The sequence below is a fragment of the Wenyingzhuangia heitensis genome (assembly GCF_011762155.1).
Taxonomy (GTDB): domain Bacteria; phylum Bacteroidota; class Bacteroidia; order Flavobacteriales; family Flavobacteriaceae; genus Wenyingzhuangia; species Wenyingzhuangia heitensis.
The window spans coordinates 1954251-2011921 of record NZ_JAASQL010000001.1; the positions used below are offsets into that span (position 1 = coordinate 1954251).

Sequence of the window (57671 nt, forward strand, 5' to 3'; positions counted from 1 at the left end):
TAGATACATATTAAATCAACATAAAACAACCTTCAGTTGGGGAACTGAAGGTTGTTTCAAACTAACTAAACTTAAACTATACTAAATTCGAAAAAATTATTTTTCTAACTAACTATAATAGTATTTACAAGTACTGTGCCAAAAACTATTGCTGAGTTTATAATTTTAAGAAAGTATTTATTTTAGATACATATTAAATCAACATAAAACAACCTTCAGTTGGGGAACTGAAGGTTGTTTCAAACTAACTAAACTTAAACTATACTAAATTCGAAAAAAAATATTTTTCTAACTAACTATAATAGTATTTACAAGTACTGTGCCAAAAGTATTAGTTAACGTGTTTTTTTGCATGATAAGAGGATCTAACAAGGGCAGAACTTTCTACATGTTTAAAACCTAGTTTTTTAGCGTATATTTCATACTCTTTAAACAACTCAGGAGTTATAAACTCTTTTACCGGCAAATGTTTTTTACTAGGTTGTAAGTATTGTCCTAAAGTAACAACGTCAACATTTGCATTGGCTAAATCTCTTAAGCTTTCAAAAACCTCTTCTTTAGTTTCTCCTAAGCCTAACATAATTCCTGATTTGGTTCTGCGTTGTCCTTGTTCTTTTAAATATCTTAAGACCTCTAAACTTCTGTCATATTGTGCTTGTATACGTACTTCCCTGGTTAAACGTCTTACCGTTTCTAAATTATGAGAAATTACTTCTGGGGCAGCTTTAATCAACCTGTCTATATTAGCTGTGTTTCCTTGAAAGTCTGGAATCAATGTTTCCATTGTTGTGTTTGGGTTAGCTCTACGTACAGCAGCAATTGTTTCTGCCCAAATAATAGAACCACCATCTTTTAAATCATCTCTATCTACAGAGGTTAACACGGCATGCTCAATTTTCATAATTTTAATAGATCGGGCAACCTTTTCAGGTTCATCCCATTCTACAGTTTCTGGTTTTCCTGTTTTTACACCGCAAAATCCACAAGAACGTGTACAAATGTTTCCTAAAATCATAAAAGTAGCAGTACCATCACCCCAACATTCTCCCATATTTGGGCAACTACCACTTGTACAAATTGTATTTAACTTGTACTTGTCTACTAAACCTCTTAGCTCGGTGTATTTTTTACCTACAGGTAATTTTACACGCAACCAATCTGGTTTTTTCTTTCCTACAGGAATTGTTCCAGGGTTTGTTGTATTTGTTTTGCTTGGTAATACAGATTTAAATGTGGATGTTTCCGTACTCATGTGCTTTCTTTTTAGACTAACAAAGATACAAAACGCAAGTGGATTGAATGAGTGGCTATTTAATTATTACGCAAAAAGTGTAGATACATACCAGATACTAAAACCTGTTAAAAATACAAGACCAATCCAAGAAAGTATTTTTGAACTTAATTTGGGTTGATGAGATTTAGGAGTGTGTTTACTCGTAATTAATTTATAGTTTAAAATAGCAAAAAAAGAGTGGTTAAAAAACCTATAACCGTTGCAATTTTAACTAAGGTTAACATTTGATTTGTAAAAAAAGAAATAATTAAAATGGTCCCTATTGTCAAAGAGGCTAGCCAGTAAGTGTATGTTTTTTTTAAAGATGTTTTACAGAGCAAGTTTATGGTAGTATCCATAGTTCTAGCAGATGCATCTAAAGCGGTTAGAGTAGCACTAAGCATAGTGGTAAAGGCGGCTATAGCAATAAATATAAAAGCAGATCCACCAATGTTTTTAGTATACATTTCTATTAATTGTTTGCTAAAAGCTAAAGCTCCGTTGTTAAAAACGGTTCCGCTATTAAACATAACAAGTACTCCCATTGCTAAAAAGCAAAGCCCTAAAAGAAGGGTGAAAAAGTAGCCAACATTAAAATCAAACAAAACAGACTTTAAATTGATCTTTATTTTTTAACATTTGGGTTGGTAATAATTTCAGCCAATAGTTTTTTTGCTCTTAATAATTTTACTTTAACGTTATTAATAGGTTCGCTAAGAGCCGTTGCAATTTCTTGATAAGACATTTCTTGAAAATATCTAAAATTTATAACCTGTTGGTATTTAGGTTTTAATTGTTTGATATTTCTTTTTAATTCCGCTAAATTTTGTTCTATAATAATTTTATCTTCAGGGGAAGGATTGTTATCAAACAATTGATAGACTTCTTTATTATTACTGCCTATAGATATGGTTGGATTCTTTTTTTTTCGAAATTCATCAATTAATAAATTTTTAGCAATGGTAAACAACCAGGTTTTAAAGCTAAAAGTGTCGTCGTAAGATTCTATTTTATCAAAAGCTTTAGAAAAAGTAATAATGGTAATGTCTTCAGCATCTATACTATCGTTACTAATTTTAGATTGTAAAAATAGATATACATCGTTCCAATATAAATTTAACAAGTAGTGGTATGCAGTTTGATCTCCTTTTTGAGCTGCTTTAATATGTGTAAAAAGAATGTCTTTAGAGGTCATGACCACTTTTTGGGTTTAGATAAAGAATTGCAACTAAAAATATAAATTTGAAATAATAATAACACAAAATCTAGAATAGGAATAAAAGCAAGTAATTTTTTTTCTTTTAGTTTGTGTGAAGCAATTCCAACAACAATATATTCACTTATCCATTTAAAAACAATTAAAGATCCAATAAAAATTTGATTTTTAGGGGTTTGAACATATAGTAGAGTAAATGGAAGTACACCCCAGAATAAGAATCTATTAAAAGCATATACCCCTAGTAGGTACTTGTGTTTTTTTTGGTAATAATCTACAGTACTTATGTGTCTTCTTTTTTGTGTGACTAATTGTTTAAATGTTGTTTTAGGATTAGAGGTCATATGACTTTGTTCTTCAAAACAAATTTCTGTATTTGTAGAATTGGCTATTTGATTGATGAGTAAATCATCATCACCAGACATAATTTTAACATACTGATTGTATCCTTTATTTTTAAGAAATACTTGTTTGCTATACATTAAATTTCTACCTACTCCCATATAAGGGCTCCCCATTTTTGCAAGAGAAAAGTATTGCAATGCTGTAATTACGGTTTCGTATCTAATTAATTTGTTTAAAAATTGGTTAGCAATGGTTTCATAAGGTCCGTAACCTAACACAATTTTAGTTTCTCCGTTAAAATGATTTGCCATTTCCTGAATCCAAAAATTACTTTTTGGCAAACAATCAGCATCTGTAAATAACAAACAATCATTAGTAGCGGCTTTAATACCTAATGTAAGTGCATATTTTTTGTTTCCGTAAAAATGATCAGATTCTTGGACAGTTACAATTTTTATGAAAGAATATTTTTCTGCAAATTCACTATATATATCTTCTGTTTCATCATAAGAACGATCGTTAATTAAAACAATTTCAAAGTCTGAATATTGCTGTTTTACTAATACAGGCAATAGTGTTTTTAAATTTTCGGCCTCATTTTTTGCACACACAATTACAGATATAGGAATTGTGTTTTTAGGAAGTTCTTTCTTTTTTGTAAAATTAAAAAAGTTAAAAACAACAAGATAAAAAATAAGATGTATTGTAATAATAACAATACATAGCACTAAAAGAAAAAAAGTCATATACAGGTAAAAAGTGAAGAAGTGTTATTTGTTTTCGCAGTCTTCGGGCATTTTACCACAAAAACCACAAGGCTCACCAGATTCGTTAAAATTGCTATTTTGACTAGCACAAGTACCAGAAAATTCTCCGTCTTTTTTACCCCATATTTTAATTGCAATTCCTGCAAAAGCTAACGCTAATAAACCTAATGAAATAAGAAATAGTTTCATATAAAAATATTTTTGGTAAAGATACATTTTTTAGAAACACAAGTAAAATATTAAGGTACTAAGTGCGTATCTATAATTGCTGTTTTTTAATAGTAGAAATAGTGCTAAAAAGGTTACAAAATAGATCCACTATTTTTTTTTGCATAAAATTAAGAACAACTAAGAATGGCCTTTTTTATTGTCTACTTTCGCTTAGATAAAATTGTTTTTAATCAACTTTTGTTAAGTTTTTAAGGAATGAAAGGTTTATAGCACAAGGTTTTTGTATTTTTGTGTAAAATTTAACAAAAATAAAATTTTATGTACGATCAATTAATAGTTGTAAAAGTAGGAACTAATGTAATGAAGAATAAAAACAATAGAATTGTTAGACCTGTTCTTCAAAACTTGGTGTCTCAAATTGCTGATTTATATGAACGTAATATTATGACCATTTTAGTTTCTTCGGGATCTGCAATTGCAGGTAAAGAAGTATTAGGGCCTTCTATTATTAAAGATCCATCTATCAGAAGACAAGTTTACTCTTCTATAGGTCAACCAAGAATGATGCGTTTGTATTATAATATTTTTCATGATTATGGAATTAATTGTGCTCAGGTATTGCCTACTAAAAGAGATTTTCAACCAGGGGTACACCGTGATAATATGGTAAACTGTTATAAAGGTTTGTTAGAAGAGGGAGTAATTCCTGTAGCAAACGAAGATGATACCGTTTCATTAACATCAACTATGTTTACAGACAACGATGAAATGGCAAGTTTAATTGCTGAATTGGTTGAGGCTGATAAATTGATTATTTTAACAGATATTGATGGGGTTTACACAGGGAATCCTAGTGATGAAGGAACTGAATTAATTGAAGAAGTAACCTCTACAGAAAACTTAGACCAATACATTCAGCCTAATAAAAAAGGTGAAGGTGAAGGTAGAGGAGGAATGAGATCTAAAATTAGTGTGGCTCAAAAATCAGCTAAAAACAACATTCCAACTTATATTGTAAATGGTAAAACAGAAAATATCATTTTAGATATTATAGATGATGAGTATGTTGGAACAAGAATTTCTAATGATTTAGAAAGATAATATTACTTAATAAACATTGACTTCAATTTCCAGAGGAATTTCAAATTCAGATTTGATTTTTCTCTGGATTTTTTTTGCAATTTCATATATTTCTTTACCTGTTGCATTTCCATAATTTACTAAGACCAAGGCTTGTTTACTATGTACTCCAGCTTTACCAAAACGTTTTCCTTTAAACCCTGCTTTTTCTATCAACCAACCTGCAGGAATTTTAATTGTTGTTTCTGAAACAGGATAGGACGGGATTTCTGGATGTTTCTTTTGTATTTCTGAAAATATACTTGTTGAAATTACGGGATTTTTAAAAAAACTACCACTATTACCAATTTCTTTAGGGTTAGGTAATTTACTGTTTCTAATAGCAATAATTGCATTGCTAATATCTTTAATAGTAGGAGTAGAGATATTTTTTAACTCTTCTTGAATAGCTCCGTAAGACGTATTTGTTAAATGGTTTTTTGTGGTTAATTTAAAAGTAACACTTGTAATAACATATTGCCCTTTAGCGGTGTTTTTAAAAATTGAATTACGATAGCCAAATTCACATTCACTATTGGTAAATGTCTCTGTTTTTAGTGTTTTGGTGTTTAAAACCTCAACACTAACAATTGTGTCTTTTACCTCAAAACCATAAGCTCCAATATTCTGAATAGGACAGGTACCAACATTTCCTGGAATTAAAGATAGGTTTTCTATACCTCCAAAATTTTGATCTATACACCAAAGCACAAACTCATGCCAATTCTCTCCAGCCATTGCTGTTACTTCTACATAGTTTTCTTTTTGATTATTAACAATAATACCTTGTAAATTTACATGTACTACAGTAGTATCAATATCTTTAGTTAGTAGCATATTACTACCACCACCCAATAAAAAATAGTCATTGTTATCTTGTAATACTTGTTTTAATTCTGATAATTTTTTAACAGAAATAAACTTTTTTGCTTTGGCATTTATACCAAAAGTATTATAATTTTTAAGAGAAAAGTTTGATGAATATTGCATTAAAAATAAGGTAAGAAATAGAATAATAAAGTAAAATAAAAAGAGTGTTATTTAACAAACTCTAACAAACCAAACATTTCTGGTTGATGAACATCTTTTTCTTTAATGTTGTCTACAGGAAAAATAGTAGATACAACTCTTCTTCCCACATTGTTGTCGTCTCTAATTTGTTTTAGTGCTAAAAAAGCCCATTGACTACCTAGTGCTACAGGATATTGAGTTGATACATTATTAAAAATACTATGTGGTATTGCCATCTCTAAAGTCCATCCTTCATCAATGTCGTTATTGTTGTTTAGTGTTCCTTTTATGGTTACCTCTAACTCAATATCAGGATTAAAAGTTCTAATAGCTGCATTTTTTCCTTGATGGAAATTGTTAACAAAAACTAAATCATTTACAGCTTTGTAAGGATTTATTTCAAAACAATAATGAATATTTTCTCCATTAGGAGCGGGTGTTAAAAATAATTCTATACAATCATCTAAGTAAGGAGCACCGTCTCTTTTTGTTTCTTTGGCATTGATGAATTTATCTTCTAGATCGTAATGGACATAAATATTTTCTTCATCCCATAACATTCTAAAAGTAGTCTTTTGCTCTTCTTCTTTGCCATTGGTTAAATAAAAATAATCAAAATTAGTAGCTGTTGCCTGTTTCCATGCTTCGTCATCTAATTTTCCGTCAACCGTAATTTTAGAAGTAGCTTTGTGTACTTTGTAAACGGGTCTGTCTTTTAAAGATAGATTTGATGTATAACTAGGTTTGGTTTTACAACTGATTGCAATTGTACTAACTATTAAGAATGATATAAATTTATTCATTAGATGTAGAAATTATTTTGTTTGTAAATATTTTTTATCTGCATAAAAAGTACCGAAAGGCAAAATAGAACAAACTAAAATAATAGCAAATTCTTTTGTGTTCCATTTCTGTTCACTTTTTAATAAAAAGGCAAATAAAACATAAGTAACAAATAACAAACCATGAGGCATTCCTAAGGTTCTTACTAAAATATCGTTGCCTGTTAAATGTTTTAAAGGAGTTCCTATTCCTAAAAGTAGTAAGTAAGAAATACCTTCTAACAAGGCTATAATTTTAAAGTTTTTTAAAGTAATCATAAAGTATATAGATTGATGCTTTAAAAGTACTATTAAAACTAAAAAACTCAATCAGAATGATTGAGTTTTTTAATGAATTATTTATGCATAGGAGTTAATGTTCTGTTTTTTCCAATATTGCATTAAGCCAAAAGAACTTATGACACAGGATGCAGTGGCTTCAATTGTCATAGAAAATACAATTTTAGGTAAATTTAAATGATTACCCCAGAAAGATGACTTTTGTAGCATAACTAGTAAAGAGTCGTCTATAAAACTAACATAGATAATCATAGAGATAATAGTAGCTACAATAGCAAATAATCCTGTAGAAAACCCTGTAAAGAGATTGTTTAGATAATTATTGTGATCTTGTTGTTGGATATTTGTTTTAATGGCAGTATTTATTCCCCATAAAACAAATAGGATGTTTAAAAAACGCAATTCTATAACGTGTGTCAATCCTATTAGTTTGATTAGAAAATAAAAACCTACGATGGCTGCATAAATTTTGGCAGCATTCTGAAAAATTATTTTTCTTGTGTTCATAATTTAAAGGTTCTTGTGTTGATTTCCTTTAAGTTACTGAAAAATAGTAGCTTTTAAAAGTTATTAGAGAAGAGATCTTTATTTAGATTTGTTCTTAAAGTTAGAAGGCATTAAATCTATATTTCTTTTTTCTGCTGCTTTAATTACAAAAGGGATAATAATACTGGCTCCTGGTAGTAGCACAAAAGGGATTCCAATTCCTGCTATTTTAAGCATATCAAAAGCATAAAATTTTATAAATTTTTCTTCTTCTTTGGTAATTTTACCTGTGGTTACATAGGCTTGTATAATCAGTCTGGTTTTTTTGGTGTCACTTGCACCTGTTTTTAAACCATTAAAAAAAATGTCTAATGCATGAGTTACCATTACACGATTTTTTTCTATGAAAAGTTTAAAAATTCGGTAGGATCTAGATGCTTTTTTTTCGTTCATGGGTTTATAGCAATGCCATTATAAAAAATAACCAAGCTAAAAGTAAACATAATCCTCCTAATGGAGTTAAGGGACCTATAAATTTAACAGGAAGTTTACGACTTTTTAAAATACAAATTCCATAAATGCTCCCAGAGAATAAAAACACACCTATAATAGTACATATAACAGCTAAATTGCTGGTTGTGTTGTTAAAAGGTAAGGAGATTTGTAACAAAATTAAAAATAAGGCATGATACATTTGGTATTTTACACCAATTTCAAAACTATCTAAAATTTCTTTAGACCATTTCTTTTTTAGTAAATGGCTACCAAATGCACCTAGTATAATTGCGCTAGCACCAAAGAGTCCTCCAAAAATAAAAGCTAAATTCTGCATTATTCTTCCTCTGAAGTCTCTTCTTCAGTTTCATCAACAAATTCATCTTGGTTATCTGCTTCATCTTCTTCTGTAATAGAAGCTTCTGTATAAACATTTTCTGTTTTAACAGGTTCCGCTATAGGCTCTTCCTCTCCATCAAAAAACGGAAAAATATCTATAATAGGAGATTCTGTAATACTTGGAATAGAGAAATCTGAAACAGAGTCTGCAAATTGCTCTAATAAATATTCGTACGCATCTTTTACATCATTAGCTTGTACCAAAACATATGTGTTTGTTCTACGCTCTAAACCTTTATCCTCGTCTAAAGTAACCAAAGAAACTTTACACTTAAACCAACGATCACCGTGTTCACTAGGGAAAATTTCGGAAAAATTAGCCACCTTAATATTGGTGATTTTAAAACCTTCAGAAAGGTATTTTCCCATTTCTTCTGTAGCACGTGCTTCTGCTTCTGTAAAAGTTAAAGCATCAAATAAATAAGGCTGATTGAATGTTTTAATTTTTTCGTTGTCGTCTATTTTGCTGTATTTAACTTTTACTTCGTACCACATATATTATAAAAATTTAGATGTCAAAAATAAGCAAACAATTGTAATTCGCTATAAAATTAGTAAGAAAGATTCATCATGCTTTTATATTCTAATGTATGGTAGGTACTATTTGTTTTTTTTAGGTATTTAACTTTAATATGATAAGGTTTCTCGTTGTGTTTATAGGTAGATTCTAGTACAAATTAAAGTATGTTGGGATCCCTGAAATTCAGTTGTTTTAGAGTGTTTTATTATATTCTTTTTTCAAAGCAAATACTGTTTTCAGCATTTATATATTCTCCAAAATTTGGAATTATTTTGTAATCGTTTTTTTTATAAAATTCAATAGCATATGGTTTTTCTTTGAGTGTTTCTAAAATACATTTTTCAAAATTCAATTCACTACTCCAGTTCTCTAATCCTTTCAGAATTATTGTTGCAATACCTTTCTTTCTGTAATTATTAGGAACATACATTCGTTTGATTTCCATTTTATTTTGAGAAAATTCTTTTATTCCTCCACAACCTATGGCATTTTTATGTTCATCATAAGCAACAATTACATGTTTTATTTTGTCAATATTATTTAATTTTCCATAAAATGACTTTTCCTCTTTATAATAGAATTTTAAATCAGCATCTAATTCTATAACTAAATTTTTAAAGTCTGGATTGTCAGAATTTGTTTTTTTGATCGTTATCAAATCGTTGTTTTAGGATTGTTTTTTTTATAATTGTAAATAACATTTTTGAAATGTTATTTACAATTTCGTTTTTAACAACTTAATTTCATCTCTAAATTGGGCAGCAGCCATAAAATCTAAATTTTTAGCGGCTTTTTCCATCGCTCTCTGTTTTTCTCTAATACGTTCTTCTATTACAGGTTTAGATAAGTAATCTAAATCTTCTTCGGCAGCTAAATTGTGCTGAATTTCCTCATAATTGGTTCCTTGGTTGTCTGTTAAATTATTACCAAAGTCTTTTTTAATTTGAGTAGGAGTAATTCCATTAGCTTCGTTATATGCAATTTGTTTTTCTCTTCTTCTAGCAGTTTCATCAATGGTTAATTGCATACTTTTTGTAATTTTATCACCATACAAAATAGCCATTCCGTTTACGTTTCTTGCTGCTCTACCTACGGTTTGAGTAATAGATCTGTGAGAACGTAAAAAACCTTCTTTGTCTGCATCAATAATTGCAACTAAAGAAACTTCGGGTAAATCCAATCCTTCACGTAACAGGTTTACTCCAATCAAAACATCAAACAAACCTTTACGCAAATCTTGCATAATTTCTACACGTTCCAAAGTATCTACATCGGAATGTATGTAACGACAACGAACCTGAATTCTAGTTAAATATTTAGCCAATTCTTCTGCCATACGTTTGGTTAAGGTAGTTACCAAAACTCGTTCATCTACTTCAATACGTTTGTGTATTTCCTCAATCAAATCATCAATTTGATTTTTACTAGGACGAACTTCTATAATAGGATCTAACAATCCGGTAGGTCGAATAACTTGTTCTACAACCACACCGTCAGATTTTTCTAATTCATAATCTGCAGGAGTTGCAGTTACATATATTACTTGATTTTGTATGGCTTCAAATTCTTCAAATTTTAACGGACGATTGTCCATAGCAGCAGGCAATCTAAATCCAAATTCTACTAAATTTTCTTTACGAGAACGGTCTCCGCCATACATGGCATGGGTTTGCGGAACGGTAACATGACTTTCATCAATCACCATTAAAAAATCTTCGGGAAAATAGTCTATCAAACAGAAAGGTCTTGTTCCGGGTTCACGACCATCTAAATATCTAGAGTAGTTTTCAATTCCGCTACAATATCCCAATTCACGAATCATTTCTAAATCAAACTCAGTACGTTCTTTTAAACGTTTCGCTTCTAAGTTTTTCCCAATTTCATTAAAATAATCGTGTTGTTTCATCAAATCGTCTTGAATTTGATGAATGGCTGTTTGTAAAACATCTGGAGAGGTTACAAATAAATTGGCAGGATATATGTCTAAATTGTCATAACGTTCTATAACTTGTTTGTTTTCTAAATCGTAAGATTCAATATCTTCAATCTCATCACCAAAAAAATGGATTCTATAGGCATATTCTCCATAAGAAGGAAAAATAGTAACGGTATCTCCTTTTACTTTAAAGTTACCACTTTTCATATCGGCCTCTGTACGGGCATACAGACTTTGTACCAACATGTGTAAAAATTTGGTTCTGCTAAGTGTTTGATCTACTTGTATGTTGATTACATTTTTTTTGAATTCTACTGGATTTCCTATTCCATACAGACAAGAAACAGAAGCTACCACCAAAACATCTTTTCTACCAGAAAGTAGGGCAGATGAAGTACTAATACGCAAACGTTCAATTTCTTCGTTAATAGATAAATCTTTTTCTATATATACTCCAGTACTTGGAATAAAAGCTTCGGGTTGATAATAGTCGTAATAAGACACAAAATATTCTACAGCATTGTCTGGAAAAAAATTCTTAAACTCAGAATACAATTGTGCTGCTAAGGTTTTATTATGTGCCAAGACTAACGTGGGTCTTTTTACTTGTTCTATAACATTGGCAACGGTAAATGTTTTACCAGACCCTGTAACTCCTAATAGGGTTTGATATTTATCTCCATTGTTAACACCTGCTACCAATTCTTTAATAGCAGTAGGTTGATCACCCGTAGGTTGGTATTTAGAAACGACTTTAAAATCCATTTGGTAAAATTATGGAATGTATTTTATAGCATTGTAATTTATTTAAAATAATTAAATGCATCAATGTTGCATTTAAGTGTTTTATTTATCTATATTCGCACCGAAATTAGAATAGATGATGATATTAACAAAAGAAAAATCGGATACTTTAGGGGCATTGGCCAGTAGCTTATGTTTAATACACTGTGTAGCTACTCCTTTTCTTTTTATTGCTCAAACTTGTGCTACAACTTGTAATGGGGCAGTACCACATTGGTGGAGTTTTATTGATTATATATTTTTAGTTATTTCTTTTTTTGCGGTTTATAAATCGACACAAGAAACCTCTATTTCTTTTATAAAACCTTTGCTATGGTTTAGCTGGTTTGTATTATTTTTAATAATTGCAAATGAAAAATTAGAGTTAATTATTTTAAACGAAGCAACTATTTATATTCCTGCATTAGCCTTAATAGGATTGCATTTATACAATAAAAAATATTGTAAATGTAATGTTACTAAGTGTTGTACAAATTCATAACAACGATTAAAATTAATTAATAGAATTTTATGAAATAGTTTTTAAGACTAGCCAAAAATCCTGTTAAGCATTTGTTTGTTCGCATTTTTAATACTCCAGTCACAAGAGGGGTAGTTAATTTCTAAACAAACTCCCTTGTCGTTCATATCTTCAATTAAATTTTTGTCTTTACGATTTAACAAACTATTTATTTTTAATAATTTTTGAGTTAAAATAGAGCGTTTGTTTTGTAATACTCTGTGGATCATTACACTTCTGTCATTAGATTTTATTACTACGTTTTTAATGTATTTCATGTGAATATTGTTTTATAAGTTCCTTATTAAAATACAAAAAACAAATAGTGTAATCCAAATATAATCAAGTCTTTAAGTGTTGATATCAATCAACTTTTACAATCTTCTATTCCCCAAGTATCTAAACTTTTTAAAATAGACTCTAGAGATTTTCCTCTTTTGGTCAATTCATACTCAACTTTTGGAGGGACTACCGGAAATACTTTTCTAGAAATAAGCTTGTCTTTTTCTAACTCTCTTACAGTTTGAGTAAACATTTTATTGGAGATTCCAAGGATTTTCTTTTGTAAAACTCCCGAGCGTAAGTTACCTTCTAGTAAATGAAATAAAATCAATGGTTTCCATTTTGTACCTATCAAATTCATAGTGTAATGCAAAGGACAGCTAATTTCTTTTTCCAAATTTTAAGTTTTAGATTGTTGATAATCATTAATTTACCCATTTAGGTAACTATGCAACTTTTAAGTAAGTTATTGTAGTAGAATCAAATATAAAGTAATTTTACAGTCTAAATTGTAAGTTATGACAGCAAATAAAAATTATCCTAAAGCATTTTCTCATATTGGTTTAACTGTACCTAATATAAAAGAAGCTGTTAAATTCTATTCAGAAGTAATGGGTTGGTATATAATTATGGAACCATCAACCGTAAAGAAAGAAAAAGAAACAGCTATTGGTCAAATGTGTATTGATGTTTTTGGAAATGATTGGACAGAGTTTGAAATTGCACATTTGGCAACTTCAGATGGAATAGGAGTGGAGTTGTTCTGTTTTCCTAACGGAGTAAAAGAAGCACCAGAATTTAATCCTTTTAACACAGGTCTCTTTCATTTTTGTATACAAGATCCAAATATTGAAGAATTGGTAGAGAAAATTGTTTCCTACGGAGGAAAACAAAGAATGCCTATAAGAGAATATTATCCTAAAGACAAACCTTTTAGAATGTGTTATGTAGAAGATCCGTTTGGGATTGTTTTTGAAGTTTATACGCATAGTTATGAATTGACCTATTCTTCGGGAGCGTATCAGCACAACAATTAATTATCTAAAAAAAAAAGAGAAGCTAATGTTAGCTTCTCTTTTTTAGTTGGTTGTAAATTCTCTTATGAAAACGTAACTGTGTGTGCTGTTTCTGTAGTGTAAGAAGAGGATAAAAGAGTGTCTACATAAATCCATTCAGAGGTTACTTCTGTATTGGTAAATGTAGTCATCACAAAACCTCTTTTAGAAGAGTTAAAGTATGTTAAATCATCAATTAAAGTTGTCAGAGCACCTTCAAAAGCAGTTAAGGTTTCTGCACTAGGATTTCCTCCTAAATATTCTTCAAAACCAGGAGAGCTAATACTTGCAGTGGCAATTTCTATACCCACTTCGGTTTTGTCTTGTTTAACCAATTTACTGCTCCATCCGTTGTGAGTGTCTCCAGCAAGGGTAACTATTTTTTTACTACCCAAAGTATTGTAAATAAGTTCTCGCTCTGCATAATAACCATCCCAAGCATCTAAATTATAAGGTAGTATTGAATTGATTCTTGTTAATTCTTCTGTAGTTAACGTTGGATCATTTTGTTGTAATCTTACTTTTAACGTAACCAATTCAGCTAAAATATCATTAAAATCAGCAGTTCCAAAAGCCATTAACAAATCTGCCGGAATGTTCATTTTTCCCATTAAAACTTGTTGTCCTAATACTTGCCATTTGTTTGTGTTAGCGCTTAATTGATTGAACAACCAATCACGTTGTGTAGTTCCCAATAATGTTCTGTTACTATCTGTAACTGCTGCTTCAAAAGCTGTCCCGTCTAATCCTGTAGCAGTAAAATAATCAGCAATATTTAATTGTTTGTCACGTCCAATAACACGAGTGTCTAACATAATTAGGTTGACCAAATTACCAATGTTAAAAGTTCTGTAGATTAAACTCTCGTTGTCTGCTTCTAATTTGGTAAAAGGCAAATATTCACTGTAGGCTTTTAAAGCTGCGTTTTTTCTAGTTTCAAAAGGCCCTTCACTAGCCGAATGATTTTCAGCTCCATCTTTGTAAGTATCGTTTGCTACTTCATGATCATCCCAAACACAAATAAAAGGTTTTTTTTGATGAGCCAATTGCAAGTCAGCATCTGTTTTGTATTGTTTATAGCGAGTTCTATAATCTTCTAAAGAAACAATTTCGTGTTCTGGTTCGTGAAAACGATTTAAAAAAGCATTCTCATCATTAGCTCCATAACCACCTGCTTGGTATTCATAAAAATAATCTCCTAAATGTACAATAATATCAGCTTCTGATTTTGCCATGGCATTGTATACGTTAAACAAACCTGCCTGGTAGTTTGAGCAAGAACAAACAGCTAATTTTATACTACTTGCATTTTCTGGTAACGTAATGGTTTCTCCAACAACAGATATTTGTTGGTCTTCTTCATTTATAAAACGATAATAAAGTTTTAATCCTTCAGTAAGTTCTGTCAATTCAATAGCAAGAGTGTTGTCTCTTTCTGCATCTGTAACAATAGCACCATTTCTAATAATATCATTAAATTGAGAGTCTGTAGCAACTTCCCATAAAATTTCTTTGTTAGCTTGGCTGTATCTTGTCCAAATAATCACTTTTGATGATGTAGGATCAAAACTACCTACACCGTGTTGAAAGTTGTTATTGGTAAAGTTGCTGGTATCAATTGTATTATTGGTCAAATCATCATCACTACAACTAATAAAGTTGGGAGCTAGAATAATACCTCCTGTAGCCATTAACGCATTCTGAATAAACTGTCTTCTACTTTTGTTTGGGGTTGCCATAAAATTTTAGTTTGATTTTTTACGAAGATGAGACAATAGCTAAAAGTAGAGGTTAGTAGATTCTTATGATTATATTACGTGATGAAGTTAAATGTTAATAAAAAGAGCGATTGATTTTAAGTTGTTTACAAAAAAAAACCAGGATTTCCGATAAAATCAGAAATCCTGGTTAACATTTGTTTTTGCTAAAGGGTAGGTTGTGTAAATAAGTTATTCAGTCCAATAATCTATTACAAAAACATCAGCCAATAAAGGTCCTACAATGTTAACTAATTTTAAATGTTCAGGATGGAACAAATAAATCTCTCTTGCATTGTCATCTTTAAAAGTGATGCTGTAAGAATGAGTAAAACCTTTGCTGTGTCCTTCGGTACTATCATTCAAACCACCTTCCATATGGGTTACTGATGGAACTTTGGTTGCCAAGCCTTCAAAAACAGCAATGGCATGATCTATTTTTTCTTGTGGAGTTCCTTCTTTAAACTTTAGGTTCACCAAATGTTTTAATACTTTTCCTTCTCTTTCTTTTTTCTTAGGTGCTACTTGGTAGCTTGCCATTTTTTGGAAACCCCATTGTTGAGAACCTGCTACAAGAAAGTTTTTGTTGTCAATGTTTAAGGCTTCTAATCCGTAGTAAATAGAGAATCCTGTTTCTAAATAGTTTACAGGAGTTAAGATTCCGTTTTTATTTAGTTTGCATAACTGAATACTAGCATCGTCTCTAGTTCCAACAGCAATAATAGCTTCGTTTTCGTTTGCTGATACAATTTCAATTCTTGTTTGTCCAGATAACTTTGTGTTTTCATCATCTTTTAAAATAGAGTGGGGAACTAACTTACCTCTTTTACTAACTTTAAAAACACTTACAGCATCACCATGGTATACAAAATCAGGTCTTTTGATAAAGCTTTTGTTGGTGTAGTATTTATGATGCCTGTGACCTACAATTACATAATGATCATCTCCAAAAGTAACTCCTGTTACGGGATATGCCCCTGTTAGATATCTATCCGTTGTATTGTCATCAATATTGTTGATGTTTTTAAAAGTTCCATTTTCATAGACTCTAAAACTGCTGATACCATTGTCTTGAAAACCACCCGTAAATAAAAAGGTTTTTCCTTTTATTTTGTGTGTAAACATTCCAATAACCCCATCGGTATGAATTTTTTCGTCATCCTTCATAGATTGTACATGCGTTAATTTTCCGTCATTATGAATTTTAAAACAAGTTAACCCAGGAGTGTCTTCCAATCCTCCTACAAATAAATAAGAAGCTTTTTTCATGTGAACAACTTCTATGGTAATTACGGTTCCTAAATGTGTTTCATCTGTATCTTCTATTAAAAATACACGTTCTAAAGATCCGTTGTCTAATATTTTAAAAACCTCTACAGCATTTCCGTATTTGTTACCTACAAATAAAAAATCGGTTCCGTTAATGTTATCGGCAACCAAACCTCTACCAGGTCCTTTTTTCTTGTACAATTCATGCGTGCTTACAGCGGTTAGTAAACCAGATTTGTCTACACTAAAAACATCAATATTTCCTGCTCCACCAGTGTATACATAATTAGTTCCGTTTTTTTGATAGCTAGTAACACTCACTGTATTTTTAGCATTAACACCTTTAAAGTCTTTTCTGTACAGTGTTAGATCGTTAGTAGTTTGTGACAAACAAATTTGAGACAAACACAAAACAGCAATAAAAAGGTAATTCTTTATAAAATTCATAATTTATATTTTTTTAACGATTTTTAGTAATAGATTTTGCGGCTGCAATGGCAATTGCTCTGTCTTGTTTTATGGTTCCGCCACTCACTCCTACAGCTCCTATAATATTACCATTTTTATCTTTTACAGGCACACCTCCAGGAAAAGTAATCAATCCTCCGTTAGAATGCTCAATATTATAAATAATTCCTCCAGGTTGTGTTAGTTCTCCTAATTTACCTGTATCTATATTAAAATATCTAGCAGTTTCTGCTTTTTTTATGGCAACATCTATACTTCCTAAATAAGATTTGTCCATTCTTACAAAAGCCACCAAATTAGCTCCAGAATCTACCACTGCAATATTAACCAAAGCCTCTAACTCTACTGCTTTTTGTTTGGCAATTGTAATTGCGTTTTCGGCTTCTTTTAATATTAGTTCACTAGAGGTTTGTGCGTTTGTAATGGCAAATGATAATACGGTAAAAAGTAACAAAAAATACTTTGTTTTGTAAGGTGATAACATAGTTGATATGGATTTGTAAAATTGAAATACAAATTTTAGAAACCCAAAAGGAAAAATAGTTGAACTTGTTCAACTATTTGTAAATAATTATTGGTCTGCTGGTTGTTTTTTTAGTTTGCTAAGAAATTCATGTGTAATTCCTACATAACTGGCAATTTGCTTGTCTGTTAGTTTTAAAGAAATATCTGGATAGGTTTTTAAAAAATAATGATAACGTTCTTTGGCTGTGTAACAATGATTTCTAATCAAACGTCTTTGCCAAGCCACCAATGCTTTTTGAGACATAATTCTAAATAACTTTTCTACTACGGGTAAAGATTGGTACAAAGCAAGTTTATCAGATTTATCTATCATTAAAATTTTGCTATCTTCTAAAGCTTGTATGTTTATGCTAGAAGGAGTTTTATTTAAAAAACTATCAACATCCATTAACCACCAGTCTTTTACAGCAAAATAGAGCGTAATTTCATTTCCTTTGTTATCAATCGTAAAAAGTCTAAAACAACCTTCTAATACAAAACCTTCAAACTTACAAATTTCTCCTTGCGATAATAAAATCTCTTTTTTAGGAATGATTTTAGGATGAAAGTGTTTGCAAAAAGTATCCAATTCAGATTTAGAAAATTGAACGTTTTTTAGAATATTTTGTTTTAGTAAGTCGTATATCATCAGGAAAAATAGGAAGCTATTCTTTAATTATTTTAATACTAATTTCTTTAGGTTCTGATTTTATTTTTAGAATATAAAAACCAGGTTTTAATTTTTCTAAATTAATATTTTGATCTTTAGATTTACCATAATATACAAGCTCATTTAAATAATCGTACACATAAAAATCAAAGTCATGCAAATCACTATCCAATAAATACGTATCGGTCTGAATAGGGTTTAAAGCCAAGCTAGGAGCAATGACTTTGGCTGGTAAATTTTCTTTTTCTTTGATGCAACCAATACTCAAATAATAATCAATACTAGTGTCATAATGTTTTTTATCGTAACCAAGTTTTTTTGCTTTGGTCATCCATTTTTTTGCCTTTTTTTCATTTCCTGTTTTGTAATACAACAATCCAAGTTGAAACATTGCATAAGAGTTGTCTTGTTTTAAATCAATGGCATCAATTAAGTCTTTTTTAGCTTCTTTAACTTTTCCTAAGTTGGCATAAGCGGTTCCTCTTAAAGCTCTAATCCCTTCATCAGCAGCACCCGTAGTTAATCTGTGTAAAGATTCTTCGTTGCTAAAGCAAATGTTTAAATGCTCTATGGCTTTTTCATAATTGCCAAGTTTTATGTGTGCCATACCCAATCCCCAGTTGGCAAAAGGGTGTCTAGGTGCTTTGTTAGTTGTTTTATACAAATAATGCAAAGCCAAATCTAATTGGTTTACATAATTAAAATAAGCTCCTAAATTATAGTTTAATCTATTTTCTGTAGGGTTGGTTCTAATGGCTTTTAGTTTGTAGTGTATGCCAATATCTACAATGTCTAATTTAGCGTAAAACCCTGCAATTTCATCATACAAATGAGATAGCATTTTTTTGGTACCAGGAGTCTCTTTTTTTAATTCCCATTCTTTTATTATGAGAATGTAATCGTGTAGGGCTAAGGTATTTTCATTAAGTTGCCCTCTTAGTTTGGCTCTTTTAAAAACTAAACCTTTATAGTAGGTGTTTTTTTTGTTTTCATAAAGCTTAATGTCCATGTTTATTTGTTCTAGAGAAGAAATTTTATTTAGAATATAAACTTTGTTTTTATCGGTGTATTTAATGTTATCATCAACTCTTTTAATCATTTCTCCATGTTCAAACAACCATTTCGTTTTAACAGAACCATCTTCATTGTATTGAGAACATCTACCATTAAATTCACTTTTTGCATCGTAATAAAAAGATTCGTTTAACTGTCCTGTTCTGTAGTAAGTTTTTAAACTGTCTAATTTTTGATGGTTATTGTACCAACTCACACAAGAAACTTGTCCATTTCTAAAATACAAAGTTGTTTGGGTTTGAGCTTTTGCACATACAGTACTAAATAAAATGCCTATAGCAATTAGGTAATTTTTCTTTTTCATAACTCTAAAAATAAAAATTAATAACACAAAAAGAAGAATTAATTCTTCTTTTTGTAATGTATTCTTAATTAGAACTACTACAGTTTACAGTATATGTGCATATTTGTAAGCGCTGCTTATAAATATGTTTTATTTTCGTTTAAAATAACAACCCACAAAATGTCTAAAGTGATACAATGGATAAACTGGTCTGGTTCGTATGTTTCTACTCCAGATTTTATAGAATATCCTAGCTCAGAAAAAGAGCTTTTAGAAATTATAGATAAAGCAAAAACGGAGAATACTACGGTTAAGGTAGTAGGATCTGGACATTCTTGCTCTCTTGTAGGAGCTACCAAAAAAGGGTATTTGATTGATTTAAAAGGATACAATCAAATTTTAGAAATTAATACCTCTTTAAAAACAATAAAAGTAGCGGGAGGTGTTTCTTTAGAAAAAATATGCAATACTGCGTTAGAAAATAAATTGGCTTTGCCCAATTTAGGAACTATTGTAGAGCAGAGTATTGCTGGGGCTATTAGCACAGGTACCCATGGTTCTGGTTTTAAAAGAGAAGCTTTAGATCAATCTGTAATAGCCTTTACTATTTTAACGGCTAACGGAGAAAAAAAGGTGTTTGATAAGTATATAAATTCAGAAGAATTTTATACGGCTGTGGTAGGAATTGGAGCGTTGGGAATTATATCTACAGTTACCTTACAGTTGGTTGATGATTTTAATTTAGCCATTCAAACAAAAAGTATCAGTTTTGATGAAATGATAGCCAATGTGGATTGTTATAAAACTAACGATTATATGCGGTTTTGGTGGGCTCCACACACCAACAGAGTTCAGTTTTGGACAGCACATCAAACCAATCAAAAAACAACCAAAGCTTCTACAATACTAAGTTGGTATCAAGATATTTTTAAAGGAAATATAATGCATGAATTCGGTTTGTGGATAACGTCTTTCTTTCCAAATTTAATTCCGCAACTTAATCGTTTTATGTTTGCTAGCTTGTTGAGTAAGGAAAACAAACAAATTACTAATTTTTTAGACGGATTTACTTTGCCTATTCACGTTAAACAAAGTGTTATGGAGTATGGGATTCCTATAGAAAACACAGAAGAGGTACTTGTAAAAATAAAAGCTCTTTTAGATCAAAAAAAGTACAAAGTACACATGCCTATAGAGGTTCGTTTTGCTCCCAAAAACAAAGCTAATCTAAGTATGGCTTATAATAGAGATACTTGTTATATTGGAATTATAGCTTACAAGCCCTATGGTAAAACAATGGATTATGATGCTTATTTTAAAGATGTACATGATTTGTTTGCAGTATACAAAGGTAGACCTCATTGGGCAAAAGTAACGTATTACAATAAAGCAGAATTGAATAGTTTATATCCTAATTGGAAAGCATTTAAAGATCTGTCAGAAAAATTAGATCCAAATAAAATGTTTGTAAATAATTTTTTAAAAAGAATTTTATAAACAATAGTTACATATTTATCCTCTAAATAAAAAGAATGAAATCTTATCAGCACACAGGTGAAAAGCCAAAAAATAAGAAAACAAAAATCACCATGGTTTCCGCTTTTAAAAGCATTATTTGGCCAAGAAGAAAACTCGTTTTTATTGGGTTGATATTAATTGTTTTTAGTCGTTTGGCTAGTTTGGTACTGCCCTGGAAAACAAAGGTTTTGTTAGATGAAGTAATTCCAAACAAAGACTTTGATGAACTTTATAATTTGTTAGGTTTGGTTGCAGGTGCTATTTTAATACAAGCAGTAACGTCTTATTTATTAACAAAAATATTAAGTGTACAGGCTCAGTTTTTAATATCAGAATTAAGAGCACAGGTACAAAAAAAAGTATTGTCTTTGCCTATTAGCTTTTTTGATAACACCAAATCTGGAGCTTTGGTCTCAAGAATTATGAATGATGTGGAAGGGGTTCGTAATTTAATAGGAACAGGATTGGTACAATTGGTAGGGGGAACTATTACAGCTGTAATATCTTTAATCCTTTTGCTAAAAATTAGCTGGTCTATGACTCTTTTTGTTTTAGTCCCTGTAGCTGTTTTTGGTTTTATTGCTTTAAAAGCGTTCTCTTATATAAGGCCTATTTTTAAGTTAAGAGGAAAAATAAATGCAGAAGTCAATGGTCGTTTAACTGAAACCTTAGCAGGTGTAAGAGTGATAAAAGCTTTTAATGCCGAGGAGCAAGAGAATAAAGTCTTTGAAAAAGGAGTTGATAAAATGTTTCAGAACGTAAAAAAGAGTTTAACTGCAACTTCAATCATGACGAGTACTTCTACTTTTTTGTTGGGAATAGCTTCTACAGGAATTATGGGGATTGGTGGTTATAAAATCATTCAAGGAGATTTAACAGTAGGAGATTTTTTATCATTTACCTTATTGCTAGGTTTTATGATTGCACCCATTGTACAAATGAGTAATATTGGGAGCCAATTAACCGAAGCTTTGGCAGGTTTGGATAGAACAGAGGAGTTGATGAATATGCAAGCTGAGGATGAAGATGAAAATAGAACGATTGAGTTAGAAAGTCTTAAAGGGGATTTGGAGTTTAACAATGTTTCTTTTGCTTATGAAGAAAACAAGAATGTATTGCACAATATTAGTTTTAACGCACCCTCTGGTTCTGTAGTGGCTTTGGTAGGGAGTTCAGGATCTGGAAAATCAACCATTGCGGGTTTATCAGCTACATTTTTAAATCCAAAATCTGGAGTTGTTACCGTTGATGGACAAGATTTATCTAAAATAAAATTGAATAGTTTTAGAAAGCATTTAGGAGTGGTTTTACAAGATGAGTTTTTGTTTGAAGGAACTATTAAAGAAAACATATTATTCCCAAGACCCAATGCTACTGATGAACAATTACAGAATGCAGTAAATGCAGCTTATGTAAACGAGTTTACAGATCGGTTTGAATTAGGATTAGATACATTGATAGGAGAACGTGGTGTAAAATTATCGGGAGGGCAAAGACAACGAATAGCCATTGCTAGAGCTATATTGGCAGATCCTAAAGTGATAATTTTAGATGAAGCAACCTCTAACTTAGATACGGAAAGTGAAGTGTTGATCCAGAAAAGTTTGACAAAATTAACCAATAATAGAACTACTATTGTAATTGCTCACCGTTTGAGTACCATTAGAAAAGCAGATCAAATTTTAGTGATAGAAGGAGGGAAAATTGCAGAGCGTGGTAACCACGATGAGTTAATAGCAGCTAAAGGCCGTTACTTTGATTTGTATACGTATCAAGGGAAAATTTAGAATTACGCAAAAAATAAAAGAGCCTGTACAGGCTCTTTTATTTTTGAATTAAAAAAATTATTTTTTAATTATTTTTTTAGTTGAAGTATTGTCCTTAGTTATGATTTTAAAGAAATATGTACCAGGATTTAAATTACTTAAATCAGTTGAGTGACCAACTAATTCTCCAAGAGTATTGTAAATATTAATACCCTGTATTAAGTCTTTATCCACACCTGTAAGTTGAACTATTCCCGTAGTTGGGTTAGGTGTTATTCCAAACTCACTTAAACTATTTGTGTTATTATTACTTAGTGTAGGTGCTGTTGAAGCTATAAACTTACTTTTACCAGCACCACCTCCAGAAGTACTAAACTTAATGGTTTCTCCTACAGCAACTCTACCAGAAGGCCAATAACTAAATACAATATTTCCTGTAGAAGCATCTCCATTAATATCTGTGGTAATTGATTTTGTGACACCTGCTATTTGTTGTTGTGGGTCTTCACTGTTATATAATTGACAGAATAAATTAAATGTCGTTTCAGCAGCAAATCCAGTAAGTTCTGCAGAGAAGTTAACATCGGGAGTTCCAGAAGTGGGTTTGGCTCTTCCGTTTTCATCAATTTCGTCAAATCCTGAAAATTCAATTGTTGTAACTTCTGACAATGTAATTATTTGAGCAAATACGCTAGCTCCAAATAAGAAAAACAATGTAGATAAAGTAAAATAGTTTTTTTTCATAAAATTATGTTTTTATAGTTTGTTGCTCAAAATTATATTTATTTTATTTTTTATGTTAGAACGAATATTCTTATTTGTATGTCAGATGAATAATGTATAAATATTAAACATATGTTCTATTAAATAACTCATAGATTAAATTTTGGTAATAGAAGGCGGACAAATAGCAGAACGAGGTAATCACGATGAATTAATAAATGCTAAAGGCCGTTACTTTGATTTGTATACGTATCAAGGAAAAATTTAAGAACTAGTTTGCTATAGGTAAGGTAAAGTAGAAAGTAGTTCCTACACCTAGTTCACTTTCCACCCATATTTTACCTTTATTTTTTTCTACAAACTCTTTGCAAAGGAGTAGTCCTAGTCCAAAACCTTTTTCATTTTCGGTTCCCGATGTAGTTTCATTTGTTTGGGTAGTAAATAATTGAGTTAACGTTTTTTTACTCATTCCAATTCCGTTGTCAGAAATAGTAACCTTAACATAGTTGTTTTCTTGAGTTGTATTTATAGAAATAGTCCCATTAGATTTGGTGAATTTCACAGCATTTGTTACAAGGTTTCTTATTATAATTTTGACCATATAATTGTCTGTAAAAACATAAAAATCTTTAGGTTGTATATAATTCAAAATGATGTTTTTAAGCTTTGCACTTTGGTGTAAAATATCTATTGAGTTTTTTATAATTGAGGATAGGTTTAATTTTTCGGGTTTAAATGTAATTTGACCCGTTTGTGATTTTGCCCAATTTAATAAATTATCTAACAGAGCGAGTGTGTTTACTGCTGTTGTATTTATATAACTGTTAAAATTTATAATATCAGTGGTGTTAAAATCATGTATGTTGTTGGCTAACAAATCAGAATAACCAATAATAGTAGCAAAAGGATTTCTTAAGTCGTGTGCTATAATAGACAATAACTTATCTTTGGTAGCATTTAATTCTTTAAGTTGCTGTTCACTCTTTCTTAATTTTTCGTCTTTTAATTTTCTTTGATTGATGTCTTGAAAAGAACCTTGAATTTTAACAATAGTTCCTTGTTCATCTCTAACAGCTTCTCCAATAGTTCTTACCCATATTTTTTTTCCTTTGGCGGTAATAATTCTCATTTCTTCATCATAAGAAATACCGTTCTCTAAACAGTTTTTAAAAACTTTAGCAATTTTATTACGAAACTCTGGAGTATAAGCGGATATTCCGGTATGTAGATCTGGAGAATACCCTATAGGTTCTTCTCGCATAATGGCAATTTCATCACTCCATGTAAGTTTTTTTGAGGCTATATCGTAATTCCATCCTCCAAATTTTGCTGTTTCTCCTGCAATTCTAAGTAGTGAATAATTAGATTTTAAGGTGCTTTCTGTTTTTTTGCGTTCGGTAATATCACGAATATTAAGAACTACAGATTTTATAGCAGGATTGTTTAGTTGGTTGGTTCCAAAAATTTCTAAATAAACCCAGTTTCCGTTTTTATGACGATGCCTACATTGTTGTCCTCCATTGGTATTGTGTTTTATAATGTCTAAAAAACCTTTAATAACAGATTTTTTATCATCCGGATGAATCATGTTTTCTATGATAGAAATATCCATCAACTCATCTTGTTTGAAACCCAAAATTCTTTCACAAGATTCGCTAATATAATGCTGAATTCCTTTTTCATCCCACAAAACAACTAAATCAAAAGAATTTTTAATCAATTGTTTAAACCTATTATGATCTTCAATTAGGGAGTTTTTATTTAGCATTTAAATTTTTGTGTAAGTAGTTTGTTTTAGTAAGTAGCTAATTTTTATAAAATTAATTTACAAAAATTATAGTGATGTTGTGATGTAAAATAATAAATATATATATAGAGGATATATATCCTATGTTTTTTGTTACAAAAGACTATTTTTTAGTGATGATATGATTCGTTTATAAGTGAAGTTATAGCAAGATAGTTTGTTATCTTTGCCCAAATTATTTTTTATGACAAAACAATTTTCAGCTTTAGGATTATCTAGTACTCTTACCAATACATTAGTAAGTTTAGGAATAACGGAACCTACAGAAATTCAAACACAGGCAATTCCAGTTATTTTAAATCAGACAGATGATTTTGTAGGATTAGCGAATACAGGTACAGGAAAAACTGCTGCTTTTGGTTTACCATTGTTACAATTGGTAGACACGTCTAGTAAATTTATTCAGGTAGTTGTTTTAGCACCTACCAGAGAATTAGGAAAACAAATCCATAGTAACTTAATGGAGTTTTCTGCAGATATTTCAGAATTGTCTATCGCAGAAATTTGTGGGGGTACTCCTGTAAAACCTCAAATAGAATTGTTAGAAAACACAACACATGTTGTAGTGGCTACTCCGGGGCGTTTGATTGATTTGATTCAGAGGGGTAAAATAGATGTAAGCCAAGTAAAATATTTTGTTTTAGATGAAGCTGATGAAATGGTTTTATCTTTAAAAGAAGGTTTAGATAAAATAGTTGACGTAATGCCAAAGCAAAAGCGTACACTATTATTTTCTGCAACTTTGCCAGGATCTGTAAAACAATTGGTGCAAAATTATTTGTCTAAACACGTTACCCAAATTGGTACAGAAACTACAAATACGGCTCATAAAGATGTAGCACATCATTATGTGGTGGTAGAACCTATAGAAAAGCTAAATGTATTGTTACATTTTTTAGCAAGTAAAGAAGGTGAGCAAGGAATTATATTCTGTAAAACCAAAGCAGCTGTAAATAAATTAGCTAAAAATTTAGCAATTAATAAAATATCTTCAGGAGCTATTCATGGTAGTTTAACGCAAGGGATTCGTGATCGTATTATGGAACAATTCCGAGAAGGATATATTAATACATTAGTAGCAACAGATGTAGCTGCTAGAGGTATAGATATTAAGAATGTTTCTTATGTGGTGCACTATCATTTGCCAGATGCTATGGAAACTTACATTCATCGTAGTGGTAGAACTGCAAGGGCAGGAGCTAAGGGAATGTCTTTAGCTGTTTTACAAGCCGATGAAATTGAGAAAATAAAGTTTTTAGGGGAAGAGTATGAAATTGACTTGCATACGTATGCCAAACCTACGGCAGTTAGTATAGAAGAAAACAACACTATTTTATGGGCTAAAAAAATATTTAAAACCAAACCTAATAGAGGAGTTTCTCAAGATGTAAAAGCAGCGGTTAAAGATGTTTTTCATCATTTGACCAAAGAAGAATTAGTAGATAAAATTTTAGCTAATTATTTGTTAGAAAATAACAAAACAGATTTACTAACTACCAATAAACCCATCAAAAAGAAAAAACAACAATAGTCTTATTACTATTTTATAAAAATGCCTAAAAAAATAACCATACTTGGAGAGAAAATTTTACCAGGTAAAACGTATCAGATTAAAACGGATATTGCCCGTTTACATACAAGAACAAAAATAGAAGTACCTGTAATTGTAAGTAGAGCCAAAATTGATGGCCCTTGTGTTTTAATAAGTGCAGGAATTCATGGTGATGAGGTAAACGGAGTAGAGATTGTTAGGCAAATTGTAGCTGACAAATACAATATTCCAGATGCAGGAATTATTATTTGTGTACCTGTAGTAAATGTTTTTGGGTTTTTAATTAAAACGAGAGAATTTCCTGATGGAAAAGATTTAAACAGAAGTTTTCCGGGAGCTAAAAATGGATCGTTGGCTAGTAAATTTGCTCATTTTTTTATGACTGAAATTGTAGACCATGCAGATTACTGTATAGATTTTCATACAGGTGGAGATACACGATTTAATTATCCGCAAGTAAGAATTTCAGATGAGGATACTAAGACTTTTAATTTGGCTAAAATATTTGGTGCTAAATTTGTAAAATACTCCTCACAAAGAGAAAAATCTTACAGAGCTTCTGCTGTAGCTTGTGGTAAAAAGGTATTGTTGTACGAAGGTGGAAAATCTTTAGACATAAATACTCAAGTGACCAATGCTGGAGTTACTGGAATTTTAAATGTTTTAAATGCTTTGGGAGTAAAAGAATTTCCAAGTTCTTACAATCCTTTTATAGAAGAAGAACAGGTAATATTTAACGAGTCTAAGTGGATAAGAGCCAATGCATCTGGAATGTACAGATCTGTAGTAAATAACGGAGAACCTATTGCTAAAGGAGATGTAATTGGTTTGATTACGGATCCTTATGGTTTTTTTGAAAGAAAGATAAAATCTCCTGTATCAGGTTATATAATCTGTTTAAACCATTCTCCTATTGTAAATCAAGGAGATGCCATTGCTCATATTGCAATTCAAAATGAAGATTCTTAGAAAAGAGTTCTATAAATTTTAAAAACCGATGAAATTATTTCATCGGTTTTTTTGTTTTAATAAACTAAGTTATTGATCTAGAATATAGTTTTTGATGAGAAATTGTTCCTTAAATCCTAGATTTAAATAGATGTTTTTTCCCATGTTAGAGGCTTGTAATGTAATAAGTTCTGCTTGATTTTTAATGGCTTTGTTTATCAGTAATTTCATAATTTGGGCAGCATAACCCTTTCTTCTCATTGCTGGAGGAATTCCTACAGAATGAATACCAGCTACGTTATTTGTGTTGAATATAATAGCAGTTCCTACAGCTATATTATTATGGTATGCCAAGTAGTAATCTACGTTTTTAAGTGTTTTGTTTATGGTTTCTGTACTTATGGTGTATTTAAAAGATTGTAAAAATATATCAGACCACAATGTTGCCTGATTTTGGTTGGTTACCAATTCAATTTTTACTGTATTTTCTACCTCAAATAAATCATTTGGTTTTAAACACATTGCTATTTGTTCAAACTTAAGTTTAAAACCATTTTGTTCTAAAAGAGCTTGTTGGTCTTTGTTGTTTAAATTCCAAATAGGGAACGTTATTTTAGCCTCAGTAGTTGCGGCTTTATTTTTAAGGACATCAATAATTTTTTGATTTGTAGGCTGATTAAACCAAAGCCTGTTGGGCCATTCAGAATTTTTAATTTCACAATATTCAAAATCAGCTGATTTAAAATATGCATTAAAAGGGGTTCCAACGGTTTTCCAAAGAGTTGTTAGATTGTTGATGTTTTCTGTGATAAAATTTGTTTTTTCTTTCATTTCCAATTGATGATAAAAATTCCACTAATCATTGCTATTATTCCTATTGTTCGTTTTAAAGTAATGGGTTCTGTAGGTAAGTTTAACCATCCAAAATGTCCTGCTATTACAGCAAAAATTAATTGTCCACAAAGGCCAAAAGAGATCATGGTAGCCACTCCTAACTTTGGAATGGTGTAATAATACAAACTAATTCCAATAACGCTAAAAAAACCACCTGTAAACCATAAGTAAAATGGAATTTGATGTAACTGATTGTTACTAGGGAATGATTTTACACGGATTAAAACAAATAGTAAAGCAAAAACACAGCTACTAAAAAAAGCAACCACAGAGGCTAAAAATGGATTTTTAAGCAAAACACCTAATTGTGCATTTAAGCCACCTTGTGCTGCTAAAAAAATACCTCCTACAAATGCGAGTATTGATAATATATATTGATTCATAATGCAAATTTGCACCTATAGATTGGTATTTGCATTTACATATGTTGATTTAGTTATTTTTTAATGCTTTTCTAATTCTACTTAATTGTGTTGGTGTTATTCCTAAGTGAGAAGCGATATGTTGTTGAGAAACACGTTGATCTATATTGGGGTGTTTTTTTAGCAATTTTAAATAACGCTCACTTGCGTTGTCCATTACCAAAGAAATTTCTCTTTGTTCTTTTTCTACAATCCAATTGTGTTCTATATAGGCAATGTAAAAATCTTTTAAATCGTTGTTTTTAGCAATTAGTTTTTTGTATTCTTTAAAACTAAAGTTGATTAAAATACAATCCTCTAAAGCTTCTATAGAAAAATAAGAAGGAGTGTTTAGTAATAATGAAACTTTGGTGGCCGCAAAATTGTTCTCTAAAAATATATTTTTACTATACACACTTCCTTCATCATCTGTAATAAAAGAACGTAAAATGCCTTTGCAAATAAAATGAATATGTTTTGCTGTTTGTCCAGCCTTAATAAGTGTTTCTCCTTTTTTAAGTGATTGATATTTTAATAGGGGTAAAATAAGTAACCATGTTTTTTCTGAAAGGGGAGTATAGCCATTAAAAGCTTTTTTTAGTTGATTAATATATTGTTCCTTATCCATTTTGTAGATTTCTATGTGTATACTTTCTTTTTGTTATTAAAAATCGATATCTAAAATCATCATAAAATAAACTAAGAAGTAAAATAAGAGCAGCAAAAATTAAGGTATATAGTTTCCAATTGAATATAGAATAGCAATAGCCACCTATTAAACCTCCTGAAAAAAAGAATGAAATAATATAAATACGCAATTTTATATTTGCTTTTAAAAGGTCTCTTTTGGGGTATGAATTTGGAAAAAACAAATGAGAAAGATCAATTCTTAAATCTGTAAAAAGTCCTGTTAAATGTGTTGTTCTTACAATAGAATTAGAAATTTTTGTAACAAAAGAGTTTTGTAGTCCCATAGTAAAAAGGAGCATACAAACAATTACATTAGGATAGGTTGTTTGTGTGTAACTAATTAGCATAGCTATAGATATTAGAACCAAAACCTCAAGAATAGTTGGTAATAAAAAAATATTAAGTAGTTTGTTTTGTTTAAGTTTTTCAATTAAAAAACTAGAAAAGAAAGATCCAAAAAGGAAAGAAAATATATAGAGAAAATAAATGGTTCCTTTCCAAAATTCAAAATCGGCAACATCATTAATAAACAACGCAAAATGACCTGTTACATTTGTCGTTAACTTTTTAAATGATAAAAATCCAGTAACATTTACAATTCCAGCAACAAAAGACAAAACAGAAGCTATTTGAAGATTGTGTTTTAGAGTTCTTTTTTTGCCTTGATGTCTAAACATACCGGAATTATTTAGAGTGTGTAATTTTTAGTGAAATTACACAATAGTGATAGAGTATCATAGTTTTTTGGACTTATAAAAACAGATAGACTGATGTAAATACAGTTCCCTTAATCTAGTTGTATTGCTATAAAATTACAGTTTTCTATTTGCCGTAATTTTTAAAAAATAGTTTACTAAGTTAGTAGGTTTGGAGTTGTAATTGTTCTAATATATACAGTAGTCTCTTGTTTATAAATTTAAATATTTACACACTAAGTAGTCGTATTTTCTTTAATCTTTTCCAGGCGGCTTTATGTCTTCTTTTGTAAAAAGACATGGTCCCTCTGTCCAATCCAAAATAAAACAAGCTAATTCCTATTGGTGGATTTGCACTTGGTAAAAATTCAAATTTACCAAAAGCAATAGATGGCCATTTCCAGCAGTTTAAAGCTGTACCTATTAATTCTGTATATACAATTACACTATACATTGTTAAATAAAACAATTTTTCTTTAGGATATTTTCTTAAGAAATAAAACACCATTAGTGTTAACAAAAAACCATAAACGTCTTGTTTAAAAATTAAGTAATATAATGAGATGGCAACAATAGCGATGGTTAATGTTTTTTCAATATTTTTTCTGTAGGCTCTAACTTTTGATTTTTTGCAAAAATTATATACATATAAAAATAAAATAGCATGCCCCACAGGTATGTAGTGAGGAATATTACCTAGTCTATATGCATACATTCCTAATAAAATAGAAAATAGATACTCACCAATTATAGCAATTAAAACAGCATAAATAAGTTGTTCCTTAGTTCTTGATGGAGCCTTTAAGTACAAGCTAATAAAAAGTGAAACAACACCTATATTGTTAATCCATTGAGCGTTTTTAAAATAATGCTGAGCAATAAATTCACTATCTATTAGTAAACCAACAAGTATAATTAGCATTAAAACTCCAATGGTTTTTAAGGTTTGAGAAATAAAAGAACTGGAAGATAAATACATAGTAATATGTTGATTTTTTATAAAGAGTAAGATGTTATAAAAATACAATATAAAGAGCAGTTGTTTTTAAGAACTACTCTTTGTGTAATAAATTTATCTGCTTAGTAATTTTTTAGAAACTTTGTAGGTGGCAGCATATAAATATCCCTTTTGATCATTTTTAAAGGATTTAAAGACACCTCTATACCAAGTTGAATCTGTAGCTTTTTTCTTATAGCGTTCGTGATTTGCCGATTTACCAGCTTCTCCGTTTAAAGTAGATTTAATGTCATAGATAGAAACTCCGTAATGTTCCGCTTTGTTTAAGATTTCAGCAAATGCTTCCTCAGAAAAATATAAGGTCGTCGTATCGTTGTTAATGGTGGTTCCAGATTCTGTTATAAAAACGTTTTCATCTAAAAATTCTTGTTGTGTCATAATTTTGTCTGTTTAAATTTGTGTAGCTGTAAGCTAGTTTTGTTGTTCGTTAGAAAAATATTGTGGAATCAATTCTTTTAATTTTTCTACAGTTTCAGTAACGGTTAAATCACTCATTCCTCCCGATGCATTTGCATGTCCACCACCATTAAAATGTTCTGTAGCCAATACATTTACAGGATTTTCTGCCCCTTTAGAACGGAAAGAAATTTTCATGATTCCGTCTCTTTCTGTAAAAACAATAGCAGCTTTCATTCCTTTAATAGATAATACCAAATTAGCCAAACTATCGGTATCACCTTTTTTATAATTATAGGTAGCTAGTTCTTCTTTTGATAAAGAAATAATTGCCACGTTATAGTCGTACAGAATCTCTAATTTTTCACTCATAGCATACCCTTGTAAGCGTAACCTACTTTCGGTATTATTATCACTTAATTTTTCGTGAATTATGTGGTGTTGTACACCAGATGCTAATAATTTAGCTAATATTTCATGTGTTCTGGGTTGTACAGAATTAAACCTAAAACTTCCTGTATCGGTTAAAATTCCTAAGTATAGTGGAGTTCCAATTGTTTCGTCTAACAAATCAATATGTCCAGATTGTTCTATCAATTCTACAATTAGTTGAGAAGTAGAGCATACAGCGGTTTCAGACACTGTTATAAAAGGAAATTCTTCGGGGTTTAAATGATGATCTATCATTATTTTTTTAGAAGTGCTTTCTTCTAACAAGCTCTGCATTTCTGGCCCTACACGGTTGGTGGCATTGTAGTCCAAGCAAAAGATTAAATCAGCTTGTTTAAAAGCTTCAGTAACTTTTTCTGGAGATTCTTCCATCAATAAAATGTTAGAAGTATCTAACCAATATAAAAAATCTGGTGCCTTGTCCGGATGACAAATAATGGCTTTTTTTCCTAGTTTTTTTATAAAATGTAACAGCCCTAAAGAAGATCCTATAGAGTCTCCATCGGCAGATTTATGTGAGGTAATAACGATGTGTGAAGCAGCTTTAATTTCCGATTCAATTTGTTGATATATATTCATGTAGTTGTATGACTAAATTCTTTTTATAAAAAGTGTAAATCTACGTTTATTATAAAGAGGAGTTGTTTTTTTTAGTTTCCCATCTTAGTTTTTTCCAATCTATCTGTTCTTTTTTAGATAGAAAAGACCAAGCTATAATTTGACTAGATTTATTTCCAACACCCATAGGAATCACTTTTGTTTGTGTAGCTCCTATTTCTTTTAGGAAACCTAGCATCCCTTTTTGATTGGATTGTTTGCTAACCAAGGCAGAAAACCAAAAACAGTTTTCTGAGAATTTTTTACTCTCTTTTACATAATTTTGTAAAAAAGCAGTTTCTCCACCATCATAAATAATTTCATTTTTTATTTCGGTACTATTGTAGGGAGCATTTTTTTTGTGACTTGCTGTTTTGGCATCTTCTAAAGAAGTGTATAACGGAGGATTACAAATGGCAATATCCACTTTTTCCTGTTTGTCAATTACTCCGTAAAAAAAGTCTTTAGGGTTTACTTGTATTCTACAATCAATTTTGTTTTTTAAAGAACTGTTTGTGTTAACAATTGTTTGGGCTGTTATTATAGCTTCCTCATCAATTTCTGAGGCTATAAAATTCCAATTGTATTCTGTAACTCCAATAATGGGATAAATACAAGTAGCCCCCATACCAATATTATAACAAGTTATTTTAGCACCTAAAGGAAAACTACCAAAATTGCTTTCCATTAAAAGATCTGCTATATGATGAATATAATCAGCTTTGTTAGGAATGGATGGGCATATATAAGCATCTGAGAAATTCCAGTTTTTGATTCCATAATAATACTGTAACAATGTTTGATTAAGCGTTTTTATGGCTATAGGATTGGTAAAATCTATAGTGTCTTCTCCTTCAAAATTGGGTTTTATATAATTGGTTAAATTGGAGTTAAGAGCCTCTAAAGCTTTTAAATCATATCGATCTTTATTTTTATTACGAGAATGAATTTTATATTTAACAAGTTTCTTTTTCTCTTTAGGCATGGTTTGTTTTTTGGAAAAGGTTATAGATTCTATCGTTGGTTATTAATAGAATATTGTGAGCAAAGATACGTAAAGAAGCGGAGCTATAAGTTTCTCTTTTTAGACTGTTTTTAATTTAGAATTAGAAAGAAGTTGAAGTGTGTTTTTGGGGTAAAGAAAAGTAGAATTCACTCCCTACACCTAATTTACTTTTAACTCCTATTTTTCCTTTATGATAGTCAATAAAATCTTTACAGAGTATAAGGCCTAAACCAGTTCCTCTTTCATTGTTAGTCCCTTCGGTTGTGTATGTGCTATCAATTCTAAATAATTTATCAATATGTTTTTCATCAATTCCAATACCAGTATCAATAATAGAAAACACATAACAATCGTTGTTTTCTTTGCTATAAATATGAATGGTTCCTTTGTTTGGGGTGAATTTTATAGCGTTAGAAATAAGATTTCTTAAAACTACTTCTATCATTACTTTGTCTACATACAAAATTTGATTGGTAGGCATGTCTAATTGTATATTGATTGATTTTTGATTGGAAGATATTTTTAATAAATCCAATGTAGATTTTATCATTAGTACAATATCAACATATTCAGGATAAAACTCCATTTTACCTGTCTGAGACATAGACCATTCCATTAAATTAGATAATAAGTTAACTGAATGATGTGAAGATGTGTTTATAATTTCTGCATATTCCTCAATACTTTCATAATCCTTATTTTTTACTTGCTCACTAAGTAGTTGACTAAAACCTAGAATACCATTAAATGGGCTTTTTAAATCGTGAGCAATAATAGAAAAAAACTTGTCTTTTGTAGAGTTTAATTCTCTTAAAGAAGCTTCACTTTTTTTTAGATTTCGTTCTGCATTTTTTCTAATAGTAATATCGTTTATAACAGAAATAATACATTGCTCCCCATTTATATTAATAATTTTAGCGGAGATTAATCCTGAAAATAATTCTCCAGATTTTTTACGGAATTGATATTCTTGTTCTACTATTTTTTTGTTTTTTTTTAGGAGAGCTATAAACTTAAATCTATCATTTGGTTGTTTCCACATTCCCAAATCAACAGTGGTTAAACCAAATAATTCATTGGGCAAGTAGCCACAAATAGATTGGATTTTTTTATTGACTTCAAAAATTTCTCCTGTACTAAGTTTAGATAATAAAATAACAAAAGGAGCTGCATGAAATGCTTTAGAAAATTTTTCTTCTTGATTATTTACATCAATAATCAATCGTTCATTGTACATTAAAGAAAGACTATATGCAAGTAATATAACGATAAGCTCCCAAAATAAAACAAATAAAGATTCTATAGAATCTGATTTAGGAGTGTTTGTTATTGCAAGTTGATTTTGCGTAAGATATATAAGTCTAAAAACTTGAGAAATAAAAATAATTAAAAATACATAACCCAATGGACGAGTTATTTTACGCATTTTTAAAGGAGTTCTTACCAACATTAAATAAACAACTTGTAAACTAAGTAGTAAAAAAGCAATCGTAATATTAATATGCCTAGTTTTTAAATTGGGATTGATGTATGTAAAGTAGGTGTGAACTAAAAAAAATACACTTATTAAGATATAATTTATAAGTTTGGTTTCTTTCTTTTTTAAAAAACGCTCAAATCCAATAAGCAAAGCAATCATAGAAGATACAATGAGTACATTGGCTATGGGAATAGAAAGCCAGTTAGGTATTGAGTTTCTAAAAAATACCAACACATTTCCTAAAGTAGTCATAAACATACCCACTACTATTAATAATGTACCTGGAAACCTTTTTTTTATTTGAAAATATAAGGAAATACTTAAAATTAGATTAATAATATTTACCAAAATATAACTAAAGTAAATTGTTTGAAGATCAATGTAAGGCATCTGTTTTGTTATTTTACTTAGGATCTGTTTACTTTAAAATTGAAATAAATATCATTGGTTTTAATATTCTTTAAGATCTTATTTTTTATGCTTAAAAGTTATGTCTTGTAAGTATAGTTTAATATTTTTTTTTATTTCGGATTTGATATGACTAAATATAAAGATATTTAATCGTATTAGAAAATTTAAACATTAGCAAGCACCTATTAATTTACATACCTAATTTAAATTTGTTTTTTATAGGAACCCCTTTTTTTATCTTTTTTTTTACTAAAAACTATTTAATTTTTAAGAACCTATTTAGGTGTGTTGTCACTGTTTTAAAAGTTTTAATGATAGTCTTTTGTCAAAGAAAAATAAAATTCACTACCTATGTTAGGTTTGCTTTCTACCCATATTTTTCCTTTGTGATAATCAATAAAATCTTTACAAAGTATAAGGCCTAAACCAGTTCCTCTTTCGTTGTTAGTTCCTTCGGTTGTGTAGGTGCTATCAATTCTAAATAATTTATCAATATGTTTTTCATCAATACCAACACCAGTGTCTATAATAGAAAATAGATACTCTTTGTTTTTTTCTAGAACATTAATATAAATACTTCCTTTTTGTGGTGTAAACTTTATAGCGTTAGAAATAAGATTTCTTAAAATAACTTCTATCATTATTTTATCTACATACAAAATTAGGTTTGTGGGGAGGTTTAGGTTAATGTGAATGTTTTTTTGATCAGAAGATATTTTTAACAATTCTAGTGTAGATTTTATTACGATCACTATGTCAACATACTCAGGACTAAACTCCATTTTACCTGTTTGAGACATGGACCATTCTGTTAAATTAGAAAGTAAATCTACCGCATGTTGAGAGGATGTATTTATGATTTCTGCATAATCCTCAATACTTTCATAATCCTTGTTTTTTACTTGTTCACTAAGTAATTGACTAAAACCTAAAATACCATTAAAAGGACTTTTTAAATCGTGGGCAATAATAGAAAAAAACTTGTCTTTTGTAGAGTTAGATAGCCTTAAAGAAGTTTCACTTTTTTTTAGATTAAGTTCAGCTGTTTTTCTAATCGTAATATCATTTATAATAGAAATAATACATTGCTCTCCATTAATGTTAATTATTTTAGCAGAGAGTAGCCCAAAAAACAATTCCCCAGATTTTTTTCTAAATTGATACTCTTTTTCCACAACAGAGCCTTCAGACTTTAATAAGGTTGTAAATTTTAAGCGATCCTTTGATGAGCCCCAAAGTTTTAAATCTATGGTATTAAAGCCAATTAATTCACTAGGTAAATAACCACAAATAGATTGAATTTTGTGATTGACTTCAAAAATTTCCCCAGTGCTAAGTTTAGATAATAAAATAACAAAAGGAGCTGCATAAAAGGATTTAGAAAACTTTTCTTCTTGATTGTTTACATCAATAATTAATCGTTTTATATACATTAAGAAAAGGCTACAAATAGCAAGTATAAGAACCAATTCCCATACTATTAAAAACATAGCTTCTATGGATTTAGATTCTACAGTATTAGTTAATGCATCATTGTTTTGGGCAAGGTATATAATACGAACAACATGAAAGATAGAAATGATTATAAAAACATATCCTACTGGGCGAGTAAATTTCCGCATAACTATAGGAACTCTTCTTAACATTAGATAGGCTACTTGTATTCCGGTAAAAATAAAAGGAATTGAAAAATTAATATGTCTATGTCTTATATCAGGAACAACATAGGTAATATACATGTGTATGATAAAATAAATACCTATTAAAAGATAGTTTTGAATTTGAGTTCCTTTTTTCTTTAAAAATTTTTCAAGTCCTACAAACAGAAGTACTAATCCAATAACAATAATCATATTGGCTAGAGTTATTGAAATCCAATCAGGAATAATATTTCGTAAGAATGCTAAAATATTTCCTGTGGAACTCATGTAAATACTAAATACAATTAAAAGAGTTCCCGGATATCTTTTTTTTATTTGAAAATATAAAACACTAATTAGTAGTAGGTTTATAATTAATATTAAAATGTAACTAATATAGACAGAGATAAGGTCAATAGTAAACATGCGTTCTGTTGTAATAATACTAGAATTTAACTAGTTGTTTTAAAATTATAATGAAGAAATTAACCTTAAAAAAAGACTGATAGAGCTATTATTTCTTGCTTTACTAAATAAATAATATAAAATTATTCGCTAAATATAAGCTTTTTTACTAGTAAATGGTTTTTTGTGTTAGAAATGAATAAATAGAATTTTTATTTTAGGAATGGCCTTTTATCAATTATACATTTTAATGATGAAATCACATTGTAATTCATAAAAATAACAGTGTTTATTGTGAAAAATAAATAAAAATTATCAAAGGAAATATTTTTTATTTTTTGTAAAATTAACAGAAACTTATCCCTCAAAATGAGAGAATTACCTTTCTTAAAAGACTACCTTGCCCTTAATAATTGTTATGAAAATATTTTAGACCCAAACAAGAAAATACTATGAATGCAATATTTACCGATGCTAGTTTTCAGAACATGCTGAATGTGGCAAATCGTTACGGAATAAGTGTAAATGCGGTTACTGATTTAACAAATGCGTTAATGAGAAGTAATGGAACTATGGCACAATTTAACATTCCCGAATTAGGAGGTGGTGGTCAGTGGATGCAAGGGGGTATGACTATGGTAGGAGATATGTTTAACAACCAGCTTAAGTATACTGTAGATGGACTTTGTATGGAATTGTCAAATTTAATAAATCAAGGAGGTATACAGTACAAACCATTACCTCAAAACCAAGGAGGTTTTAATGGTAATTGGTGGGGAGATTTAGGGATTCCAAACTCTACAGGAAGCCAAAATGATACCAGTTATGCCATTTTTTCTAACATTGGTAGATTGGCTATTAAACAAAACGGAAAAGTGACTGTTTTTGATACGTTGGACAATCAGATTGGTGGAGTAGGACAACAACAAGGAGGGAATTATTCGGTTTCTTTTACAAGTCAATATGGAAATGTAGACTTAAACTCTTTGCCTATTGTTTTTGGAGACGATAACAGACCCAAACCACAACCACAACCACAGCAAATAGTAAATGATTTTGTACATAATGAACCAGCACCAATTGCTGAAGTAGTACCCAATAATACTAGCGAATTTGAAGAAGATATTTTTGCTAAAATAGAAAAGCTAGCAGGTTTAAAAGATAAAGGAATTCTTTCATCAGAAGAGTTTAACAATAAAAAAACAGATTTACTAAGCAGATTGTAAATCAGTTTTTATAGCAAAAGGTATATTTTACATATAAAAAATCCTACTAGAATTTCTAGTAGGATTTTTTTATTAAAAAGAGTGTTGTTTTTATAATATTATAAAAATAAAAGAAAGAATAAAAAAGGAGTCTCTTGATATTCATCAACCCTTACATTGATTGGCATTAGCTTAATAAACAACATATCTATTTACTTTTGAAGTAAGTATTAATCAAAAAAAAACAAATAGAATATGGAAACGTACACAGACAAAGTAGGAGCAAAGTTAAACTCATTATTAGAAAAAAACTATGATGCCGAAAAAGGATACAGAAATGCAGCAGAGAATGTTAAAAATGATGAGTTGAAAAAATTCTTTATTAAGAAATCTACAGAAAGACACGATTTTGCTCTTGACTTAAAAACAGAAATAGCTTCTTTTAATCAAGATGCAGATAAATATGGAAGTGTTGCAGGTGATTTACACAGAACTTGGATGGATTTGAAATCAATCTTATCGGTAAATAATGATGAGGCTGTATTAGAAGAAGCCATTAGAGGAGAAAAAGCATCTGTAGAAGAATATAATGAGGTTTTAAGTGAAACAGCATTGCCTAAGAGTACAAAATCAGTTTTAGAAACTCAAAAAACAAAAATAGAAGCAGATTTAGCTTCTGTAAAAGTGTTAGAGTTTTTACATTAATATACAAACACCACCCTATAAAAAATGCTTTAAGGAACAGTGCCTTAAAGCATTTTTTATTTTAATATAAATCTGTGTTATTTGCAGATTTGTGAATTTATTTACTTTGATTAACATTCGTGTTCTATCACGTTATTTAACGTTTTCTAATTCTTTTTTTTAGTTTTATAATTCCACCTGTAATTAATGCAGGAATAGTCATTAATACAGCTACTTTAACAAAAGGTAAAATGTATCTTAATCCATTTTTTGGCAAATTATTCTCTTTTTTTACCGTTTCAGTTTCTAAATTTATTCTAAATCCATTTGCCCATTCACTATCATCCAAAGCCCAAAAAGCAAAAGCTATAACAATACTTATAAATACTAAAAACAATAGCGATTTAGCTTTTGTAATAAGTATGGTTTTAATTTCACTAAGGTGATGTAAGTCGGTTTTAAATTTTAGTTTTTTAATAGCACCAAGAATCCATTTCCAATGCAAACAAATATGCACCCCTAATACAACCATTAACAAGGTAGCACTTAGGTTATGAATTTTAGACCAAAAGGGATCAGGTTCAAAATAAATACCGAAAAAGGGCAATGCAGCTTCAGAAATAACAATTCCAGAAACGGTTACCACAATCATAAATAAATATAATATCCAATTTAAAATATAATCAAAACGAGATTTATGTTGCTTTTTTAATAGTTTGCTAGAGTTGGTTACAATCCAACTCCAATTGATGATAATATGTAAAAAGAAAGGTAGTAGAATCAAAAAACTAAACCATTCGTGAATAGGTATACCGGTAGTTTGTGGAACCAGTACTAAAATCATAAGAGCAAAAAAGAAAATATCTGTATAAATTCTAACTTTAGAAGTTTTCTTTTTATTAGGTGTTGTATTCATTAAAATATAGAATTTTATTAGTAATTACTAAAAGGTTTAAAACCGTTAAAATAATTTTTAGTGTTTGTGTGAACGTCTTTGTGAGCCAACAATTCCTCTTTAGTAGCCCACCAATATTCTGAGTGTTGTGCTTTGGGAAGTTCCATTGCTTTTTGTTTGATGTTTACAGAAAAAGCATTGACAACATAATGTGTACCAAAGTTAGGATCATTCGCAAAATTAGTAGGATACATATGTTCATAAAGCCCAACGTAGGTAGCTTCTGAAAAATTGATTGCAAAGCCTAGTTCTGCTTCACAAATGCGTGTAAAAGCCTCTAAAAAAGATTCGTTTTTTCTGATCACTCCACCAGGTACAAACCAAGTATGCTGTGCAGGTTTGTTTAATCTGTATCCTAGTAAAATCTTACCATCAGCATCTGTAATCACCAAATCAATAGATATTAGGGGAGTGTTTTTAACAACTTCTGTATATTCTTTTTCAGGGAGCATATTTATGGTTTTAAGCTGTTGTAAATATAAAATTAATCTTGTGACTTCAAGTCATTCACGGAGAGTAATAGAGGGGGAATTGAGAAGTAGATTTATGTTAGTAAGCCCTGTTCTCGATACTTCTTTTACTTGCGTTTTACTACAGCAAAAGAAACTCGAACTGACACTTTGTTTTAGAAGAACTTTATTATTCTGTCACTTCAAGTGATTTTTGAAGTGTAACGGAAAAAATTGTATCGAGAAGTAGGTTTTAAATAGGAATGCTGTTTTCTATAGTTAAAACCACAACTAAGGTAAAAGAAACTCGAACTGACACTTTGTTTTAGAAGAACTTTATTACTCTGTCACTTCGAGTGATTTTTGAAGTGCAACGGAAAGAATTGTATCGAGAAGTAGGTTTTAAATAGGAATGCTGTTTTCTATAGTTAAAACCACAACTAAGGCAAAAGAAACTCGAACTGATATTTTGTTTTTAGAAGAACTTTATTACTCTGTCATTTCGAGTGATTTTTGAAGTGTAACGGAAAAAATTGTATCGAGAAGTAGATTTGAAATAGTAATGCTACTATTGATACGCTATTACTACTCGAACTGACAAGGTTTTCAAGACAAATTCCTTTCATTGTCATTTTAGAAATTTACTCGAACAGACATTAATATTCTAACTAATTACTAGCTTTTACATCTCCCATATGGATGTCCATGCCAATTAATTTTAGCGTATGATTAGTTGGTAATTTACAACCTGCTTTGGTAGTAATCCAATCTTCCCAAGTAGTTTTTAAACCACCAATAGGTATAATAGTAACCCACATTTTAAAAGATATTGGAATGAAATTGTCATCTAGAATCCATAAATAAGAATCTCCAGGTGTAGAACCTCCAGAGGTATAAGTAACTAGCAAGGAATTTTTACCATTGTGCTTAACAATACTTCTTTCTGCTCCAGAGTCTTTAACTTTATAAGGAGCTACCAACCAAAAAGAATCGTTATTAAAGTATTTTATCGCTTTTTTAATTAGTTCTGGAGCATTCACTTCTTTTCCATCAACATAAACTTTTGATTTTTTAGGTTGTTTGGTAAATAAAATAACTTTGTTATCAGCCCAAGCTACTTCAACCTTATCTTCTTTTTTGTACCATTTGTAATCATGCCCTCCTATAAAACTCCATTCTAATAGTGTTATATTATCATATGCGTTTTTGTTTAATGCTGTTAACATCCTGGTGGCTAACAATTCTGCTCGGTCTCCTTTTTCTCCTTTTGGTAACGATTCATTATTGATGATTCCAATCATAAAAAGAGAAGTAAACAATACAACTAAAACTAATGCTGAAATTTTTAAAAACTTTTTCATAAGTGATCTGTTTAGAAGTGATAATAGTAAAAGAGTTTGTCAACGTGTTTATATAAATAAAAAAAACTCGCTAAATTTAGCGAGTTTTTTTTAAATTATTATTTTGTCAACCAATCTTTAGCGTTTACAAAAGCTTCTAGCCAAGGAGAAACTTCATCGTTTCTATCGGTAGGGTAGTTAGCCCAGTTCCATTGAAAAATAGAACGTTCAATATGTGGCATCATTACCAAGTGACGACCATCTTCAGAACTCATCATAGCCGTATTGTAGCTAGATCCGTTAGGGTTGGCAGGATATCCTTTGTAACCGTATTTAGCTACCAAATTATATTGATCTTCTGCGTAAGGCAAGTTAAACTTTCCTTCTCCATGAGAAATCCAAACTCCTAATTTGCTTCCTGTTAAGGTGCTTAACATTACCGAGTTGTTTTCTTGAATTTCTACAGAAGTAAATCCAGATTCGTGCTTGTGAGAATCGTTGTGTTCCATAACAGGCTTTTCTGCGTGTTCTGGGTTAATCAATCCTAATTCTATCAATAACTGACATCCGTTACAAATTCCTAAAGACAACGTGTCTTTACGAGCGTAGAAGTTGTCTAAAGCTGCTTTTGCTTTTGGGTTGTATAAGAAAGCACCAGCCCATCCTTTAGCAGAACCTAATACATCTGAGTTAGAGAAACCTCCAACAGCTGCTAAAAAGTTTACATCTTCTAAAGTTTCACGACCAGAAATTAAATCTGTCATGTGTACATCTTTTACATCAAAACCAGCTAAGTACAATGCGTTAGCCATTTCACGTTCTGAGTTAGATCCTTTTTCACGTAACACAGCTGCCACAGGTTTGTTACCTGCTTCTATCTTAGGTAATTTTCCTGTAAAGTTACTAGGGAATGTAAAGTCTAAAGCTTGATTTTTATAATTGTCAAATCTTTCCGTAGCTTTTGCTTCTCCAGATTGTTTTTTGTCTAATAAGTAAGAAGTCTTAAACCAAACATCACGTAAATCTGCAATGTTAAATACTTCTGTAGTGTTTCCGTTTACTAAGGTTACTACTTCAGTTTCTACCGTAGTACCAATGTTTGCGAATTTCAATCCAGCTTCTGTTAAAGCAGCTTCCACTTCTGTAGCGTTTAAGGTCTGAATTACAACTCCTGCGTTTTCTGCAAACAATACTTTGGTCGTGTCCGCTTCATCTAAAGTAGAAATGTTAATGTTGGCACCTAAGTTTACATCTGCAAAACACATTTCTAAAATAGTGGTAATCAATCCACCTGCAGAAATATCGTGACCTGCTGTAATTAATCCTTTTTCTATTAAAGTTTGTACGGTGTTAAAAGCCGTTTTAAATTTAGCGGAGTCTTTAATATCTGGAGTTTCTGTTCCAATTTTATTTAAAGCTTGTGCAAATGATGATCCTCCTAATTTAAATGCATCAGAAGAAAAATCTATATAATAAATAGTGTTTCCTTCTTTTTTAGAAAAAACAGGTTCTACTACTTTTTTAAGATCATTACAATGTCCTACACCAGAAATAATAACCGTTCCTGGAGCAATTACATCTTTGTTTGGATATTTTTGTTTCATAGACAAAGAATCTTTTCCTGTTGGAATATTGATTCCTAAATCAATCGCAAAATCAGAAACAGCTTTTACAGCATTAAACAAACGAGCATCTTCTCCTTCGTTTTTACAAGGCCACATCCAGTTCGCAGATAAAGAAACAGAAGACAATTGATCTTCTAATGGAGCCCAAACTAAGTTGGTTAAACATTCTGCAATCGCGTTACGAGAACCTGCAGCTTCATTAATTAAAGCCGAAATAGGAGCGTGACCAATAGAAGTGGCAATTCCTTCTTTACCATTGTAGTCTAAAGCCATTACAGCTACATCATTTAAAGGCAATTGTAAAGGACCTGCACATTGTTGTTTGGCAACTTTACCACCCACACAACGGTCTACTTTGTTTGTTAACCAATCTTTACAAGCCACAGCCTCTAACTGTAAAACAGTTTGTACGTTTTGTTGAATGTCTTTGTTATCATAAACAACTTCTTCGTATTTACGAGCAGTTGTTTTGTCATTTAAAATTGTTTTTGGAGATGATCCAAACATATCATTTAAATCTAAATCCATAGGAGCTTCTCCTGTAGTACTAGATCTAAATGTAAAGCGATTGTCGTTGGTTACATCACCAACTGTATACATTGGAGAACGTTCACGAGCGGCAACACGCTCTAAATAATCTATATCTTTTTGGTTGATGACCAATCCCATTCTTTCTTGAGATTCGTTCCCAATTGTTTCTTTGGCAGACAATGTAGGGTCTCCAATAGGTAATTTATCAGTATCAATCAATCCACCTGTTTCTTCTACTAACTCAGACAAACAGTTCATGTGTCCACCTGCACCGTGATCGTGAATAGACACAATAGGGTTGATGTCACTTTCTACCATACCACGAATGGCATTGGCAGCACGTTTTTGCATTTCTGGGTTAGAACGTTGTACAGCGTTTAATTCAATTCCAGAATCCATAGCACCAGTATCTGCAGAAGATACCGCAGCACCTCCCATACCAATACGGTAATTATCTCCACCAAGAATTACAATTTTATCACCTGCTTTAGGTTCGTCTTTTAACGCTTGTTCTGCTTTACCATAACCTACACCACCAGCTTGCATAATTACTTTATCAAACCCTAAAGTTCTTAAATCTGCATCTGATAAATTTTTATTTAACTCTTCGTGTTCAAATGTTAATAAGGAACCAGAAATTAAAGGTTGACCAAATTTGTTTCCAAAATCAGAAGCACCGTTAGAAGCTTTGATTAAGATATCCATTGGAGTTTGGTATAACCACTTTCTTTCTTCTAAATTTTCCCAAGGTCTGTTTTCTTCTAGTCTTGAATAAGAAGTCATGTAAACAGCTGTTCCTGCTAAGGGTAAAGAACCTTTACCACCTGCCAAACGGTCTCTAATTTCTCCACCTGCACCGGTTGCAGCTCCGTTAAAAGGCTCTACAGTGGTAGGGAAGTTGTGTGTTTCTGCTTTTAAAGAAATTACAGATTGATATTCTTTGTTTTCGTAAAAGTCAGGTTTGTCTGCTGTTTTTGGAGCAAATTGAACTGCTTTTGGTCCCTTTACAAAGGCAACGTTGTCTTTATATGCGGATACAATTCCGTTCGGAAATTCGTTAGATGTTTTACGAATCATTTTAAATAAAGAAGTATCTTTTTCTTCTCCATCAATCACAAATGTTCCGTTAAATATTTTGTGTCTACAGTGTTCTGAATTGATTTGAGAAAAACCAAAGACTTCAGAATCTGTTAATTTACGTCCAATACGCTTAGACATGTCTTCTAAATACTCAATTTCATCATCACTTAAAGACAACCCTTCTTGCGCATCAAAAGCTTTAATGTCTTCAATTTCTAAAATTGGTTCTGGTTGTACATTAATGGTATAAGAGTCTTGATTTAACCCTTCGTACATTTTTTGTAACATAGGGTCTATTGCAGTTTCTTTTGAATCTGCTTTAGTAAACTCTTCTATTCTTTCAATTCCAGAAATACTCATATTCTGAGTAATTTCTACTGCGTTGGTACTCCAAGGAGTAATCATTTCTCTACGAGGTCCAATATAAAAACCTTCTAAAGCATCAGCGTTTATTTGTGTAGCATTTCCAAATAACCATTCTAATTTTTGAATGTTTTCAGCCGATTGTGCTGATGTTTGTACTGCAAAAACAGTCGTATTTTTTTGAAAGAATAATATCATTATGAATGAAGTTTGTTCAAGTTTAACTTAAAAGCGCAAATTTAGATAAAATAGTGGACTTTAAGGAGTGTATTATTTAAAGATTTTTTAATTATAAAAAACTTAAATAGTGCTTGTTCTGTATTGTACTTTTCGTTTGATGATTTTGTATCTAACTTTTATACGATGTAGTATTTGAATTAAAACAGGCTCATATTGTGTATATGCTAAAAAGAAAAAAATAAATAATATGGCTCCAGAAATAGAAAAAAATGGAGTTAGTTTATTTTTGATCAAGATATCTAATCTAAAACCAAAAAAACCTTGGTATAATAGAATTACGTGAAGTACGTATACTGACAAAGTATTTTGTCCAATTTTAATAAATGTTTGATAATTCCAGTTTGATAATTTCCACATTCCTAAAACAATAGGGATAAAAAATAAGCTATAAGCTACAATGTTTTGTAAAGGTGTTTCTAATGGTGTTGTAAATAAATAACAACCCAATCCAAAACTGATACCTATCAGATTACGAACCACTATTTTAGGAACATCAAATAGAGTTTGTGTTCTAAGTGTTGTAATTCCTTTTTGAAGTAATATAATCAACCCAATAAAAATTAATACCTGACAAAAGCGAACAGGTTCGTAACCATATTTAAAAGATTTAAGCAGGTTAAAAAGTGGTAGTTTTTGTATGCCTGCCAATAAAGGGTAGGTAAGTAATTGTACTAGAACTCCTGAAACTATTAATCCGAAAGGGAATAAAAAATGATTGGCTTTGTGTTTTAAGGTATAAATAACACTACCCAAAGCACCTCCCAAAAACACATAACCAGACCAAGGGAATAATGGAAAAACAGATGTTTTTAAAGTAGTGTCTTTACTTGTTATTAAAATGTTTTCTATAAATCGAGGTAGGTAGGTGTATTCCATAGCATACAATGTAGGACTTATAATAACAACTAATAAACCCATTATTCCCAACAAAAATCCTAAAGGAATTTTAAGTATATAGGTTTTAATTAAGTAAATAGTTATTAATAAAATAAGTGAGGTTCCTATGCATTGCAATACATGAAATATTTGAGTAAGACTTGTAAATAAAGGTCTTTCTGAAAAAAAGTGGGTATACAAATTAAATTGTAAAAAATAACCTATTGCAATTAAAGTGATCCCTCTTTTTAATCCTTTTTGTACTCTAGGATTAGACCAGCCTTGCGTACTACTTTGTAATAATAAATAGGTGAAAATCAATCCAGAAACAGATAAAAACAAAGGAGCAGTAAGTCCTCTTGTAAATTTCCAAACAGCATAAATAGGATTTAAAGGGTCACGAAAAACGGGTAATAGGCTATGGGTCATAAAATGACCTTCCAGCATCATTAGTATGGCTACAGATCTAAGAATGTCAATGTATTCTAATCTTTTTGTTTTCAATGTTTTAGGCTCGTTAATTTTGCGCGAATGTAAACAAAAAAACAATAGGTTATTTAATTATTTACATTCGATTTCTATCCGTGACCTATATCTATTTTTTTATCCATTAATAAAGACTAATTTTGCAGTATGGATGAATTTAAACCTCTTTTTGAAGAAATTCAAAATAGCCTTGTAGCAGACACTTTTGTGAAAATGACATTTAGTAAACCTATCAGAAAAAATGATGGATTACGTAATGTATATGTAAGATTAGTAACAATACAAAATCAACAAAAATTTCAGTTTACCTATCGTAATAAAACCAACGATGTCGTAAAAAACTACACACTAGAAGAAGCTTTTGAAGAAGTTGAAACGTTGTTAACTAATACGTTTCGTTCTGCTGTAGTGTTTACATTGCCAGATGATATTCAAGTATTTGTTTCTAAAAAGAAAGTAGTAACTCTTAAAAAAGTGGCTCCTAGTTTTACCAACAAGTTACCAGAAACTCACGATAGACCTAAAGAAAAACGTGCAGCCAATAAAGATTATTTGTTTTACTTAGGGGTAACAGATAAAGAGGGAAATGTAATTCCTAAAATGGCAGATAAATATCGTCAGATAAACAAGTATTTAGAAATAATAGAAAGTTTAATTAATGGAATTAAGTTACCAAAACACATTCAGATTGTAGATATGGGTTCTGGAAAAGGGTATTTAACTTTTGCCTTGTATGATTATTTAAAAAACGATAGACATAAAGAGGTTTCTGTTACAGGAATTGAGTTACGAGATGGTTTGGTTACGTATTGTAATGATGTTGCTGAAAAATGTGGTTTTGAGGGGTTGAATTTTGAAAACAAATTAATTCAGGATTACGACAACAAAAAAATAGACATTTTAATTGCTTTGCATGCTTGTGATACCGCCACAGATGATGCGATTGCTAAAGGAATTGTAGCCAATGCTGGTTTGGTTATTTGTGCACCTTGTTGTCATAAACAAGTTCGTCAACAAGTAAAAGGAGTGGAGCAGGAGAGTCCTTTGTTAAAATATGGAATTTTTAAAGAACGTCAGTTTGAAATGATTACAGATACTATTAGAGCTTTAATTTTAGAAAAGCATCAATATAGTACTAAGGTATTTGAGTTTATTTCTAATGAACATACTCGTAAAAATGTAATGTTGGTGGGATCTAAAACAAATAAAAAGGCAGATACTAAAGACATAAATGATAAAATAAAGGATTTAAAAAGTCAGTACCAAATAGATTTTCATTATTTAGAAAAGCAAGTTTAACTAAAAAAGCTCTGAAGAAATTCAGAGCTTTTTTTATGTTTATAACTGAGGTAAGTTCGGTTTTAAAAGAAAACTTTTACCAGTGTTTACTCTTTATCTTGACGATTGATATTTACATTAAAACTAGGAGCTTTGTAATCTTTGTCTAAATAATCTTTAGGAATAGTGGTCATGTTTCCATCTCTAGCAGCACGGTAATGTGGTGATAGTATTTCAATACCATTTTCATTACAAACATCTTGTATGTTTTGATGTAGATCAGAATAAATAATTGCTTGTTTGGCCACAACAGTGGTGTAAGCATTCAATTCATAAGAAACATAATAATCATCTAAACTAGTTTGTAAAACAAAAGGTTTGGGTACGTTAGAAACAGCTTCTGTTCTAATAGCAGCTTCTATTAAACTTTCGTGAACTAATTTCCATGGCACATCATAACCCAAAGTAACTGTGGTGTGTAAAATCAATCCATTCTCATCTGCAATACTAGTATAGTTGATAATATTACTTGCTAAAATAGTAGAGTTAGGAACCGTAATAATTTCATTTTTCACGGTTTTTAAACGCGTAATCAACAGTGTTTTTTCTACCACATCTCCTTTAATATCTCCAAATTTAATTCGATCGCCTAGTTTAAAAGAACGCATGTAGGTAATTACCAATCCGGCAACCATATTGGATATTGCTGTAGAAGAACCTAAAGAAAATAAAATACCTACAAATACAGAGACTCCTTGAAAAACTTTGGAATCATTTCCTGGTAAATGTGGGAATATTAAAACGATGGTAAACGCATATAACAAAACCTTAGCAATTCCAAAAGTAGGCATTGCCCAATCTGGATGAAATCCATTGATTTTTAATTTTTCGTTTTTAATTTCGCTAAAAATATATTTTACAAATCTTATAAAATAACGCATCACAATATAAATAACAGCAATACTAAACAGGTTGGGTAAAAAACCGATAATATCCATTAAAACCCCTTTAAAAGGATTCCAAATAAGGTTAAATAATGTATCAGCCCAATCTCTAGTAAAAGGAAAGATGCTAAACAAAATAGGCAATGTTATGTATAAAATAACAACATATACAATAATTTTTAAGGCTTTTATAATATAGGATACTAATACCAATGCTTGTTCTGTAGACACAATAACATAGTCGTTGTATTTTACATCTTTTAACCAAGACTCTTGCTTTAAATCAATAATTGCATCAAGTTTTATAAATAATTTTTTAACCAATTTAATAATCAATACCAGGATTATGATGGCTAATAAAACAAGTCCTACTCTCAGTAATATTTTTTGCAGACTATTTTCTTTTTTAGCGGTAACTATAGCGGTTTTGATAGTGTCTTTAAAAAGATTGGCACTGCTTTCTAAAGATTGATTGTACCAAATGGCATCGGCCTCAGAAATACTCATAATAATAAGTTCATTATAAACAATATCATAAGTGTTCTCAAAAGGATTTACTTTGATTAAATCAATTTTTAAGAAATCATCATTGTATAATTTTTCTATTTTTTTAGAAATATTTTTAGCTCTTTCTGCAGCAGTAGAAGAGCCTATTTTGGCATAAATTAAAAATAGAGTGTCTTTCATAACCCCAACTACAGGATGCCCTTTTGCGGTGTTTCTTAGTGCATCAATTCTATTTTTCTTATCAGAAATTCTATTTTTTTCGGCTTCTTCAATCTGTTTTAGTTGATTTAAAAGTTCTTCTTTTTTTAAATTATCTGTGGTTTTTAAAGATTGTAATGTTTTTTCTAATTCTAATTTTTTAATAGAATCTAGTTTGCGTTGTTCTTTAATTTCAAAAAGTTTTTGATTAAAATCCTTTAACAAGCTATTGTTAATACTGTCTTTTTGAACGCTAAGACTATCAGTAGGTTGATTTTCTGTTGTTTGAGAAAAGGCAATTGTGTAAGTAAGAACAGTACATAGTACTAAAAGAATAAAACCAGATTTTTTCATAATTAAGTTATTAGAGTCCCAGGTATAAGTTAAGGTTTATTATACTAGAACAAAATAAATGTAATTTAAAAAATAATTAAAACCTCTTATTATATTTAAAAATAGTGAGATTTAGTAAATGTTTCCTCCAACAGGCAATTCACTTGGGACTTTTTTAGGAATACTTTTATCGTAATCTTCGGAGTTTAGGCTATTAAAAAAGGAAAGTATTGGAGACATGTCTTTCCCTTTTAAATTTATTTGACTGACCAAACTATCAAGTTGACTAATATTGGGGTTTTGAGATTTTCCGTTGGAAATATCTTCATAAAACTCCAATACTTTTTTTAAGCTGGTTAGTTTTCCATTGTGCATATAAGGTGCTGTGTGCCTTAAGTTTCGTAAGGATGGAGTTCTAAATCCATAGGTTTTGTTAAAACCATCGTCAGAAAAACCTAGTTTTTCATTGTCTATAACACCAAGTGCATGTATTTTAAAATCACTAAACATGGGACCTGAATGGCATTGATGACATTTTGCTTTTTTAAACAATTTAAATCCTTGTTTTTCTACTTCAGACAATGCGTTATTGTCTCCCGCTATAAATTTATCAAACCTAGAATTTGGTGTGGTAAGTGTTCTTTCAAAACTGGCAATGGCTTTAAGAATATTTGTGCTGTCTATTTTTTTATTTTCAGGAAAGGCTAAAGAAAATAAATTTTTGTACTCTTTTATTTTAGTTAATCTATTTACAATAGTATCTAAAGCATGGTCTTCTTTAATAGTTGTACCTCTCATTTCTTCCAAAGATAAAATAGGTAACAAAGCTTGTCCTTCTAAACTAACAGCTCTATTGTCCCAAAACATAGGAGATGTTTCGGCATTGTATGTTCCATTACTATTAATTCCGTTATAAGCAGTGTTTAAAATCGTATGAGCGTTTCGTTTTGTATGCGGAATATTGTTAGGGATTTTAAATCTTCTATTTCTACCAATTCCGATACCATTAACACCAATAGAAAGGTCTAAAGGTTCTGCATAACCATAATCTGGATGATGACATGTAGCACAAGCCACATCTTTATTTCCCGATAAAATAGGATCGTAAAAAAGAAGTTTCCCTAATTTTATTTTATCGGGAGTAGAAATGTTGTTACTAGGTTCTATAATTTTAGTAGGTAGAGCTCTATATTGGGCTACCGTTTCTTTTTGTTCCATTTTGGTGGTGCAACTCACACAAATTAAGAATATTATAAAATTATAGAATTTAATATGTTTCATTTATTTAGTAACTCCTAAATGTAGTTTTACAGTAGCGTTTTTTTGTTTAAACTCTTCAATATCTTTGTCTGTTACTTTTGTTTTCCAAACATAAACATTTTGTAAACTTTTAAAGTTCAATAAAGAAGCAAAAGATTCTTTACTTACCTCAGTACCATAAAGATTTAAACTTTTAAGCGTTTCTATTGCTTTTAATTCTTCAATTCCTTTATCTGTAATCGCATTTTTGTTTAAATACAACTGTCTTAAGTTTTTAAACTGAGCAATGGTTTTTAAATGTGTATCTGTTACTTGATTATCTTGTAAAGACAACCATAAAACATTGTCTTTAATCACAGCCAATTGTTCCAATAATTTTGTGGTTTCTTCTGATGTTTTTGAGGTTTTAGTAGGCAATACCACATCATAAATTCCAGAATCATACACCAATTCTCTAATGGTAAAACCAGCATTAGCCAAACGAACTACAGCTGTACTATCTGCAGGTTGTACGGTAGGTAAGGTTTCTTTAGCATGTTCTCCTAAATTTAAATAAGCCAAGGCTGTTTTTAAAATTTCATCTTTTTCTTCTGAGGCTACTAACTTTACAGTAAAATCTGCTTTGGCACTTTTAATCCAAAAACTAAGCAGGCTAATTTCTTCTTCAGTTAATGGAGTTTTTCCATCTGGTGGCATAAATTCTTTATCATCATGAGCCAAAGTAACTCTATGAAATACTCCTGATTCTTTTAGATCTCCCGGTACAATGGCCAATCCTTTTTTTCCTCCTTTTAAAATGTTTTCAGCATTGTTTAAAGACAAACCACCTTTCTTTTTTGATGGATTGTGACAACTCATACATTTTTCTTCTAGAATAGGATAAATAACATGATCGAATAAAACGACATCATTTACAGTTTTAGGAGGAGCTGTTTTTTCTGGCTTTTCTCCAAAAGGAGCATATTTTGTTAAATAATCAGCACCGTGAGTCAAATTTCCTCCATAATGACCTGTAACACTAATTAAAACAACTAAAAAAGTAAGTGTTGCAATATTTGCTTTAAAACCTTTCAGTTTGATGAATTTAATTTTATCAATGCTAATTAACCAAGCAATTAAAGTAAAGGTAGTTGTTGCAATTCCAAACCAAAAGTGACCATCTAACATAGGTCCATCATACTCTCCGCTAGAGGCTAACATGTATCCTAACAAACAGGCTTTTGCAGCAGTAATTGCTCCAAACAAAAGAGCATAAGGAATAGCTGCTCTTAATTCTTTTAAATTTTTCCATTTGCTTAAAATTTCTAAAAGAAAAGCAAACATGATAAATCCAATAGGTAAGTGGACAATTAATGGATGAAATCTTCCTAAAAAGAATACAATATCTGGTACTTCGTTCATTTTGTTACAGTGTTTAACACCTCACAAATTAGTTGCAAGGCATATAATAGTTTAGTTGTTTTAGTTTGTTTAGATTCTCTCTAATTTTAAAGGGGGAGTTTTGTCTGCTCTCCACTGGCATACATACAGGTTTTTGTCGTTATCTACACAAACATCATGACCATGAGAAATAGGTCTGTCTGTCAATTGATACGATTTTTGCAATTCTCTACCTACATAAAGTGGAGCGGTAGCACCTGGGTTTGATACCACAGTATCTCCTTCTAAAATGGTAACAAAACCAGTAGGTTGTGTCCAGTTTGTTTTTCCTACTTCAGGTTGAGACCAACATACACCTGCGTATAAGTTTTTATCATCAAAAACAGGTCTACAAACTTGCATGTTAGGTAAATGTAATGTTTTAATGTATTTCCCATCCAAAGTAAACCACTTAAAACAAGCTTGACTTCTAGAAGTAACCACCACCATTGGGTTTCCTTTTTCACGATAATCTATAGCCACACCGTGTGCACTTTTAATCAAGTAATTTTTATCAGGATTGTCGTGTCCTCCCCAATGTCTAATGTATCTTCCGTTGGCATCGTACTGAATAATTCTACTCATTCCATATCCATCGGCTACATAAATATCTCCGTTAGGTCCAATAGCAGTTTCGGTAGGGCAAAAAGATTCTCCCGGTTTGTAAACTCCAATAGTTTGCGGATGTCCTATGTCAAAAACCACACGACCATCCATAGTTGTTTTGGTTATGCGACCGTTGTGTTTTGTCCATTTTCCTACTTTGTTTAAAAACCAACCAGAATCTGCTAAAAACAAAAATTCCTCACCACCTTCATCAGAAATGGTTAAACCATGACCTCCAGGATATGCAGTTCCCCAACTGTCTAATACATTACCAGATTTATCAAAAATAATAATGTTGTTTTGTGGATGGTCTCCAATCATAACCAACCTACCTTTGCTGTCCATTTGCATTTCATGACAGTTTAACAAAGGAGTTTCTATAGAACTCATTTGACCCCATTCTCTTACTAACTTATATTGATAATCTCCATGACCTAAGATGATATCATCTTTGGTGGATTTTTTCATCATATGAAATCCAAAGTTTGGAGTAACGGCCAATGCTGCACCTGCTAAGGTTGTTTTTTTGATAAAGCTTCTACGTGATTCTGACATTGATTTTTTATTAAGTTAATAGGTCTTTTACTACATGTCCGTGTACATCTGTTAAACGATAACGTCTACCTTGATGTTTAAATGTAAGTTTTTCATGATCTACACCAAATAAATGGAGTAGGGTTGCATGAAAATCGTGAACATGCACAGGATCTTTTACTACGTTATAACTAAAGTCATCTGTTTCTCCAAAACTAAACCCTGGTTTTACTCCAGCACCTGCCATCCACATAGTAAAGGCTTTTGGGTGATGGTCTCTACCGTAATTTGTTTCTGTTAATTGCCCTTGTGAGTAAACTGTTCTACCAAATTCACCTCCCCAAACAACTAGCGTATCTTCTAACATACCACGTTGCTTTAAATCTTTAATTAAAGCAGCTGTGGCTTGGTCTGTTTTTCTTGATTGACTTTTTACTCCTCCTGGACAATAGTTGTGTTGATCCCAACCTTGGTGATACAATTGTACAAATTTAACTCCTTTTTCTAATAGCTTTCTGGCCATTAAACAGTTGGCTGCATACGTACCTGAATCTCTACTGTCTTTCCCATACATTTCAAAAATATGGTCTGGTTCATCGCTAATATCCGTTACCTCTGGTACGGATGTTTGCATTTTAAAAGCCATTTCGTACTGAGACATTCTTGCTTGTATTTCTGGATCTCCGTAAGAATCTGTTTGCAAATCATTTAAATGACTTAAATAATCTAACATATGTCTTCTGTCGTGTCCGTCATAATTTTCAGGATCACTTAAATACAATACAGGGTCTTTTCCAGATCTAAACTGAACTCCTTGGTGTTCTGATGGCAAAAATCCATTTCCCCATAAACTTGCATTTAAAGGTTGACCTTTTCCATTTTTAGAGACTAGAGAAATAAAAGTAGGTAAGTTTTCATTGTCAGAACCCAATCCATAACTTAACCAAGATCCAATAGAAGGTCTACCAGGTAATTGGTTTCCTGTTTGCATAAATGTAATGGCAGGAGTATGGTTAATTTGATCTGTTTGCATTCCTTTTATAAAGCACAAATCATCTACAACTTCTGATAAATACGGCATGGCATCACTAACCCACGCTCTAGATTCTCCATATTGTTTAAACTTAAAAGTAGAAGGAGCAATGGGTAGTGTACTTTGCGCACCACTCATTCCTGTTAATCGTTGTCCTCCAATTACAGAGTCTGGTAACTCTTTACCAAACATGTCTGTTAATTTAGGTTTATAGTCAAACAAATCCATTTGTGAAGGTCCCCCGCTTTGAAACAAATAAATAACTCTTTTTGCTTTTGGTAGGTGGTGCGGTAATCCTAATCTATTTTTATTATATGCTTTTAGAATTTCTTCAGGACTACTTTGTGGTGTTACGTTAGCAAATAGTTTTTCAGCTCCCAAAAGATTACTTAGAGCCAAAGCTCCTAAACCTAAAGATGTTTTTTTTAAGAAATGTCTTCTATCAATTTGCTTTTCAATTTCTTGCAAATCTCTATTATTAGACCTTAATTTTTTATGTTCATGATTATTGCACATACTGTTTTTATTTAGAGGTTCTAAATTATCTTTTTGTAATGGTTGCATCAGAGTTTAATATTGTACTTGCGACCACAGCACCTGATGCAACTAATGCTTTGTCTTTTATTTCTTTTATTTTAAATTCACCCGTATTTAACCAACCTTTTGTTTTTTCTGGGTACTTTTTAAATTTAGTGTATTCTGTTTCTTGAAGTTTGCTTAACAACTCCAGTTCTTTAGGAGAAATACTTCTACCTGTTAATCTTCTAAAGGCTTGTTTTATTCCTTCTGTTGTATTGGTAGCATCACTAATTTGTTTACCAATTAGTCTAGAAGCTTCTACATAAGTAGGATCATTTAAAATAACCAAAGCTTGCAATGGTGTGTTTGTATTTTGTCTTCTAGAAGAACATAATTCTCGGGTAGGAGCATCAAACGTTGCAATGGTTGGGTTGGGTACACTACGTTTCCAAATAGTATACATACTTCTTCTAAACAAACCTTCCATACCATCTTGTACATACGTATCTCCATTTACTTTCCATAAACCTTTTGGTTGATAAGGTCTTACGCTTTCTCCTCCAATTTTATCATTTAATAAACCAGAAGCAAATAAAGCATTGTCTCTTAACATTTCTCCAGAAAGTCTTACAGAAGGTCCTCTTGCTAATAAAATATTATCTATGTCTATTTCAGCTAATTGCTTTGTAATAGAGGAACTTTGTTGATAGGTATGAGACATCATAATGGTTTTGTGTAATTTTTTTATATCCCAACCAGACTCTATGAATGATGTTGCCAACCAATCTAACAATTTAGGGTGACTAGGAATTTCTCCTTGGTTTCCAAAATCTTCAGAAGTATTTACTATTCCTCTTCCAAAAAGGTTTTGCCAATATCTGTTAACAGCAACTCTAGCAGTTAAAGGATGTTTTTTATCAGTAATCCATTTGGCAAGTCCCAATCTGTTTTTAGGTAATTTATCATCTATTGGATAAATTCTTTCTGGTACGTTAGGGAAAACAGAATCTGCAGGAGAATCGTAATTTCCTCTTTCTAAAAGATAAGTTTGTCTGTTTAACTTACTTTCTTTCAAAACCATAATCTGCTGAATAGGATCTATACTATCTGCTAATACAGTTCTTTCCTTTTCTAATTTGTGCAGTGTTTTGTTATACGTTTTAGAGTTAGAAGCAATGTAATAATCCGTTAAAGATTGTTTTTCGTCCTTATTTAAATCGGCATAAGATTTTGTTTTAAGTGCTTTTAATTTTTTAGGGTTAGCAATTTGTAAAACTTCAATTTC

Annotated in this window: 54 protein-coding genes (1 of these 54 only partly in view); 10 read left to right on the forward strand and 44 right to left on the reverse strand. The window is 30.7% G+C overall.

Annotated elements, in window-relative coordinates; translation table 11 throughout:
- Positions 1-331: 331 nt before the first annotated feature.
- The 5 genes from lipA to FHR24_RS08245 all read right to left on the reverse strand — a co-directional run bounded on the left by lipA (position 332) and on the right by FHR24_RS08245 (position 3790).
- A complete protein-coding gene (gene lipA, locus FHR24_RS08225; RefSeq protein ID WP_208412304.1) occupies positions 332-1252 on the reverse strand; it encodes a lipoyl synthase in 921 nt (306 codons plus the stop codon).
- Positions 1253-1452: 200 nt separating this feature from the next.
- Entirely contained in the window at positions 1453-1818 is a 366-nt protein-coding gene (locus FHR24_RS08230; protein WP_167186569.1) for a hypothetical protein, read from the reverse strand.
- 80 nt (positions 1819-1898) lie between these two features.
- The gene (locus FHR24_RS08235; RefSeq protein WP_167186572.1) at positions 1899-2468 is read right to left on the reverse strand and encodes an RNA polymerase sigma factor; all 570 of its coding nucleotides are present in this window, start codon (positions 2466-2468) and stop codon (positions 1899-1901) included.
- Entirely contained in the window at positions 2465-3580 is a 1116-nt protein-coding gene (locus FHR24_RS08240) for a glycosyltransferase (protein WP_167186575.1), read from the reverse strand. The genes FHR24_RS08235 and FHR24_RS08240 overlap by 4 nt, the downstream gene beginning before the upstream one ends.
- A 24-nt stretch (positions 3581-3604) precedes the next feature.
- Positions 3605-3790 carry a membrane or secreted protein gene (locus FHR24_RS08245; RefSeq protein ID WP_167186579.1) on the reverse strand — a complete coding sequence of 62 codons (186 nt, stop codon included), beginning with the start codon at positions 3788-3790 and terminating at the stop codon, positions 3605-3607.
- A gap of 300 nt (positions 3791-4090) precedes the next feature.
- Between FHR24_RS08245 and proB the strand changes: the two genes are divergently transcribed.
- Complete coding sequence (gene proB / locus FHR24_RS08250; protein ID WP_167186582.1) at positions 4091-4873, forward strand: glutamate 5-kinase; 783 nt, start codon at positions 4091-4093, stop codon at positions 4871-4873.
- A gap of 6 nt (positions 4874-4879) precedes the next feature.
- Here proB and murB read toward each other — a convergent pair whose 3' ends face one another.
- The 9 genes from murB to uvrB form a co-directional block, all read right to left on the reverse strand.
- Positions 4880-5881, reverse strand: coding sequence for a UDP-N-acetylmuramate dehydrogenase (gene murB / locus FHR24_RS08255; RefSeq protein WP_167186585.1), 1002 nt, complete (start codon positions 5879-5881; stop codon positions 4880-4882).
- 47 nt (positions 5882-5928) lie between these two features.
- Entirely contained in the window at positions 5929-6705 is a 777-nt protein-coding gene (locus FHR24_RS08260; protein ID WP_167186588.1) for a carbohydrate-binding family 9-like protein, read from the reverse strand.
- Positions 6706-6717: 12 nt separating this feature from the next.
- Positions 6718-7002: a DUF3817 domain-containing protein gene (locus FHR24_RS08265; RefSeq protein WP_167186591.1), complete on the reverse strand. Its 285-nt coding sequence runs from the start codon at positions 7000-7002 to the stop codon at positions 6718-6720.
- 81 nt (positions 7003-7083) lie between these two features.
- Positions 7084-7530 carry a hypothetical protein gene (locus FHR24_RS08270; protein ID WP_167186594.1) on the reverse strand — a complete coding sequence of 149 codons (447 nt, stop codon included), beginning with the start codon at positions 7528-7530 and terminating at the stop codon, positions 7084-7086.
- A gap of 78 nt (positions 7531-7608) precedes the next feature.
- Positions 7609-7962 (reverse strand): hypothetical protein, encoded by a 354-nt coding sequence (locus FHR24_RS08275; protein ID WP_167186597.1) that lies wholly within the window; start codon positions 7960-7962, stop codon positions 7609-7611.
- 4 nt (positions 7963-7966) lie between these two features.
- On the reverse strand, positions 7967-8341 hold the full coding sequence (locus tag FHR24_RS08280; RefSeq protein ID WP_167186599.1) for a DUF423 domain-containing protein: 375 nt from the start codon (positions 8339-8341) through the stop codon (positions 7967-7969).
- Positions 8341-8898, reverse strand: coding sequence for a DUF4494 domain-containing protein (locus tag FHR24_RS08285; protein WP_167186602.1), 558 nt, complete (start codon positions 8896-8898; stop codon positions 8341-8343). The genes FHR24_RS08280 and FHR24_RS08285 overlap by 1 nt, the downstream gene beginning before the upstream one ends.
- A 230-nt stretch (positions 8899-9128) precedes the next feature.
- Complete coding sequence (locus tag FHR24_RS08290; RefSeq protein WP_167186605.1) at positions 9129-9581, reverse strand: GNAT family N-acetyltransferase; 453 nt, start codon at positions 9579-9581, stop codon at positions 9129-9131.
- Between the two features lie 57 nt (positions 9582-9638).
- Entirely contained in the window at positions 9639-11624 is a 1986-nt protein-coding gene (uvrB, locus tag FHR24_RS08295) for an excinuclease ABC subunit UvrB (protein WP_167186608.1), read from the reverse strand.
- 115 nt (positions 11625-11739) lie between these two features.
- Here uvrB and FHR24_RS08300 point away from each other — a divergent pair, with 115 nt between their 5' ends.
- Positions 11740-12144: a MerC domain-containing protein gene (locus tag FHR24_RS08300; RefSeq protein WP_317166186.1), complete on the forward strand. Its 405-nt coding sequence runs from the start codon at positions 11740-11742 to the stop codon at positions 12142-12144.
- A 47-nt stretch (positions 12145-12191) separates the two neighbouring features.
- On the opposite strand, the gene FHR24_RS08305 is transcribed toward FHR24_RS08300, so the two are convergent.
- Positions 12192-12440 carry a hypothetical protein gene (locus FHR24_RS08305; RefSeq protein WP_167186611.1) on the reverse strand — a complete coding sequence of 83 codons (249 nt, stop codon included), beginning with the start codon at positions 12438-12440 and terminating at the stop codon, positions 12192-12194.
- A gap of 89 nt (positions 12441-12529) precedes the next feature.
- The gene (locus FHR24_RS08310; RefSeq protein WP_208412318.1) at positions 12530-12805 is read right to left on the reverse strand and encodes a winged helix-turn-helix transcriptional regulator; all 276 of its coding nucleotides are present in this window, start codon (positions 12803-12805) and stop codon (positions 12530-12532) included.
- Between the two features lie 157 nt (positions 12806-12962).
- Here FHR24_RS08310 and FHR24_RS08315 point away from each other — a divergent pair, with 157 nt between their 5' ends.
- Positions 12963-13481 (forward strand): VOC family protein, encoded by a 519-nt coding sequence (locus tag FHR24_RS08315; protein WP_167186617.1) that lies wholly within the window; start codon positions 12963-12965, stop codon positions 13479-13481.
- Positions 13482-13543: 62 nt separating this feature from the next.
- Here FHR24_RS08315 and FHR24_RS08320 read toward each other — a convergent pair whose 3' ends face one another.
- The 5 genes from FHR24_RS08320 to FHR24_RS08340 all read right to left on the reverse strand — a co-directional run bounded on the left by FHR24_RS08320 (position 13544) and on the right by FHR24_RS08340 (position 19545).
- Positions 13544-15238 carry an alkaline phosphatase D family protein gene (locus tag FHR24_RS08320; RefSeq protein ID WP_167186621.1) on the reverse strand — a complete coding sequence of 565 codons (1695 nt, stop codon included), beginning with the start codon at positions 15236-15238 and terminating at the stop codon, positions 13544-13546.
- A 210-nt stretch (positions 15239-15448) separates the two neighbouring features.
- Positions 15449-16972: a Dabb family protein gene (locus tag FHR24_RS08325; RefSeq protein ID WP_167186623.1), complete on the reverse strand. Its 1524-nt coding sequence runs from the start codon at positions 16970-16972 to the stop codon at positions 15449-15451.
- Positions 16973-16985: 13 nt separating this feature from the next.
- Positions 16986-17477 carry a GlcG/HbpS family heme-binding protein gene (locus FHR24_RS08330; RefSeq protein ID WP_167186626.1) on the reverse strand — a complete coding sequence of 164 codons (492 nt, stop codon included), beginning with the start codon at positions 17475-17477 and terminating at the stop codon, positions 16986-16988.
- 87 nt (positions 17478-17564) lie between these two features.
- Positions 17565-18146: a Crp/Fnr family transcriptional regulator gene (locus FHR24_RS08335; protein WP_167186629.1), complete on the reverse strand. Its 582-nt coding sequence runs from the start codon at positions 18144-18146 to the stop codon at positions 17565-17567.
- 16 nt (positions 18147-18162) lie between these two features.
- Positions 18163-19545, reverse strand: coding sequence for a tetratricopeptide repeat protein (locus FHR24_RS08340; protein ID WP_167186632.1), 1383 nt, complete (start codon positions 19543-19545; stop codon positions 18163-18165).
- Positions 19546-19704: 159 nt separating this feature from the next.
- Between FHR24_RS08340 and FHR24_RS08345 the strand changes: the two genes are divergently transcribed.
- Both FHR24_RS08345 and FHR24_RS08350 read left to right on the forward strand, forming a co-directional pair.
- Positions 19705-21021, forward strand: coding sequence for a D-arabinono-1,4-lactone oxidase (locus tag FHR24_RS08345; RefSeq protein ID WP_167186635.1), 1317 nt, complete (start codon positions 19705-19707; stop codon positions 21019-21021).
- Between the two features lie 92 nt (positions 21022-21113).
- The gene (locus FHR24_RS08350; RefSeq protein ID WP_394352392.1) at positions 21114-22829 is read left to right on the forward strand and encodes an ABC transporter ATP-binding protein; all 1716 of its coding nucleotides are present in this window, start codon (positions 21114-21116) and stop codon (positions 22827-22829) included.
- Between the two features lie 57 nt (positions 22830-22886).
- On the opposite strand, the gene FHR24_RS08355 is transcribed toward FHR24_RS08350, so the two are convergent.
- Complete coding sequence (locus tag FHR24_RS08355; protein ID WP_167186639.1) at positions 22887-23552, reverse strand: T9SS type A sorting domain-containing protein; 666 nt, start codon at positions 23550-23552, stop codon at positions 22887-22889.
- A 250-nt stretch (positions 23553-23802) separates the two neighbouring features.
- Positions 23803-25299, reverse strand: a complete 1497-nt coding sequence (locus tag FHR24_RS08360; protein WP_167186642.1) for a sensor histidine kinase — start codon at positions 25297-25299, stop codon at positions 23803-23805.
- A gap of 223 nt (positions 25300-25522) precedes the next feature.
- Between FHR24_RS08360 and FHR24_RS08365 the strand changes: the two genes are divergently transcribed.
- Together FHR24_RS08365 and FHR24_RS08370 are read left to right on the forward strand one after the other, a co-directional pair.
- Complete coding sequence (locus FHR24_RS08365) at positions 25523-26869, forward strand: DEAD/DEAH box helicase (RefSeq protein ID WP_167186645.1); 1347 nt, start codon at positions 25523-25525, stop codon at positions 26867-26869.
- 21 nt (positions 26870-26890) lie between these two features.
- Positions 26891-27859 carry a succinylglutamate desuccinylase/aspartoacylase family protein gene (locus tag FHR24_RS08370; RefSeq protein ID WP_208412305.1) on the forward strand — a complete coding sequence of 323 codons (969 nt, stop codon included), beginning with the start codon at positions 26891-26893 and terminating at the stop codon, positions 27857-27859.
- Positions 27860-27928: 69 nt separating this feature from the next.
- On the opposite strand, the gene FHR24_RS08375 is transcribed toward FHR24_RS08370, so the two are convergent.
- The 10 genes from FHR24_RS08375 to FHR24_RS08420 all read right to left on the reverse strand — a co-directional run bounded on the left by FHR24_RS08375 (position 27929) and on the right by FHR24_RS08420 (position 37804).
- A complete protein-coding gene (locus tag FHR24_RS08375; protein ID WP_167186648.1) occupies positions 27929-28669 on the reverse strand; it encodes a GNAT family N-acetyltransferase in 741 nt (246 codons plus the stop codon).
- Entirely contained in the window at positions 28666-29115 is a 450-nt protein-coding gene (locus tag FHR24_RS08380; protein ID WP_167186651.1) for a DMT family transporter, read from the reverse strand. Before FHR24_RS08380 ends, FHR24_RS08375 begins: the two co-directional genes overlap by 4 nt.
- A 49-nt stretch (positions 29116-29164) precedes the next feature.
- The gene (locus tag FHR24_RS08385; RefSeq protein WP_167186654.1) at positions 29165-29761 is read right to left on the reverse strand and encodes a Crp/Fnr family transcriptional regulator; all 597 of its coding nucleotides are present in this window, start codon (positions 29759-29761) and stop codon (positions 29165-29167) included.
- Positions 29754-30500: a YoaK family protein gene (locus tag FHR24_RS08390; RefSeq protein ID WP_167186657.1), complete on the reverse strand. Its 747-nt coding sequence runs from the start codon at positions 30498-30500 to the stop codon at positions 29754-29756. The genes FHR24_RS08385 and FHR24_RS08390 overlap by 8 nt, the downstream gene beginning before the upstream one ends.
- A 247-nt stretch (positions 30501-30747) precedes the next feature.
- Complete coding sequence (locus FHR24_RS15815) at positions 30748-31497, reverse strand: hypothetical protein (RefSeq protein WP_243846520.1); 750 nt, start codon at positions 31495-31497, stop codon at positions 30748-30750.
- Between the two features lie 93 nt (positions 31498-31590).
- Positions 31591-31914 carry a hypothetical protein gene (locus FHR24_RS08400; RefSeq protein ID WP_167186660.1) on the reverse strand — a complete coding sequence of 108 codons (324 nt, stop codon included), beginning with the start codon at positions 31912-31914 and terminating at the stop codon, positions 31591-31593.
- 33 nt (positions 31915-31947) lie between these two features.
- A complete protein-coding gene (locus FHR24_RS08405) occupies positions 31948-32961 on the reverse strand; it encodes a DHH family phosphoesterase (protein WP_167186664.1) in 1014 nt (337 codons plus the stop codon).
- Between the two features lie 49 nt (positions 32962-33010).
- Positions 33011-33964 (reverse strand): 23S rRNA (adenine(1618)-N(6))-methyltransferase RlmF, encoded by a 954-nt coding sequence (gene rlmF, locus FHR24_RS08410; protein ID WP_167186667.1) that lies wholly within the window; start codon positions 33962-33964, stop codon positions 33011-33013.
- Positions 33965-34085: 121 nt separating this feature from the next.
- A complete protein-coding gene (locus FHR24_RS08415; protein WP_167186670.1) occupies positions 34086-35855 on the reverse strand; it encodes a sensor histidine kinase in 1770 nt (589 codons plus the stop codon).
- A 329-nt stretch (positions 35856-36184) separates the two neighbouring features.
- Positions 36185-37804, reverse strand: a complete 1620-nt coding sequence (locus FHR24_RS08420; protein WP_167186673.1) for a sensor histidine kinase — start codon at positions 37802-37804, stop codon at positions 36185-36187.
- Positions 37805-38373: 569 nt separating this feature from the next.
- On the opposite strand from FHR24_RS08420, the gene FHR24_RS08425 reads away from it, so the two are divergent.
- Positions 38374-39147, forward strand: coding sequence for an SHOCT domain-containing protein (locus FHR24_RS08425; protein WP_167186676.1), 774 nt, complete (start codon positions 38374-38376; stop codon positions 39145-39147).
- Positions 39148-39381: 234 nt separating this feature from the next.
- Positions 39382-39831, forward strand: a complete 450-nt coding sequence (locus FHR24_RS08430) for a ferritin-like domain-containing protein (protein ID WP_167186679.1) — start codon at positions 39382-39384, stop codon at positions 39829-39831.
- A 136-nt stretch (positions 39832-39967) separates the two neighbouring features.
- Here FHR24_RS08430 and FHR24_RS08435 read toward each other — a convergent pair whose 3' ends face one another.
- The 5 genes from FHR24_RS08435 to FHR24_RS08455 form a co-directional block, all read right to left on the reverse strand.
- Entirely contained in the window at positions 39968-40726 is a 759-nt protein-coding gene (locus FHR24_RS08435; protein WP_167186682.1) for a DUF4405 domain-containing protein, read from the reverse strand.
- A gap of 17 nt (positions 40727-40743) precedes the next feature.
- A complete protein-coding gene (locus FHR24_RS08440) occupies positions 40744-41217 on the reverse strand; it encodes a GDP-mannose mannosyl hydrolase (RefSeq protein ID WP_167186685.1) in 474 nt (157 codons plus the stop codon).
- Positions 41218-41882: 665 nt separating this feature from the next.
- Complete coding sequence (locus FHR24_RS08445) at positions 41883-42575, reverse strand: hypothetical protein (protein ID WP_167186689.1); 693 nt, start codon at positions 42573-42575, stop codon at positions 41883-41885.
- A 98-nt stretch (positions 42576-42673) separates the two neighbouring features.
- Complete coding sequence (gene purL / locus FHR24_RS08450) at positions 42674-46351, reverse strand: phosphoribosylformylglycinamidine synthase (RefSeq protein WP_167186692.1); 3678 nt, start codon at positions 46349-46351, stop codon at positions 42674-42676.
- Between the two features lie 102 nt (positions 46352-46453).
- A complete protein-coding gene (locus FHR24_RS08455; protein ID WP_167186695.1) occupies positions 46454-47773 on the reverse strand; it encodes a heparan-alpha-glucosaminide N-acetyltransferase domain-containing protein in 1320 nt (439 codons plus the stop codon).
- Between the two features lie 129 nt (positions 47774-47902).
- On the opposite strand from FHR24_RS08455, the gene FHR24_RS08460 reads away from it, so the two are divergent.
- The gene (locus FHR24_RS08460; protein ID WP_167186698.1) at positions 47903-49054 is read left to right on the forward strand and encodes a class I SAM-dependent methyltransferase; all 1152 of its coding nucleotides are present in this window, start codon (positions 47903-47905) and stop codon (positions 49052-49054) included.
- An 86-nt stretch (positions 49055-49140) separates the two neighbouring features.
- Here FHR24_RS08460 and FHR24_RS08465 read toward each other — a convergent pair whose 3' ends face one another.
- The 6 genes from FHR24_RS08465 to FHR24_RS08490 form a co-directional block, all read right to left on the reverse strand.
- A complete protein-coding gene (locus FHR24_RS08465; protein WP_167186701.1) occupies positions 49141-51036 on the reverse strand; it encodes a mechanosensitive ion channel family protein in 1896 nt (631 codons plus the stop codon).
- 111 nt (positions 51037-51147) lie between these two features.
- Positions 51148-52233: a cytochrome-c peroxidase gene (locus FHR24_RS08470; protein WP_243846521.1), complete on the reverse strand. Its 1086-nt coding sequence runs from the start codon at positions 52231-52233 to the stop codon at positions 51148-51150.
- 63 nt (positions 52234-52296) lie between these two features.
- A complete protein-coding gene (locus tag FHR24_RS08475) occupies positions 52297-53676 on the reverse strand; it encodes a c-type cytochrome domain-containing protein (RefSeq protein ID WP_167186707.1) in 1380 nt (459 codons plus the stop codon).
- A gap of 69 nt (positions 53677-53745) precedes the next feature.
- Positions 53746-54855, reverse strand: a complete 1110-nt coding sequence (locus tag FHR24_RS08480; protein WP_208412306.1) for a twin-arginine translocation signal domain-containing protein — start codon at positions 54853-54855, stop codon at positions 53746-53748.
- Positions 54856-54865: 10 nt separating this feature from the next.
- Positions 54866-56383: a DUF1501 domain-containing protein gene (locus tag FHR24_RS08485; protein ID WP_167186709.1), complete on the reverse strand. Its 1518-nt coding sequence runs from the start codon at positions 56381-56383 to the stop codon at positions 54866-54868.
- A gap of 25 nt (positions 56384-56408) precedes the next feature.
- Positions 56409-57671: the end of a DUF1553 domain-containing protein gene (locus FHR24_RS08490; RefSeq protein WP_167186711.1), read on the reverse strand. It continues 1974 nt past the right edge of the window; only the last 1263 of its 3237 coding nucleotides appear in the window; the start codon falls outside the window, past its right edge; it ends in the stop codon at positions 56409-56411.

What these genes read in the sequence shown, in the direction of transcription:
- FHR24_RS08280 (WP_167186599.1), bottom strand. Translation starts at nt 8,341, where the DNA reads ATGCAGAATTTAGCTTTTATTTTTGGAGGACTCTTTGGTGCTAGCGCA.
- FHR24_RS08230 (WP_167186569.1), bottom strand. Translation starts at nt 1,818, where the DNA reads ATGGGAGTACTTGTTATGTTTAATAGCGGAACCGTTTTTAACAACGGA.
- FHR24_RS08425 (WP_167186676.1), top strand. Translation starts at nt 38,374, where the DNA reads ATGAATGCAATATTTACCGATGCTAGTTTTCAGAACATGCTGAATGTG.
- FHR24_RS08385 (WP_167186654.1), bottom strand. Translation starts at nt 29,761, where the DNA reads ATGGATAAGGAACAATATATTAATCAACTAAAAAAAGCTTTTAATGGC.
- FHR24_RS08430 (WP_167186679.1), top strand. Translation starts at nt 39,382, where the DNA reads ATGGAAACGTACACAGACAAAGTAGGAGCAAAGTTAAACTCATTATTA.
- FHR24_RS08480 (WP_208412306.1), bottom strand. Translation starts at nt 54,855, where the DNA reads ATGTCAGAATCACGTAGAAGCTTTATCAAAAAAACAACCTTAGCAGGT.
- FHR24_RS08365 (WP_167186645.1), top strand. Translation starts at nt 25,523, where the DNA reads ATGACAAAACAATTTTCAGCTTTAGGATTATCTAGTACTCTTACCAAT.
- FHR24_RS08330 (WP_167186626.1), bottom strand. Translation starts at nt 17,477, where the DNA reads ATGTTATCACCTTACAAAACAAAGTATTTTTTGTTACTTTTTACCGTA.
- FHR24_RS08240 (WP_167186575.1), bottom strand. Translation starts at nt 3,580, where the DNA reads ATGACTTTTTTTCTTTTAGTGCTATGTATTGTTATTATTACAATACAT.
- FHR24_RS08485 (WP_167186709.1), bottom strand. Translation starts at nt 56,383, where the DNA reads ATGTGCAATAATCATGAACATAAAAAATTAAGGTCTAATAATAGAGAT.
- FHR24_RS08415 (WP_167186670.1), bottom strand. Translation starts at nt 35,855, where the DNA reads ATGCCTTACATTGATCTTCAAACAATTTACTTTAGTTATATTTTGGTA.
- FHR24_RS08405 (WP_167186664.1), bottom strand. Translation starts at nt 32,961, where the DNA reads ATGAATATATATCAACAAATTGAATCGGAAATTAAAGCTGCTTCACAC.
- FHR24_RS08440 (WP_167186685.1), bottom strand. Translation starts at nt 41,217, where the DNA reads ATGCTCCCTGAAAAAGAATATACAGAAGTTGTTAAAAACACTCCCCTA.
- FHR24_RS08335 (WP_167186629.1), bottom strand. Translation starts at nt 18,146, where the DNA reads ATGATATACGACTTACTAAAACAAAATATTCTAAAAAACGTTCAATTT.
- FHR24_RS08245 (WP_167186579.1), bottom strand. Translation starts at nt 3,790, where the DNA reads ATGAAACTATTTCTTATTTCATTAGGTTTATTAGCGTTAGCTTTTGCA.
- FHR24_RS08465 (WP_167186701.1), bottom strand. Translation starts at nt 51,036, where the DNA reads ATGAAAAAATCTGGTTTTATTCTTTTAGTACTATGTACTGTTCTTACT.
- murB (WP_167186585.1), bottom strand. Translation starts at nt 5,881, where the DNA reads ATGCAATATTCATCAAACTTTTCTCTTAAAAATTATAATACTTTTGGT.
- FHR24_RS08305 (WP_167186611.1), bottom strand. Translation starts at nt 12,440, where the DNA reads ATGAAATACATTAAAAACGTAGTAATAAAATCTAATGACAGAAGTGTA.
- purL (WP_167186692.1), bottom strand. Translation starts at nt 46,351, where the DNA reads ATGATATTATTCTTTCAAAAAAATACGACTGTTTTTGCAGTACAAACA.
- proB (WP_167186582.1), top strand. Translation starts at nt 4,091, where the DNA reads ATGTACGATCAATTAATAGTTGTAAAAGTAGGAACTAATGTAATGAAG.
- FHR24_RS08235 (WP_167186572.1), bottom strand. Translation starts at nt 2,468, where the DNA reads ATGACCTCTAAAGACATTCTTTTTACACATATTAAAGCAGCTCAAAAA.
- FHR24_RS08285 (WP_167186602.1), bottom strand. Translation starts at nt 8,898, where the DNA reads ATGTGGTACGAAGTAAAAGTTAAATACAGCAAAATAGACGACAACGAA.
- FHR24_RS08265 (WP_167186591.1), bottom strand. Translation starts at nt 7,002, where the DNA reads ATGATTACTTTAAAAAACTTTAAAATTATAGCCTTGTTAGAAGGTATT.
- FHR24_RS08320 (WP_167186621.1), bottom strand. Translation starts at nt 15,238, where the DNA reads ATGGCAACCCCAAACAAAAGTAGAAGACAGTTTATTCAGAATGCGTTA.
- FHR24_RS08475 (WP_167186707.1), bottom strand. Translation starts at nt 53,676, where the DNA reads ATGAACGAAGTACCAGATATTGTATTCTTTTTAGGAAGATTTCATCCA.
- FHR24_RS08460 (WP_167186698.1), top strand. Translation starts at nt 47,903, where the DNA reads ATGGATGAATTTAAACCTCTTTTTGAAGAAATTCAAAATAGCCTTGTA.
- rlmF (WP_167186667.1), bottom strand. Translation starts at nt 33,964, where the DNA reads ATGCCTAAAGAGAAAAAGAAACTTGTTAAATATAAAATTCATTCTCGT.
- uvrB (WP_167186608.1), bottom strand. Translation starts at nt 11,624, where the DNA reads ATGGATTTTAAAGTCGTTTCTAAATACCAACCTACGGGTGATCAACCT.
- FHR24_RS08310 (WP_208412318.1), bottom strand. Translation starts at nt 12,805, where the DNA reads ATGAATTTGATAGGTACAAAATGGAAACCATTGATTTTATTTCATTTA.
- FHR24_RS08325 (WP_167186623.1), bottom strand. Translation starts at nt 16,972, where the DNA reads ATGAATTTTATAAAGAATTACCTTTTTATTGCTGTTTTGTGTTTGTCT.
- FHR24_RS08360 (WP_167186642.1), bottom strand. Translation starts at nt 25,299, where the DNA reads ATGCTAAATAAAAACTCCCTAATTGAAGATCATAATAGGTTTAAACAA.
- FHR24_RS08400 (WP_167186660.1), bottom strand. Translation starts at nt 31,914, where the DNA reads ATGACACAACAAGAATTTTTAGATGAAAACGTTTTTATAACAGAATCT.
- FHR24_RS15815 (WP_243846520.1), bottom strand. Translation starts at nt 31,497, where the DNA reads ATGTATTTATCTTCCAGTTCTTTTATTTCTCAAACCTTAAAAACCATT.
- FHR24_RS08300 (WP_317166186.1), top strand. Translation starts at nt 11,740, where the DNA reads ATGATGATATTAACAAAAGAAAAATCGGATACTTTAGGGGCATTGGCC.
- FHR24_RS08340 (WP_167186632.1), bottom strand. Translation starts at nt 19,545, where the DNA reads ATGAAAAAGAAAAATTACCTAATTGCTATAGGCATTTTATTTAGTACT.
- FHR24_RS08420 (WP_167186673.1), bottom strand. Translation starts at nt 37,804, where the DNA reads ATGAGTTCCACAGGAAATATTTTAGCATTCTTACGAAATATTATTCCT.
- lipA (WP_208412304.1), bottom strand. Translation starts at nt 1,252, where the DNA reads ATGAGTACGGAAACATCCACATTTAAATCTGTATTACCAAGCAAAACA.
- FHR24_RS08445 (WP_167186689.1), bottom strand. Translation starts at nt 42,575, where the DNA reads ATGAAAAAGTTTTTAAAAATTTCAGCATTAGTTTTAGTTGTATTGTTT.
- FHR24_RS08260 (WP_167186588.1), bottom strand. Translation starts at nt 6,705, where the DNA reads ATGAATAAATTTATATCATTCTTAATAGTTAGTACAATTGCAATCAGT.
- FHR24_RS08470 (WP_243846521.1), bottom strand. Translation starts at nt 52,233, where the DNA reads ATGGAACAAAAAGAAACGGTAGCCCAATATAGAGCTCTACCTACTAAA.
- FHR24_RS08390 (WP_167186657.1), bottom strand. Translation starts at nt 30,500, where the DNA reads ATGTTTAGACATCAAGGCAAAAAAAGAACTCTAAAACACAATCTTCAA.
- FHR24_RS08270 (WP_167186594.1), bottom strand. Translation starts at nt 7,530, where the DNA reads ATGAACACAAGAAAAATAATTTTTCAGAATGCTGCCAAAATTTATGCA.
- FHR24_RS08370 (WP_208412305.1), top strand. Translation starts at nt 26,891, where the DNA reads ATGCCTAAAAAAATAACCATACTTGGAGAGAAAATTTTACCAGGTAAA.
- FHR24_RS08355 (WP_167186639.1), bottom strand. Translation starts at nt 23,552, where the DNA reads ATGAAAAAAAACTATTTTACTTTATCTACATTGTTTTTCTTATTTGGA.
- FHR24_RS08350 (WP_394352392.1), top strand. Translation starts at nt 21,114, where the DNA reads ATGGTTTCCGCTTTTAAAAGCATTATTTGGCCAAGAAGAAAACTCGTT.
- FHR24_RS08275 (WP_167186597.1), bottom strand. Translation starts at nt 7,962, where the DNA reads ATGAACGAAAAAAAAGCATCTAGATCCTACCGAATTTTTAAACTTTTC.
- FHR24_RS08380 (WP_167186651.1), bottom strand. Translation starts at nt 29,115, where the DNA reads ATGAATCAATATATATTATCAATACTCGCATTTGTAGGAGGTATTTTT.
- FHR24_RS08435 (WP_167186682.1), bottom strand. Translation starts at nt 40,726, where the DNA reads ATGAATACAACACCTAATAAAAAGAAAACTTCTAAAGTTAGAATTTAT.
- FHR24_RS08345 (WP_167186635.1), top strand. Translation starts at nt 19,705, where the DNA reads ATGTCTAAAGTGATACAATGGATAAACTGGTCTGGTTCGTATGTTTCT.
- FHR24_RS08315 (WP_167186617.1), top strand. Translation starts at nt 12,963, where the DNA reads ATGACAGCAAATAAAAATTATCCTAAAGCATTTTCTCATATTGGTTTA.
- FHR24_RS08375 (WP_167186648.1), bottom strand. Translation starts at nt 28,669, where the DNA reads ATGAAAGAAAAAACAAATTTTATCACAGAAAACATCAACAATCTAACA.